Genomic DNA, 56,813 nt, shown 5'->3' on the forward strand with positions numbered 1-56,813 from the left:
CGACCACCACCGCGACCACCACGGCCGCCCAGCCCACCATCTCGCCCACGCGCCCCTGCGCGACGCCGAAGACGTTGTGCAGCTCCAGGCCGATCAGCCCGAAGGCGACGCCGGTGACCAGCATGTCCACGACTTCCCAGAACGTGTGCCCGGCCAGCCGCCCCAGCACGTCGTCCGCGTCGGAGGCGTACTCGGCCAGGAACAGGGCCGTCGTCAGCACGGCCAGCACCCCGGAACCCATCAGTTCCTCCGCGACCACGTACGCCACGAACGGCACCAGCAGCGTCAGACCGATCTGGAGGGTGGCGTCGCCCAGCCGGCCCATCATCCGGTTCGTGATCCAGCCGAGGGCGAGGCCGACGGCGACGGCGACCACGGCCGACAGCACGAACTCGCCGAGCGCGTCCGGCCAGGAGAAGCTCCCGCTGACGGCGGCGGCGACGGCGACGTGGTAGAGCACGATCGCGGTGACGTCGTTGAAGAGCCCCTCGCCCTCCAGGATCGACACCAGCCGGCGCGGCAGGCCGAGGGCGCCCGCCACGGCGGTGGCCGCCACCGGGTCGGGCGGGGCGACGAGCGCGCCGAGCGCCACGGCGGCGGCGATCGGCAGACCGGGGACGACGGCGTGCGCGACGCCGGCCACGGCCGCGGTGGTCACGAAGACCAGGGCCACGGCGAGCAGCAGGATCGGACGGAAGTTGGCCGCGAACTGCCGCCAGGAGGTGCGCTGGACCGAGGCGTACAGCAGCGGGGGCAGGACCAGCGGCAGGATGTACTCGGGCGGGATGTCGACGTTCGGCACGGCGGGCACCAGCGCGAGCACCACGCCGCCGATGGTCATCAGCACGGGCGCGGGCAACCCCAGGCGGTCTCCGAGCGGCACGGTGACGACGGCCCCGAGCAGCAGCACGAAGAGCAGAGCGAGCTGATCCACTCCCCCACCGTATCCGCCGCCGCCCGTCCTCCCGGGGACCGTGGGGGCCCCACGCGGCGCCGCCCGCCCTCCCGCGCGTGCGGAGGGGCGGGCGGCGGGCCGGCGGCGGCCGGCGGGCTTGCGGCGGAGGGCCGCCGAGGCAGGGCGCGGCTACGGCAGGGCGCGCCGCATGGACCGGTGCGGGATGCCCGCGTCCTCGAACTCCGGGCCGTAGGCCACGTAGCCGAGCCGTTCGTAGAAGCCGAGCGCGTGCGTCTGCGCCCCGAGGTCGACGGCGGACAGGCCGAGCCGCGCCGCCTGCGCCTCGATCGCCCGGACCAGGGCCACGCCCACGCCGAGCCCGCGCGCGGACTTCAGCACGGCGAGCCGGCCGAGCGAGCCGATCTCCGGGGAGCCGGTCTTGCCGAGGGCCTCGGGCCCGTACAGCAGCCGGCCGGTGCCCAGGGGCCGCCCGTCCTCGTCCACGGCCAGGACGTGCACCGCGATCGCGTCGTACGCGTCGTACTCGATGGACTCCGGCACGGACTGCTCGACCACGAACACCTCGGTCCGCACCGCGTAGCAGGCCTCGCGGTCGGCGTCCGAGACGGCCGCCCTGACCGTGACGGTCACTGGCTCTCGGCCCGGATCACGTCCAGCGCGTGCTGGAGGTCGGCCGGGTAGGTGCTCTCGAACTCCACCCACTGCCCGTCGGCCGGGTGCTCGAAGCCGAGCCGCACCGCGTGCAGCCACTGGCGGGTCAGGCCCAGGCGCTTGGCGACGGTCGGGTCGGCGCCGTAGGACAGGTCGCCGACGCAGGGGTGGCGGTGGGCGGACATGTGCACGCGGATCTGGTGCGTGCGGCCCGTCTCCAGCTTGATGTCCAGCAGCGAGGCCGCGCGGAAGGCCTCGATGAGGTCGTAGTGCGTGACGGACGCCTTGCCGTCCTGCGTCACGGCCCACTTGTAGTCGGCGCTGGGGTGACGTCCGATCGGCGCGTCGATGGTGCCGCTCATCGGGTCCGGGTGGCCCTGCACCAGCGCGTGGTAGCGCTTGTCGACGACGCGCTCGCGGAACTGGTTCTTCAGCGAGGTGTAGGCGCGCTCGGACTTCGCGACGGCCATCAGGCCGGAGGTGCCGACGTCGAGGCGGTGCACGATGCCCTGGCGCTCGGAGGCGCCGGAGGTGGAGATGCGGTAGCCGGCGGCGGCCAGGCCGCCGATGACGGTGGTGCCGGTCCAGCCGGGGCTGGGGTGGGCGGCGACGCCCACCGGCTTCATGATGACCACGATGTCGTCGTCGTCGTGGACGATCTCCATGCCGGGAACCGGCTCGGCGACCAGCTCGACGGGACGCGGCGGAGCCGGCATCTCGACTTCGAGCCAGGCACCGCCGTGCACCCGCTCGGACTTGCCGACGACGCTGCCGTCGACCGAGACCTTCCCCTCCGCCGCCAGCTCGGCCGCCTTCGTCCGGGAGAAACCGAACATACGGGCGATGGCGGCGTCGACGCGCTCGCCTTCGAGGCCATCGGGAACGGGCAGGGTGCGGATCTCGGGAATCGTACTCACCTGTCGAGTATGCAGGACTCGACGCCGGACCTTTCCCGCGAGCGCCCGTCGATCAGTCCTTGTGGACGGTGCCGTCCGGGTCCAGCCCCCGGAAGGAGAGCAGGACGATCAGGATGCCGCCGCACACGATCGCCGAGTCCGCGAGGTTGAAGACGGCGAAGTGGGCGGGGGCGATGAAGTCGACGACCGCACCCCGGAACACGCCCGGCGAACGGAAGATCCGGTCCGTGAGGTTGCCCAGCGCGCCACCGAGCAGCAGGCCCAGCGCGATGGCCCACGGCAGGCTGTAGAGCTTGCGGGCCAGCCGGACGATCACCACGATCACGGTGGCCGCGATACAGGTGAAGATGATCGTGAAGGCCTCGCCGAAGCCGAAGGCGGCACCCGGGTTGCGGATCGCCTCGAACTTCAGCAGGTCGCCGATGATCCGGATCGGCGGCTGGTGCTCCAGCCTCGCCACCACGACCATCTTGCTGCCGAGGTCGAGCAGGTACGCGAGCACCGCCACGACGAGCAGCGCCGCGATCCGCCGGTGCCCCCTGGGCGCGTCCGGCTCCGGCTGCGGCTCGGCGTCGTCCCCGACCTCCGGCGTACCGATGATGCGCTCCGCCTCTGTCACGTGAGTCCCTCGAACTAGCTCGAACCAGGTTGTCGACGATCACACCGGCCAGGTTCCTGGACCCTGACTGGACACGAGGGTACGTCAGGGGGCGCCGATCCCGCCTAGTGCCTCCGCTCCTGCTTCTGCTTGCAGTCCACGCAGAGGGTGGCGCGGGGGAACGCCTGCATCCGCGCCTTGCCGATGGGCTGCCCGCAGTTCTCGCAGAGGCCGTACGTGCCCGCCTCCAGCCGTTCCAGGGCCCGCTCGGTCTGCTCCAGCATCGAGGTGGCGTTCGCGGCGAGGGCGAGCTCGGACTCGCGGGTGATGTTCTTGGTGCCGGTGTCGGCCTGGTCGTCGCCCGCGCCGTCGCCGGAATCCCGCATCAGGCCCGAGATGGCCACCTCGGAGGCGTCCAGTTCGGCGCGCAGCCGCAGCACCTCCGACAGCAGCTCCGTACGGGCCTCCTCGACCTCCTGCTCGGTCCAGGGCTCCTCGCCGGGCCGTACGGCGAGCTCTCCGGGCGTCCCGGCCGCGACCTCGCGCGCCTTGGGGAGCCCGCTCGTGGCGGCGGCCGCCGTCTTCCTGGCCGTACCCGCGGTCTTCTTGGCAACCACTTTCCGAGCTCCCGTCTTCCGCGCGGCCGGGGCCGCCCCCTCGGTCGCGGCCGCCTTGGCCGTGACCTTGCCCGTGGTGCTCTCGACGGCCGCCGGGGCCGCGTCGGCGACCTTCTTCGCCGGGGCCTTCCTCGCGGTGGTCTTCTTCGCGACGGTCTTCTTCGCGGCGGCGACCTTCTTGGCGGCCGTCTTCTTGGCGGCCGTCTTCGTCGCGGCCTTCTTCGCCACCGCCTCCTCGGCCGGAGCGGCCCGTTTGGCGGCAGGCGTGGAGCCTGGCACAGCAGCCACCTCCTGCGTCGCCGTCTTCTTCGCCACCATGGCCGCGGCCCCTTTTCACATACTGTGATCTTGTTCGCGAATCGTGCCGGAACGATAAGTCGGCGCCGACCCGACGGCAACGGGGCACGCGTCCAGCGAGGTCAACCTGCATCCGTTGTGCCCAGCGGGAGCCCCCGTAATCCGCCCCACCCGCACCGGTGGAACCGGGATCGGGGCGTCGGGCCGTTCGGGGCACGCCGGGGCCCTCCGACGCCCCCGCCGCCGCCCCCGCCGGACACCCCGCAAATCGGTCTGCCGACCCGAGCCCCGGCCCGTACACTGGGCGCAGCGAGAGGCATGGATGGGGACGAGTAGCGTCGGACGCAGCCAGGAGCGACCCGGGGACGGTGAGAGCCCGGGGGCGAGCGCGACGTGAAGGATCACCCCGGAGCCGCCGGAAGAAAGCCCCCACGGGAGTCCCGTGGGGCGAGTAGAACCGGCTTCGCACCCCAATGAGGGGGTCGCCGGACGCGTCCGGGGGCCAAGGAGGGTGGTACCGCGGGAGCCGTCAGCGCTCTCGTCCCTCCGGACGGAAGTGAATCCCGCCGGAGGAAGAGTTCAGCATCGTGACCACACCGCCGCAGTACCGCCCGGTACCCGCCCAGGTCGACCTGCCCGCCCTCGAACACGCCGTTCTCGACTTCTGGCGCGAGAGCAAGACCTTCGCCAAGACGCTGGAGCAGTCCGAGGGCCGCCCCGAGTGGGTCTTCTACGAGGGCCCGCCCACCGCGAACGGCATGCCCGGCGCGCACCACATCGAGGCCCGCGTCTTCAAGGACGTCTTCCCCCGCTTCCGCACCATGCGCGGCTACCACGTGGCCCGCAAGGCCGGCTGGGACTGCCACGGCCTGCCCGTCGAGCTCGCCGTCGAGAAGGAACTCGGCTTCAACGGCAAGCAGGACATCGAGGCCTACGGCATCGCCGAGTTCAACGCCAAGTGCCGCGAGTCCGTGACCCGCCACACCGACGCGTTCACCGAGCTCACGACCCGCATGGGCTACTGGGTCGACCTGGACGACGCCTACCGGACCATGGACCCCGAGTACGTCGAGTCCGTGTGGTGGTCGCTCAAGGAGATCTTCAACAAGGGCCTGCTGACCCAGGACCACCGCGTCGCCCCCTGGTGCCCGCGTTGCGGCACCGGCCTGTCCGACCACGAGCTGGCCCAGGGCTACGAGACGGTCGTCGACCCCTCCGTCTACGTCCGCTTCCCGCTGACCTCCGGCCCGCTCGCCGGCGAGGCCGCCCTCCTGGTCTGGACGACGACCCCGTGGACCCTGGTGTCCAACACGGCCGTCGCCGCGCACCCCGAGGTCACCTACGTCGTCGCCCGCCGTACCGACGGCGAGGGCACGGAGAAGCTGGTCGTCGCCCAGCCGCTGCTGGAGAAGTCCCTCGGCGAGGGCTGGGAGGCCACCGGCGAGACCTTCACCGGCAAGGAGATGGAGCGCTGGACCTACCGGCGCCCCTTCGAGCTCGTGGAGTTCCCGGCGCCCGCCCACTACGTCGTGAACGCCGAGTACGTCACGACCGAGGACGGTACGGGTCTGGTCCACCAGTCCCCCGCCTTCGGCGCCGACGACCTCGCGGTCTGCCGCGCGTACGGCCTGCCCGTCGTGAACCCGGTCCGACCCGACGGCACCTTCGAGGAGGAGGTCCCGCTCGTCGGCGGCGTCTTCTTCAAGAAGGCCGACGAGAAGCTGACGGCCGACCTCGACGCCCGCGGCCTGCTCTTCAAGCACATCGCCTACGAGCACAGCTACCCGCACTGCTGGCGCTGCCACACGGCGCTGCTCTACTACGCGCAGCCGTCCTGGTACATCCGCACCACCGCCGTCAAGGACGCGATGCTGCGGGAGAACGAGAAGACGAACTGGTTCCCGGACTCGGTCAAGCAGGGCCGCTTCGGCGACTGGCTGAACAACAACATCGACTGGGCGCTGTCGCGCAACCGCTACTGGGGCACCCCGCTGCCGATCTGGCGCTGCGAGGAGAACCACCTCACCTGCGTCGGCTCCCGCGCCGAGCTGTCCGAGCTGTCCGGCCGGGACCACTCGGACCTGGACCCGCACCGCCCGTACATCGACGACGTCACCTTCACCTGCACCGCCGAGGGCTGCTCCCTCGAAGCCGTCCGCGTGCCCGAGGTCATCGACGCCTGGTACGACTCGGGTTCGATGCCCTTCGCGCAGTGGGGCTACCCGTACAAGAACAAGGACGTCTTCGAGAAGCGCTATCCGGCGCAGTTCATCTCGGAGGCCATCGACCAGACGCGCGGCTGGTTCTACACGCTGATGGCGGTCGGCACCCTCGTCTTCGACAAGTCCTCCTACGAGAACGTGGTCTGCCTCGGCCACATCCTCGCCGAGGACGGCCGCAAGATGTCCAAGCACCTGGGCAACATCCTCCAGCCGATCCCGCTGATGGACCAGCACGGCGCCGACGCGGTGCGGTGGTTCATGGCGGCCGGCGGCTCCCCCTGGGCGGCCCGCCGCGTCGGCCACGGCACGATCCAGGAGGTCGTCCGCAAGACGCTCCTCACGTACTGGAACACCGTCGCCTTCCAGGCCCTGTACGCCCGCACCTCCGAGTGGGCCCCCTCGGCGGCCGATCCGGCCCCCGCGGACCGCACGGTCCTGGACCGCTGGCTGCTCTCCGAGCTCAACGGCCTCGTGGTCGAGGTCACCGAGGCGATGGAGGCGTACGACACCCAGCGCGCGGGCAAGTTGCTCTCGGCCTTCGTCGACGACCTCTCCAACTGGTACGTGCGTCGTTCGCGCCGCCGCTTCTGGCAGGGCGACGCGGCCGCGCTGCGCACCCTGCACGACGTGGTGGAGACGGTGACCCGCCTGATGGCGCCCCTGACCCCCTTCATCACCGAGCGGGTCTGGCAGGACATGATCGTCCCCGTCACCCCGGACGCCCCGGAGTCGGTCCACCTCTCCTCCTGGCCCGAGGCGGACACCGCGGCGATCGACCCGGTCCTGTCCGGGCAGATGCTGCTGGTACGCCGCCTCGTGGAGCTGGGTCGCGCCACCCGCGCGGAGTCCGGCGTCAAGACCCGCCAGCCGCTGTCGCGCGCGCTGGTCGCGGTGTCGGGCTTCGAGTCGCTCTCCCCGGAGCTGCACTCGCAGATCACCGAGGAGCTGAACGTCTCCTCGCTGGCCTCCCTGTCGGAGGTCGGCGGGTCCCTCGTGGACACGACCGCGAAGGCGAACTTCCGGGCGCTGGGCAAGCGCTTCGGCAAGGGCGTCCAGGACGTGGCGAAGGCGGTGGCCGCGGCCGACGCGGCGGCGCTGTCGCTGGCGCTGCGGTCGGGCGAGGCGAGCGTGGAGGTGAACGGCGAGACGGTGACCCTCACCCCGGAGGAGGTCATCATCACCGAGACCCCGCGCGAGGGCTGGTCGGTGGCGTCCGACTCGGGCGCGACGGTCGCCCTGGACCTGGAGATCACCCCCGAGCTGCGGCTCGCGGGGCTCGCCCGTGACGCGATCCGCCTGATCCAGGAGGCCCGCAAGAACTCGGGGCTGGACGTGGCGGACCGGATCGCCCTGCGCTGGTCCTCGGCCGACCCGGAGGTCGTGACGGCACTGACCGACCACGCGGCGCTGATCGCGGACGAGGTCCTGGCGACGGACTTCGCCTCCGGCGAGGCGGACGCCGCGTACGGCGAGCCCTTCACGGACGAACCGCTCGGCCTGACGTTCCGCCTCCGCAAGGCGTAACCCGTACCGCAGGCGGCCCGCACCCCCACCGGGGGGTGCGGGCCGCTTCGCGTTCCGCGGGGTCGGGGGCGCCTGCGGGGGCGCGGGAGCAAGGGCGTACGGGAGTACGGGAATACAGGAGTACGGATGTACGGCTGGCCCGGCCCCACCGGCGCCCCGGCCGGACCCCGCCCGGGTACGGGAACGGGCCGGGCCCGGTCCCCCGCGGGGGACCGGGCCCGGCCCGAACACTGCTGCCGACGGATGCGGCGGCGGCGCCTAGTTGTCGTCCTCGTCGATCAGGAAGCCCCGCATGGGAGACGGCGCCTGCTGCATCGGCTGCGGACCCGCGGGCCGCACCGGAGCCATCGGCTGCGTCATCGCCGGGGACATCTGCTGCTGGCCACCGTACGAGGGACCGCCGGCCATCGGGGACGGGCCGCCCATCGGCGACGGGGCGCCCATGGAGGGGCCACCCATCGAGTGCCCCATCGAGCCGGCCGGAGCCATCGAGGGGGACGGCGACGGCGGGAGCGCCGGGCCGGCCGGGGTGCGCGGCGGGGCGAGCGAGTCGTCGGCCTGGGTCTCCAGCTGGCGCAGCTGCGACTCCAGGTAGGACTTCAGGCGCGTACGGTACTCACGCTCGAAGCCCCGCAGGTCCTCGACCTTGCGCTCCAGCGTGGCGCGGGCGGACTCCAGCGAGCCCATCGCGACGCGGTGCTTCTCCTGGGCGTCCCGCTCCAGCGCGTCGGCCTTGGCGCGGGCGTCGCGCTCCAGGCCCTCGGCACGGCTGCGCGCCTCGCCGACGATCTTGTTGGCCTCGGAGCGGGCCTCCGCGATCGCCTGGTCGGCGGTCTGCTGCGCGAGCGACAGGACGCGGGCGGCGCTGTCGCCACCGGGGCCCTGCTGCGGGAGCTGCGGCTGACCCATCGGCTGCATCTGCTGCCCCATCGGCTGCATCTGCTGCCCCATGGGCTGCATCTGCTGGCCCATCGGCTGGCCGAGCGGGTTCTGACCACCCATGGACTGCTGCTGCATGGGCTGCATCTGCTGCCCCATGGGCTGCTGGCCCATCTGCGGCTGGCCCATCGGGTTCTGGCCGCCCATGGACTGCTGCTGCATCGGGTTGCCCATCGGGCCGGGGCCCTGCGGTCCGTGTCCGCCGGGGCCGGCGGGCAGCTGGGGCTGGCCGCCCGGCAGCTGCGGCGGACCCATCTGCGGCTGCTGCTGCTGCTGCGGCGGCTGCGGCGGGCCGGATATGGCCGCCGGCACGGGAGCGCCCGGGCCTCGCTGGTCCTGGGGTTCCGGCTTGCGCATGTTCTGCTGCTGCTGCTGGTTCTGCGCGGCGGCACGCGTGGCGGCGGCCAGCTTCGCGCGCAGGTCCTCGTTCTCGCGCAGCAGACGCGTCAGCTCGGATTCGACCTCGTCGAGGAAGGCATCGACCTCGTCCTCGTCATAGCCTTCTCGGAGGCGGACGGTCGTGAACTGCTTGTTCCGCACGTCCTCGGGGGTCAGCGGCATCTCTTCTTCACCTCTACGTAGTCGTCGGCAGTCGGCAAGACCTGGAGCATCCCCGCGCGTGTGGGGAGCACATCGTTCACACGCTTCTCGCAGCGGTGCTCACGAAACTGATGAGGATGTAAACGATGATCATCAGAACGAAGAAGGACAGGTCGAGTGCCACGCCCCCGAGACGCAACGGCGGGATGAACCGCCGAAGAAGCTTGAGCGGTGGATCGGTGACAGTGTAGGTGGCCTCCAGGACGACCACCATCGCCTTGCCGGGTGTCCATGAACGTGCGAACTGGAACACGTAGTCCATGACCAGTCGGAAGATCAGCACGATCAGGAAGCACATCAGCGCGATGTAGACCACTTGCAGTGCGACGCCCATCCCGCGCTTCCCTCTCCCCGTTTTCCGCTCTGTTCCCGGTCCCGTATCTGACGGATCGGTCTAGCTTTGGTTGAAGAACCCGCCCTCCGCGATGCGGGCCTTGTCCTCCGCCGTGACATCGACGTTAGCAGGCGACAGCAGGAACACCTTCTGTGTCACGCGTTCAATGCTGCCGTGCAGACCGAAGACGAGGCCGGCGGCGAAGTCGACCAGACGCTTCGCGTCGGTGTCGTCCATCTCCGTGAGATTCATGATCACCGGAGTGCCCTCACGGAAGTGTTCCCCGATGGTACGGGCCTCGTTGTAGGTCCGGGGGTGCAGTGTCGTGATGCGGTACGGCTCCCGCTCGGAGACGACCTTGGGCATGATCACGGGGGCGTTCTTCTCCAGGTTGGTGCGGTCAGGTGTGATGGATGCCACGGGGGCAATTCGCGCGGGACGTCCGTTTTCTGACGGAATTGGGAGGGGTTCCCGCGGAGCCGGCGGCTGTACGACTCGTACCGGTTCGTCCGTTACGGGCGCTTGGTGCACCGGCTGCTGTCGACGATCCCTCTCCCGGGGGCGCTCCGGCTCCGGCTCGGGTTCGAACTCGTCATCGGGGTCGTACCCCGGGTTGTCGTACCGGTCGTCCTCCACGAGGCCGAGGTAGACCGCCATCTTGCGCATCGCGCCGGCCATTCTCCGAGTCCTCCGCTCTGTGGTGGATCGCCCTGTCACAGGTGTCGCCGCGTCAGCGAAGTCGCTGGGTCACCGAAGTCACCAACTGCCTGCGATCCACGTGGTCTGTCCGCTCATCTGCGGAAATGACCATATTTTCTGCTGTGGTCCGACTTTCTTCGCGACGTTACCCGAGCCGGGGTCTCGCGCCGAGTACCGCAGTGCCGACGCGTACATGTGTCGCACCCGCCCGCACCGCCTGTTCCAGGTCCCCGCTCATTCCGGCCGAGACCATCGTGGCAGTCGGATGGTCCCCGCGCAGGCCGGATGACAATTCCACCAGCCGCTCGAAGGCCGCCTGTTCGCGTCCCGCGTACGGACCGGACAGCGGGGCGACGGTCATGAGACCCTCGATCCGCAGCCCCGGGGCGGCGGCCACGAGGTCCGCCAACTCCGGCAGCAGGTCCGGCGCCGCGCCTCCGCGGGTCCCCCGCTCGCCCGACTCGGCGTCGAGGGCGATCTGCACCAGGACCCCGAGCTCGCGCCCGCGGTCCGTCGCCGCCGCGGAGAGCGCCGTGACGAGCTTCGGTCGATCGACCGACTGCACCACGTGCGCGTATCCCGCCACGGAACGGACTTTGTTCGTCTGCAACTGGCCCACGAAGTGCCAGTCGAGCGGCAGGTCCGCGCAGGCCGCTGCCTTGGGGGCGGCGTCCTGGTCACGGTTCTCCGCAACATGACGGACGCCCAGCTCCGCCAGCAGTCGTACGTCACTCGCCGGGTAGGTCTTGGTGACCACGATGAGGGTCACCTCCTCCCGACCCCGCCCCGCGGCGGCGCAGGCGGAGGCGATCCGCTCCTCCACCCGCGCGAGGTTCTCGGCGAGCTCCGACTTACGATCTGTCATTCTCTAGTCCAACCAGACATATCCGGCGAGCCGCCCGGTCACCCGGTCGCGGCGGTACGAGTAGTGGTCCCGGGACTCCAGTGTGCAGACCGGGGAACGGTGGCGGTCCACCACCCCCGCCTCCGCCAACTGCGCGTGCACCCCGGCGACCACGTCGACGGCCGGCGTCCCCCAGGAGGTCTCGGCCCGCGCGGCCGGAACCACGGCGGCGACGGCCTCGCGCATCTCCTCCGGCACCTCGTAGCACCGACCGCAGACGGCCGGTCCGGTACGGGCGACCATGCGCGCGGGGTCGGCCCCGAGGGCCACCATCGCCTCGACCGCCGCGGGTACGACCCCCGCGACCAGTCCGGGCCGCCCGGCGTGGGCGGCGCCGACGACCCCGGCGACGGGGTCGGCCAGCAGGACCGGCGTGCAGTCGGCGGTGAGCACGGCGAGGGCGAGACCCCGACGGGCGGTCACCACCGCGTCCACCGAGGGGATCGCCTCGCCCTCGACCCAGGGGCCGTCCACCACCGCGACGTCCCGCCCGTGCACCTGGTTCATCCACACGACGCGGGCCGGGTCCACGCCCAGCTCCCGCGCGGCGGTCTCCCGGTTCGCGCGAACGGCGGCCGGGTCGTCTCCGACCGCGCCGCCGAGATTGAGCTCCTCGTACGGAACGGCGCTCACCCCGCCCCACCGGTCGGTGAAGGCGAAGTGGGCGCCGTTCTCGATGTGCTGCCCCAGTGTCACTTCAAGAAGTCCGGAACATCCAGTTCTTCGGCCGGGCTGTCCTGGTAGGGCCTGGCCGTCGGGACCTGCGGCGCGGGGGCCGGGGCCTCGACCGGGATCTCCACGGGAGCCGGGGGCTCTTCGCGCGGGGGAACGGTGCCGAGTCCGCCGAAGGCCGGGCGGACCGGCTCCGGGGCGCGGACGGGAGCCGGGGCCGGCTCCTCGCGCTTGGTGGACGCGGCGCCGATGACGTTGTCCCGGCGGGCCGGGGGCTGTCCGCCGTCGAAGCCGGCGGCGATGACGGTGACCCGTACCTCGTCGCCGAGCGCGTCGTCGATGACGGCGCCGAAGATGATGTTCGCCTCGGGGTGCGCGGCCTCGCTCACCAGCTGCGCGGCCTCGTTGATCTCGAAGAGACCGAGGTCCGAGCCACCGGAGATGGACAGGAGCACACCGCGGGCGCCGTCGATGGACGCCTCCAGCAGCGGGGAGGAGATGGCCATCTCGGCGGCGGCCACCGCGCGGTCGTCGCCGCGGGCGGAGCCGATGCCCATCAGGGCCGAGCCGGCCTCGGACATCACGGACTTGACGTCGGCGAAGTCGAGGTTGATCAGACCCGGGGTGGTGATGAGGTCCGTGATGCCCTGGACGCCCGACAGCAGGACCTGGTCCGCCGACTTGAAGGCGTCGAGGACGGAGACCTGGCGGTCCGAGATGGACAGCAGTCGGTCGTTGGGGATGACGATGAGGGTGTCGACCTCTTCGCGGAGTTCGGCGATGCCGTCCTCCGCCTGGTTCGCGCGGCGCCGGCCCTCGAAGGTGAACGGTCGGGTGACCACACCGATCGTCAGGGCGCCCAGCGAGCGCGCGATGTTGGCGACGACGGGTGCGCCGCCGGTGCCGGTGCCGCCGCCCTCACCGGCGGTGACGAAGACCATGTCGGCCCCCTTGAGGACCTCCTCGATCTCCTCGCGGTGGTCCTCTGCCGCCTTGCGACCGACGGCCGGGTTGGCGCCGGCGCCGAGGCCGCGGGTCAGTTCCCGACCGACGTCGAGCTTGACGTCGGCGTCGCTCATCAACAGCGCCTGGGCGTCCGTGTTGATGGCGATGAACTCGACGCCCTTGAGACCGACCTCGATCATTCGGTTGATGGCATTGACACCACCGCCGCCGACACCGATGACCTTGATGACTGCGAGGTAGTTCTGCGGTGCTGCCACGTCGAAGGCCTCTCGCCTCGAGTTACGTGTCGCCGCCTCGCGGGCCTGCGTTGCGACGACTGATGCCGAAAATGGGACGGTCCGTACGCGCCGACCCGAACCCTCACCCTGAAGTTTAGGGTTAGGGGTATGTCTGTTCTCTGGACTCTTCCGAACAGGACACTAAGTCGACAAGTAGCGCGTGTTCAACGAACACGCCGAACCTCCCGTTTTTCTTTTCACCCTATGTGATCACCCGTATCGGTGGCCAACCAGGGTGCGTCGGTGTTGGACCCGACGTCAACTCCCGGACACCGCAGGGGCGGTGGGAACGCTCACGTCGAAGCGTTCACCCTTGGGCGCGGCCTTCAACAAAGCGGTCAGCGCACGCCCCTTCGCCTCCCCCAGTTCGCCGCTCCCCCACACCACACTGCGGCCCTTGGTCAGCTCCAGTACGACCGAATCGTACGACCGCACCTTGACCTGCAAGGTCTCCTTGGCGACGGCCGCGGGCAGCGCGCCGGCGATGCCGACGGCCTCCCGCAGGAGCCGTTCCTCGTCGAAACGTCGGGCGCTCGGCGCGTGCTCCGCGGCCAGTTCGAGGACCGGAACGCCCGCCGGGGCCTTCGCCACCGTGTCGAATCGCACACCGGACGCGTCCACTTCGACGAAGTCCGCGTCCTTCCTGATGAGCAGGACGGGTTTGCGTTCCGTCACTTTCAGCCCGATTGCGTGCGGCCAGGTGCGGACCACTTCGACCGAATCGATGCGGGGCAGCCGGCCGCGCAGCCGGGCCGCGATCTCGTCGGTGTCGACGCCGACCAGGGGCGCGCCGACGGGCACGGCCGCGGCGGTGAGGACCTGCTCGGGGGTGAGCACCTCGGTGCCGGAGGTCGTGACCTTCTCGACGCGGAGCCAGGAGGAGCCGTAGAGCACCCAGGTGCCGCCGCCGGCGAGGAGCACCGCGGCGGCCAGGACGCCCAGGGCGAGGACCCGGCGCGAACGGACGCGGCCGGGTCCCCGGGGGCCGGAGCGCTCGGACGACCCGGGTCGCCTGGTCGGCTTGGGCGGCTTGGGCGCTTTCGGCGCGCCCTGACCGCCTTTGCCCCGGCCCGCGTTGCCGGGCGTGCCGGGTCGTGCCGTCGTCGCTCCGGCCACTCCTGTGCCTCCTGGGTCTGTGGTCAGCGGGCCCTGCTCGCCGCGACCGCCTCGTGGACCAGGCCGACGAGCAGGTCGTCGGCGTCCCGGCGGCCGAACTCGGAGGCCGCGCGGGACATCTCGTACAGGCGGTGCGGGTCGGACAGCACCGGGAGGATCTGGCCGAGCACCCAGTCGGGGTTCAGCTCCGCGTCGTCGACGAGCAGGCCGCCGCCGGCCTTGACCACCGGCTGGGCGTTGAGCCGCTGTTCGCCGTTGCCGATGGGCAGCGGTACGTAGGCGGCCGGCAGTCCGACGGCGGAGAGTTCGGCGACGGTCATCGCGCCCGCGCGGCACAGCATCATGTCGGCGGCGGCGTACGCGAGGTCCATCCGGTCCACGTACGGTACCGGGACGTAGGGCGGCATCCCGGGCATGTTGTCGACACGCGGCAGTTCGTTCTTCGGGCCGACCGCGTGCAGGATCTGGATCCCGGAGCGCTGGAGGACCGGGGCGACCTGCTGGATCGTCTCGTTGAGGCGGCGGGCGCCCTGCGAGCCGCCGGAGACGAGCAGCGTCGGCAGATTGGGGTCCAGGCCGAAGGCGGCGCGCGCCTCGGGGCGGACGGCGGCCCGGTCGAGGGTGGAGATCGAGCGGCGCAGCGGGATGCCGACGTAGCGGGCCCCGCGCAGCTTGCTGTCCGGGGTGGAGACCGCGACGGCGTGCGCGTAGCGGGAGCCGATCTTGTTGGCCAGTCCGGGCCGGGCGTTGGCCTCGTGGACGATGATCGGTACCCCGAGCCGCTTGGCGGCCAGGTAGCCGGGCAGGGCCACGTAGCCGCCGAAGCCGACGACGCAGTCGGCCTTGGTGCGCGTGAGGATCTCCTCGGCGGCCTTGATCGTGCCGCGCAGGCGCCCGGGGACGGTGATGAGTTCGGGCGTGGGCTTGCGGGGCAGCGGTACGGCGGGGATCAGTCCCAGTTCGTAGCCGCGTTCGGGCACCAGACGGGTCTCAAGGCCGCGTTCCGTGCCGAGGGCGGTGATGCCCACGGTCGGGTCCTGCCTGCGCAGGGCATCCGCGAGGGCGAGCGCCGGCTCGATGTGGCCGGCGGTCCCCCCACCGGCGAGTACGACATGCACCGAAATTCACCGCTCTCCGGACGGACGCTTCTTGACGCGCCGTCTCATCGACTTCCATATCGGCCCGCTCCGCGGTCGGCCGGACTTCGGCCGGCGCATCGCGAGCGCCGCTCGCGCCGCCGGCTCCTCCCGCGCGAAGGCGATGAGCAGTCCGACCGCGAACATGGTCGGGAGCAGGGCGGACCCCCCGTAGGAGAACAGCGGGAGGGGAACCCCTGCGATCGGCAGCAGACCGAGCACCGCACCGATGTTGATCACGGCCTGTGCCGTGATCCAGGTGGTCACGCCTCCCGCGGCATACCGTACGAAGGAGTCCTCCGTGCGTCCGGCCACGCGGATACCCGCATAGCCTAGGGCCGCGAACAGGGCGAGCACCGACAGCGTCCCTGCCAGACCCAGTTCCTCACCGGTGATGGCAAAGATGAAGTCCGTGTGGGCTTCGGGCAGTTGCCCCCATTTTTCCACACTGGCACCCAGACCGGAACCGAACCAGCCGCCGGACGCGAGGGCGTAGATCCCGTGCACGGCCTGCCAGCAGAGGTCGCCCCGGCCCGGTTCCGTGGCCCCGAGGCAGGCGAGTCGGTCCATGCGGTGCGGGCTGGTCTTGATCAGCAGTGCGACGATCACACCAGCGAAGAGGAGGACTCCGACGAACATCCTCGTCGGCGCCCCCGCGAGCCACAACAGCCCGAACAGGATGGCTCCGAGGATCATCGCGGTGCCCATGTCCCCGCCGAGCATGATCAGTCCGAGCAGCAGGAAGGCCACCGGCACCAGCGGCACCAGCAGGTGCTTCCACTGGCTCAGCAGCCCCTTGTCGCCCTTGCGGGCCAGCAGGTCGGCGCCCCACAGGATCAGCGCCAGTTTGCCGAACTCACTGGGCTGGAGCATGAACGGACCGCCAAGGGAGATCCAATTCTGGTTGCCGTTGATCGAGACCCCTATCCCGGGGACCTGGACCAGGACCATCAGGAACAGGGTGCCCGCCAGGACGGGGTAGGACAGCGCCCGGTGGAGCTTGACCGGCATCCGGGAGGCGGCCATGAGCAGGACGCCGCCGATCAGGGCGGCCAGGAACTGCTTCTTGAAGAAGTACGCGTCCCCCAGGCCGAGCTGGAGGGCCTTGATCATGGAGGCCGAGTACACCATCACCAGGCCGAGCACGGTGATGAGCAGCGAGCTGCCGAAAATCAGGTAATACGCGGTGAGGGGGCGGTCCCAGGCCCGGCGCAGCCGTTGCTGCGTGCGCCGCAGCCGCTCCGACGGCCCGCCCCGCGGGGATCCTTTGCCCGGGGCGGGCGGGCGAGGGCGGCCGCGCGGTCCCACCGCGGACGGCCGCCTGCCCGGCAGCACCTGCTTCGCCGGCATCTGTGATCTTCCCCTCCACTCGTACGAGGCGAGCAGCCGGGTCGGGGAGGAAACCCCCTGGATCGACCTAGGCGCTCTCGGCGGCCAGTTCGCGCACCGCGTCGGCGAATGCGTCCCCACGCTCGTTGTAGTTCGCGAACATGTCCATCGAGGCACACGCGGGTGCCAGCAGGACCGTGTCGCCGGGCTCCGCGAGCCGGGCCGCCTCCCGGACCGCCGCGAGCATCGCCCCAGTGTCGGTCCGTTCGAGGTCGACGACCGGGACCTTCGGGGCGTGTCGCGCCAGCGCCTCGGCGATCAGCGCCCGGTCGGCGCCCATCAGGACGACGCCGCGCAGCCGGTCGGCCGCCTTGCGGACGGTCTCGTCGAAGGTCGCGCCCTTGGCGAGGCCGCCGGCGATCCAGACCACCGGTTCGAAGGCGGCGAGGGAGGCCTCCGCCGCGTGCGTGTTGGTGGCCTTGGAGTCGTCGACGTAGGTGACCCCGTCGACCACGTCCACGTGCGCGACGCGGTGCGCGTCGGGGCGGAAGTCGCGCAGCCCGTCGCGCACGGCGCGCGGCTCGACGCCGAAGGCGCGGGCCAGGGCGGCGGCCGCGAGGGCGTTGGCGATGTTGTGCGGGGCGGGCGGGTTGACGTCGTCGACGTGCGCGAGTTCCTGGGCGTTCTTCTGCCGGTTCTCCACGAAGGCGCGGTCCACGAGGATCCCGTCGACCACGCCGAGCATGGAGGGGCCGGGGGCGCCGAGGGTGAAGCCGATGGCACGGCAGCCCTCCTCGACGTCGGCCTCGACGACGAGGTCCTCGGTGGCCCGGTCCGCGACGTTGTAGACGCAGGCGACCGTGTTGCCCTCGTAGACGCGGCCCTTGTCGGCGGCGTACGCCTCCATGGAGCCGTGCCAGTCGAGGTGGTCCGGGGCCAGGTTCAGCACGGCCGCGGAGTGGGCGCGCACGGAGGGCGCCCAGTGCAGCTGGTAGCTGGAGAGCTCGACCGCGAGGACGTCGTAGGTCTCCTCGCCGGTGACCACGTCGATGATCGGGGTGCCGATGTTGCCGACGGCCGCGGTCCTCAGACCGGCGGCCCGCAGGATCGACGCGAGCATCTGCGTGGTGGTGGTCTTGCCGTTGGTGCCGGTGATGGCGAGCCAGGGGGCAGCGTTCTCGCCCCGCAGCAGCCAGGCGATCTCGACGTCGCCCACGACGTCCACGCCGGCCGCGGCGGCGGCCTCGAACAGGGGGCTGTCGGGCTTCCAGCCCGGCGAGGTGACCACGAGGTCGGTCCCCTCGGGCAGGACCTCGCCCGCCCGTCGTCCGTCGTCGAGCCGGCCGAGGCGCACCGCGATGCCCTGCCCGTCGAGTTCGGCGGACCGCGCGCGCAGCGCGTCGCCGTCCCCGTTGTCGACGACGGTCACCCGAGCGCCGAGGCCGGCCAGGGCGCGGGCGGCACTGATGCCGCTCACGCCGAGGCCGGCGACGGTGATGTTCCTGTCCTGCCAGGAGGTCACTTGTCTGCTGCCCATCCCGCGTAGAAGAGACCGAGGCCCACGATCACGCACATGCCCTGGATGATCCAGAAGCGGACCACGACGAGGACCTCGGACCAGCCCTTGAGTTCGAAGTGGTGCTGGAGTGGCGCCATCCGGAAGACGCGCTTGCCGGTCAGCTTGAAGGAGCCGACCTGGATGACGACCGACATCGTGATGAGCACGAACAGGCCGCCGAGGAGCGCCATCAGGAACTCCGTGCGGGAGCAGATGGCGAGGCCCGCGAGCGCGCCGCCGAGGGCGAGCGAGCCGGTGTCACCCATGAAGATCTTGGCGGGCGAGGTGTTCCACCACAGGAAGCCGAAGCAGGCGCCCATGAGGGCGGAGGCGACGACCGCGAGGTCGAGCGGGTCGCGGACCTCGAAGCAGGCGTTCGGGTTGGTGAGGTCGACCGCGTTGGCGCAGGACTCCTGGAACTGCCAGACACCGATGAAGGTGTAGGCGCCGAAGACCATCACGGCGGCGCCGGTCGCCAGACCGTCCAGACCGTCCGTGAGGTTCACGCCGTTGGACATGGCCAGGATCATGAACAGCGCCCAGACCACGAACAGCACCGGGCCGAGCGACCAGCCGAAGTCGGTGACGAACGACAGCTTGTCGGAGGCCGGGGTCAGTCCCCGCGAGTCCTTGAACTGGAGGGCCAGCACCGCGAAGGCGATGCCGACGATCAGCTGGCCGGACATCTTCGCCTTGGCCCGCAGGCCCAGCGAACGACGCTTGACGATCTTGATGTAGTCGTCCAGGTACCCGACGAGGCCCATGCCGGCCATCAGGAACAGGACGAGCAGGCCCGAGAAGCTCGGCTCCTCGCCCGTGATCACCTTCGTCAGGGCGTACGCGATGATCGTCGCCAGGATGAAGGAGATGCCGCCCATGGTGGGCGTGCCCTTCTTCCCGGCGTGGCCGCGGGGGCCGTCGTCGCGGATGAACTGGCCGTAGCCCTTGCGGGCCAGCAGCTTGATCAGAAGCGGGGTGCCGATGACGGTGAGGAACATACCGATGACACCCGCGAACAGGATCTGCCTCATCGGCCGGCGACCTCGCCCTCGCTGTCGAGCAGCGCCTGCGCGACCCGCTCCAGGCCGATCGACCTGGAAGCCTTCACCAGCACGACGTCCCCCGGACGCAGTTCACTGCGCAACAGGTCGACCGCCGCCTGCGCGTCGGACACGAGCACCGACTCCTCACCCCACGAACCCTCGTTATAGGCGCCCAATTGCAGCCAGGACGCTTCCCTGCCCCCGACTGCGACGAGCTTGCTCACGTTGAGCCGGACGGCAAGCCGTCCCACCGCGTCGTGCTCCGCCAGCGACGCGTCACCGAGCTCGGCCATGGGGCCGAGCACCGCCCACGTCCGTCCCCCCTTCGCCTGCGCGGCGCCGCCCATCGCGGCGAGTGCGCGCAGGGCGGCCCGCATGGACTCCGGGTTCGCGTTGTAGGCGTCGTTGACGATCGTGACGCCGTCCGCCCGCTCGGTGACCTCCATCCGCCACCGGGACAGCGTGCCCGCTCCGGAGAGCGCGCTGGCGATCTCCTCGGCGGACATGCCCAGGACATGGGCGACGGCCGCCGCGGCGAGCGCGTTCGACACGTGGTGCTCACCGTACAGCCGCAAGGTCACATCGCCGCACCCGGTCGGTGTGTGGAGTGTGAAGGAGGGCTGTCCCGAGGCCGTCATCCGCACCTCGGTGGCGCGTACGTCGGCGTCCTCGGCCTCGCCGAAGAGGACCGTACGGGCCTTCGTGCGGGCGGACATGGCCCGCACGAGGAGGTCGTCCGCGTTGAGGACGGCGACGCCGCCCTCGGCCTCGGTCGGCAGGGCCTCGACCAGTTCTCCCTTGGCCTGCGCGATGGCCTCGCGACCGCCGAACTCGCCGATGTGGGCGGTTCCGACGTTCAGGACGAGGCCGATCCGCGGTGGGGTCAGGCCGGTGAGGTAGGCGATGTGGCCGATGCCGCGGGCACCCATCTCCAGGACCAGGTGCCGGGTTTCGGCGGTGGCCTTGAGGGCGGTCAGCGGGAGCCCGATCTCGTTGTTGAGCGAGCCGGGCGTCCACACGGTGGGCGCGTGGTGCTGGAGCACCTGCGCGATGAGGTCCTTGGTGGAGGTCTTGCCGGCGGAGCCGGTCAGGGCCACCACGTCGGTGCCGAGGCGTTCGACGACGGCGCGGGCGAGGGCGCCGAGCGCCTTCTCCACGTCGGGCACGACGATCGCCGGGACGCCCACGGGGCGGGCCGCGAGGACGGCCGCCGCTCCGGCGGCCACCGCGCGCTCGGCGTAGTCGTGGCCGTCGACGTGCTCGCCGTCGAAGGCGGCGAAGAGGCTGCCGGGCTCGACCTGGCGGGAGTCGATGACGACCGGACCGCCGATCCGCACCGAGGGATCCGGTATGTCGTGGGGCCGCCCGCCGGTGATGTCGGCGATCTCGGCGAGGGTAAGGGCGATCACTGCTGCACCTCGGCCTGTCGGGCGCCGCGCTGCCGGCTCTCGATGGCCTCGCGCAGCACGGCACGGTCGTCGAAGGGGCGTACGACGCCCCCGGTGTCCTGGCCCTGCTCGTGGCCCTTGCCGGCGACGAGGACGGTATCCCCGGCCTCGGCGCGCGCGACCGCGGCGGCGATGGCCGCGGCCCGGTCGGCGTCGACGAGGACGGTGCCCCGCTCGGCGGGCGGCACGGACACGGCGCCCTCGAACATCGCCGCGAGGATCGCGAGGGGGTCCTCGGAACGCGGGTTGTCGGAGGTCAGGACGGCCACGTCGGCGTACCGGGCGGCCGCGGCGCCCATGGGGGCGCGCTTGGTGGTGTCACGGTCGCCGCCACAGCCCAGGACGATGTGCAGTCGACCGGTGGTGACCTCGCGCAGGGCGCGCAGCACCGACTCGACGGCGTCCGTCTTGTGGGCGTAGTCCACGACGGCCAGGTACGGCTGGCCCGCGTCGACCCGCTCCAGCCGGCCCGGGACCCCGGGGACCGCGGCGACGCCGTCGGCGGCGGTCTGCGGGTCGAGGCCGGCGGTGGCGAGGGTGACGATCGCGGCGACGGTGTTGGCGACGTTGAAGGGGCCGGGCAGCGGGGCGGTGGCCCGTACGCGCTGCCCCTCGGGGCCGACGAGGGTCAGCGTCGAGTCCATGTGGCCGCTGACCACGTCCTCGGCGCGCCAGTCGGCGGCCGGGTCGCCCGCGGCGGAGAAGGTGACGACCGGGATCGACGCCTCCTTGGCCAGGCGGCGGCCGTACTCGTCGTCGAGGTTGACCACGCCGAGGCGGGCGCGGCGCTCGGTGAAGAGCTGCGCCTTGGCCTGGAAGTAGTCCTCCATGTCGGAGTGGAACTCCATGTGCTCCGGGCTCAGGTTGTTGAAGACGGCGACGTCGAAGACGCAGCCGTCGACCCGACCGAGCGCGAGGGCGTGGCTGGAGACCTCCATGGCGACGGCCTCGATGCCACGCTCGCGCATGACCGCGAACAGGGCCTGGAGGTCGGTGGCCTCGGGGGTGGTGCGCTCGGACTTGATGCGCTCGTCGCCGATGCGCATCTCGACCGTGCCGATGAGACCGGTGGTGCGGCCCGCGGCGCGCAGTCCGCCCTCGACGAGGTAGGCGGTGGTGGTCTTGCCGGAGGTTCCGGTGATGCCGATCTGGAGCAGGTCCTCACCGGGCCGGCCGTAGATCGCGGCGGCGAGCTCGCCCATCCGGCCGCGCGGGTCGGCGACGGCGAGCACCGGCAGGCCGGTCGCGGCGGCGCGTTCGGCGCCCGTCGGATCGGTCAGCACGGCGGCGGCGCCGAGGGCGGCCGCCTGGGTGGCGAAGTCCGCGCCGTGCAACCGGGCGCCGGGCAGGGCCGCGTACACGTCTCCGGGGCGTACGGCACGGGAATCGTGCGTGATGCCGGTGATCCGGGCGTCGCCCGCGTCGGGCAGGCCCAGCAGTGCGGCCAGCTCGCCCAGGGGGGTCGGGCGGGCGGTCGCGGGCCGGGGCGCTCCCGGCGGCGCTGCCGGGGCGTCTTTCTGGGCGGTTCTGGGCTGATCAGCGTGGGGCACGGCGGTGAGCGTACCGGGCGCGGTGGGCCGCTCGCGAAGCGAGGGCCCGGCGGGGGCCTCCCCGGCGGATCGGTTCCCGGGATTCGGAGTGATGGATGTCACTGATGGTGCCTCACGCATTCCTGGCTGGGCGGTCGGTTCACGGTGCGGGCTGCGCACCGCCGGGGGCGGCGGGCGGGGCGGCGCTCGGGGCGGCGGGCGGCGGGGCGGCGTCGTAGGTCACCGGGAGGCCGGCGGGGGCCGTTCCGCTGGGCGGGACCTGGAGGGTCTTGAGGGCGAACTCCATGACCGTCTTGTAGATCGGGCCGCAGATCTGGCCGCCGAAGTAGCTTCCCTTGGTGGGGTTCTGGATGGCGCAGTAGACGGTGACGCGCGGGTTGTCGGCCGGTGCGAAGCCGGCGAAGGAGGCGGTGTAGCCCTTGTAGCGGCCGGTGGCCGGATCCACCCGGTTGGACGTGCCGGTCTTGCCGCCGACCCGGTAGCCGGGGATGCGGGCCTTGGTGCCGGTGCCCTCCTGGTCGTCGACGACCGATTCGAGCATCTCGGCGAGGGTCTTGGCGGTCTCCGGGCTGATGACCCGGGTCCGTTCGGGGGCGGGCGCCGGGTTGAAGCGGCCGTCGGGTCCCTTGGAGCCGCGGACCAGGGTCGGGGTGACGCGTTCTCCGCCGTTGGCGATGGTGGAGTACACGGAGGCGGCCTGCATGGCGTTGAGCGACAGTCCCTGGCCGAAGGGGATCGTGTACTGCTGGGAGGTGGACCAGGCCTCGGGCTTGGCGAGGATGCCGCGGGATTCGCCGGGGTAGCCGAGGCCGCTGGGCCGGCCGACGCCGAACTTGTCCAGGTAGGAGTACAGGACCTTGTTGGCCTCGGGCTGGGTGGGGCCCAGCTGGCCGGTGGCCAGGATGGTGCCGATGTTGGAGGACTTGGCGAGGACCCCGTTGAGGGTCAGGTACCAGGTCGGGTGGTCGATGTCGTCCTTGAAGAGGCGGTCGCCGCGGTGGAGCCGGTTGGGGACCTCGACGTGCGTGGCCGGGGTGGCCTTCTTCTCCTCCAGGACGGCGGCCATGGAGATCACCTTGGCGGTGGAGCCGGGCTCGTACACGTCCTGGAGGGCGGCGTTGCCCATGGCGGCGGAACGGGCCTTGGTGAGGTCGTTGGGGTCGAAGCCGGGGGCGTTGGCCATGGCGAGGACCTCGCCGGTGCGGGTGTCCTGGACGATGACGTAGCCCCGGTCCGCGCCGGACTTCTCGACCTGCTCGGTGATGGCGGACTGCGCCGCCCACTGGATGTCGCGGTCGATGGTCAGCTCGATGTCGTCGCCGGGCACGGCGGGCTTCTCGCTGGAGCCGGCGGTGGGGACACGCCGGCCGCCGGACTGGGCGTAGGTCAGCTCGCCGTCCTTGCCGGCGAGCTTCTTGTCCAGGGCGGACTCCAGTCCGCCGCCGCCCTTGCCCTCGGCGTTGACGTAACCCAGTATCCCGGCGGCGAGGGCCCCGTTGGGGTACACGCGCTTGCTGCTGTTCTCGTTGAACACGCCGGCCAGGACGTTGGCGCCGGGGCCGTTGTTCCTCTTGTCGGCGGCGGCCTTGTCGGCGAAGAGCTTCCTGAGGTCCTTGATCTGGTTCCAGACCTGGGGGGTCTGGCGGCGGGCGAGGACCACGTAGCGGGTGTTCTTCGTCTTCAGGCGCCCGGCGATCTCCTTGGCGTCCACGCCGAGGATCGGGGCGAGGAGGGCGGCGGCCTGCTCGGGCGCGTCCGGGGCCTTGCTCTCCTGCGGGGTGAACATCTTCGGGTCGGCGGTGATGTCGTACGCGTCGACGCTGGTGGCCAGGGCGACGCCCTTGCGGTCGGTGATCTCACCGCGCTCGGCGGCCAGGGTGTGGCTCGCGAAGCGGTTCTCGGAGGCCTTGGCGGAGTACGCGGAGGCGTCCACGGCCTGCACCTGGAGGAGCCGGACGACGAAGGCGAGCATGACCAGGGTCAGGCCCACGCCGACCAGCCTCAGGCGCGGCTTCGGGTTGCCGAGGCGGATGGTGTGCGGGGCGCGGGCGGCGGCGGGCCGCCGGGTCGCGGGGCGCGAGGCCGGACGGGCCCCGGCGCGGGAACGCTCGCCGGGCCGCGGCCTCGGCGGGCCGGGCACCCTCCGTCGCGGCGGTTCCTTGGGGCTCACCGGGGGGCTCCGGGAACGGAACGGACGCCGTACGGGGCCGCGGGGGCGGGGCGGTCGGGGGGCGGGGTGGGGCGGGGTCCCTCGGGTGTCCGGGTCACGACGTCACCTGCCTGGGGTCGGGGTGGGCTGCGGGCCGGTGCCGGGGGCCGGGCCCGCCTGGCCGGACGGCGCGCTCTGCGCGGCGGCCGGCGGCGGACTCGTGGCGCCGCCCGACGCGGCGGGCGCGGCGGGCGCGGCGCCGGACGTCGAGGGGGCCGGGCTCGGGGTGACCGGCGGGGGCGGGGGCGGGGCCTCCGCGGTGGAGACGGTGCCCGCGACCTTGCCGTCGGGGCCGATGAAGACGGGACTGCCGCCGGGCACGAGGCCCAGCTCGTGCGCCCGGCGCTGGAGGGCGTCCGGGGCGGAGTAGGCGTCGACGTCGCGCTGGAGGGCCTGTTCCTCGTCCGTGAGCGCGGTGGTCTCCCGCTTCAGCTTCGACAGCTGGAAGGAGCCCTCGTTGAGGGCCGAGTTCAGCAGCAGGAGACTGATCAGTCCGCCGCCGAGCAGGGCCACCACCAGCAGGACGAACGGCATGCGCGCCGCTCCTCCCGCCGGGGCCGGGCCCCGCCCGCCGCGGACCAGCCGGGCCGCCTGCCCACGCGTCAGCGTGGCCACCTTCCCGGCCTTGGTCACAGTCGCGCCTCGCGGATGCGCTCGACGCCGCGGAAGCGCGCCGGGGCCGCCCGCCGGTTCTCGGCGATCTCCTCCTCGGTCGGCAGCTCCGCTCCGCGCGTCAGCAGCTTCAGCTTCGGCTGGTACTTCTCCGGCACGACCGGCAGGCCGGGCGGGGCGGTGGAGGTGGCGCCGGCCGCGAAGACCTGCTTGACCAGGCGGTCCTCCAGGGAGTGGTACGACAGGACCGCGATGCGGCCACCGACGGCGATCCGGTCCACGGCCGCCGGGACGGCCCGCTCCAGGCCGGACAGCTCGCCGTTGACCTCGATGCGCAGGGCCTGGAAGGTCCGCTTGGCGGGGTTGCCGCCGGTGCGCTTGGCCGCCTGCGGCAGCGCGTCGCGGATCAGTTCCACCAGGCGCGCGCTGTGGTCGAAGGGCTCCTTGTCGCGCTCGCGGACGATCGCCGACACGATCCGCTTGGCCTGCTTCTCCTCGCCGTACTGGCGCAGGATGCGGACCAGCTCTCCCGGGGCGTAGGTGTTGAGCACCTCGGCCGCGCTGATGCCCGTGGACTGGTCCATGCGCATGTCCAGGGGCGCGTCCTGCGCGTAGGCGAACCCGCGGTCGGCCTCGTCGAGCTGCATCGAGGAGACGCCGAGGTCGAAGAGGATGCCCTGGACGGTGGGGATACCCAGGTTGTCGAGGACCTCGGCGAGGTCGGCGTAGATCGCGTGGACCAGGGTGGCCCGGTCGCCGAAGGGCGCCAGGCGTTCGCCGGAGAGCCGCAGGGCCTCCTTGTCGCGGTCGAGACCGATCAGGTGGGCCTCGGGGAACCGGGTCAGCAGGGCCTCGCTGTGGCCGCCGAGGCCGAGGGTGCAGTCGACGACGACGGCCCCCGGCCTCTCCAGCGCCGGGGCCAACAGGTCCAGGCACCGCTGGAGCATCACCGGGACATGTCGGGACTCGCTACTCAAAGCGCCCTCTCAGATAACGGCGCGGCAGGCGTACGCCGCGCCGCGCACGCGGAGTCTTACCAGGTTTCACACGGTCCGGGACGGCCGGTGAGGGCCGGGCTCCGGCCGGTTCGCGTCACTTTAGTGCAACGGTCGCCGCGGTCAACGAACCGCCCCGCGCCCGGTGCGCCCCTGCGCCGACGAACCGACGAAAGCCTCGAATCACCCGATCGGCGGCACCCGTACGGCCCCTGTGGGGCAGCTCACAACAAGGGCGGACGGCCTTCTTTGTCGCTCCTCGCCCCCTGCCCCGCCCGGACGCGCGCACTAACGTCGTCGTCATGACGACTTCAGCCTCCCCGCCCGCCCACCCCGCTCCCGAGGCGGCCGGCGAAACCGTCACCGACCGACTCGTCGCCGCCAACCGTCGCTACGCGTCCGCGTTCACCGACCCCGGCATGGACGCCCGTCCGGTCCTGCGCGTGGCCGTCGTCGCCTGCATGGACGCCCGCCTCGACCTGCACAAGGCCCTGGGCCTGGAGCTCGGCGACTGCCACACCATCCGCAACGCGGGCGGCGTGGTGACCGACGACACCATCCGCTCCCTCACCATCAGCCAGCGTGCCCTGGGCACCCGCGCGGTGATACTCATCCACCACACCGGCTGTGGCCTCGAAAGCCTGACCGAGGACTTCCGGCACGAGCTGGAGGACGAGGTCGGCCAGCGCCCCGCCTGGGCCGTCGAGGCCTTCCGCGACGTCGACCAGGACGTCCGCCAGTCGATGCAGCGCGTGCGCACCAACCCCTTCCTGCCCTTCAAGGACGATGTGCGAGGCTTCGTCTTCGACGTGCACACCGGACTCCTGAGGGAGATCGATCCCGTCTCCTGAGTGACACGGGACCGGATCGCCGTCAAGAATGCGGGGATGACGTCACCCGGAAAGCCTCCGGGGCGACGTCCGTGTTTCGGGGTGGGCCGGTTCAAACGCCAGCGGCGTCGGCCCTGGAAAGGCCGAGGAGAACCTGGTGACCACCTATGACGACCGAGCGAGCCTCGCGGATCTGACCAGCACGGCCGAGCGGGTCCGCCACTCGGTCGAGAGCGTGATCGAGGGCAAGCCGGAGGTCGTCCGCCTGGCGCTGACCGTCCTGCTCGCCGAGGGCCACCTCCTCATCGAGGACGTGCCCGGCGTCGGCAAGACCATGCTCGCCAAGACGCTCGCCAAGTCCATCGACTGCACGGTCCAGCGCATCCAGTTCACTCCGGACCTGCTGCCGTCCGACATCACCGGCGTCAGCATCTACGACCAGCAGCGCCGCGAGTTCGAGTTCAAGCCGGGCGCGATCTTCGCGCAGATCGTCATCGGCGACGAGATCAACCGCGCCTCGCCGAAGACCCAGTCCGCGCTGCTGGAGTCGATGGAGGAACGTCAGGTCACCATCGACGGCACCACCTACGTCCTGCCCAGCCCCTTCATGGTCGTCGCCACCCAGAACCCGGTGGAGATGGAGGGCACCTACCCGCTGCCCGAGGCGCAGCGCGACCGGTTCATGGCCCGGGTGTCCGTCGGCTACCCCAGCCCCGAGGCCGAGCTCCAGATGCTCGACGTGCACGGCGGGCTCTCCCCGCTCGACGACCTCACCGCCGTCGCGCACGCCCACGACATCGTCAAGCTCGTCGAGGCCGTCCGCGAGGTGTACGTGGCCGCGCCCGTACGCCGCTACGTGGTCGACCTCGTCGGCGCCACCCGCAACCACCCGGACCTGCGCCTGGGCGCCTCGCCCCGCGCGACCCTGCACCTGCTGCGCGCCGTGAAGGCCGCCGCCGCGCTGGCCGGCCGGGACTACGTCCTGCCCGACGACGTCCAGCAACTGGCCGCCCCCGTCCTCGCGCACCGCCTGCTGCCCACCGCCCAGGCCCAGCTCAACCGGCGCACCGCCGAACAGGTCGTCCAGGACATCCTCCAGCGCACCCCGGTCCCCGCCGCGCACGCGCGCGGCGAGATGCCTCCGGGCGCCGCCGCCCGGAGCTTCTGATGGGCGCCGGCGCCCCGCACGGCGCCGGCGGGCGGGTGCGGGACACCGGGGGCCTGCGCGCCTCGCTGGCCGGCCTGACCACCCGGGGCCGCTCCTTCCTGGCCGCCGGAGCCGCCGCCGCCGTGTGCGCGTACGTCCTGGGCCAGAGCCAGCTGCTGCGCGTCGGGCTGCTGCTCGTCGTCCTGCCGCTGCTGTGCGTGCTGGCCCTGCACCTCACCCGCCACCGGGTCACCGGCAGCCGCCTGCTCACCCCGCTGCGGGTGCCCGCCGGCGGCGAGGCCCGGGTCCGGTTGCGGCTGGAGAACGTCTCGCGGATGCCCACGGGACTGCTCATGCTCCAGGACCGGGTGCCCTACGTGCTCGGCCCCCGGCCCCGCTTCGTCCTCGACCGGGTCGAGGCCGGCGGACGCCGCGAGGTCTCCTACCGGGTCCGCTCCGACCTGCGCGGCCGCTACCCGCTGGGCCCGCTCCAGCTGCGCCTGACCGACCCCTTCGGGCTGGTCGAGCTCACCCGCTCCTTCAGCTCCTACGACACCCTCACCGTCGTCCCGCGCACCCAGCCCCTGCCCCCGGTCCGGATGACCGGCGAGGCCGGCGGCTACGGCGACGGCAGCCGCCGCTCCCTGGCCCTGTCCGGCGACGACGACGTCATCCCGCGCGGCTACCGGCGCGGCGACGACCTGCGCCGCGTCCACTGGCGCTCCACCGCCCGCTACGGCGAGCTGATGGTGCGCCGCGAGGAACAGCCGCAGCGCAGCAAGGCCACCGTCCTGCTGGACACCCGCGACCTCGCCTACGAGGGCGCGGGCCCCGACTCCGCCTTCGAGTGGGCGGTCTCGGCCGCCGCCTCCACCCTGCTCCACGTCCTGGAACAGGGGTTCTCGGCGCGGCTGCTCACCGACACCGGCGACTCGGTGCCCGGCGACGGCGCCGGCGGGTTCTCATCCGGCGGACAGGAGTCGGCCGAGGCCGCCGGGCTGATGATGGACACCCTCGCGATCGTCGGCCACTCCGCCGGCGAGGGCCTCTCCGGCGCCTACGAGGCCCTGCGCGGCGGCCCCGGTCTCGGCTCCCCCGGGGGTGACGGCCTGCTGATCGCCTTCTTCGGCGACCTGGACGACGTACAGACCGAGATGGCGGCCCGGATGCGGCAGCGCAGCGCGGGCGCCGTGGCGTTCGTACTGGACTCCGCGGCCTGGACCGGCGAGCCCTCGCGGGTCGAGGAACGACTGCGCAGGCTGCGCGACGCGGGCTGGACGGCCCTGGCCGTCCCGCCCGGCGCCGCGTTCGGCGAACTGTGGCGACAGGCCGGGAGCGCACCCCTCGGCACGGGAACCTCCGGAGGTCGGGGATGAGCGGGCGGGCGCGCGTGACGCTCTTCGGCATGCTGGCGACGCTGCTGACCTCCTGGTCGCTGGCCCCGCTGGTGGAGACCTCGGGCTGGCTGCTCCAGGCCGCCGCGCTGCTCGGCGCGCAGGCGCTGGTGGGGGCCGGTGGCCGGCGGATCCCGCTGGCCCGGTGGCTGACCGTGGCCGCGCAGGCGCTGGTGTCCCTGCTGCTCCTCGCCCTGCTGTTCGCGGGCAAGGCGGAGTCGACCGGGAGCGGGCCGCTGGCCTTCCTGGTCACCGATTTCGGCGGCCTGTTCCGCCAGGGCGTGCGGGACGTCTCCGAGTTCGCGACGCCCGCGCCGCTGACGGACGGCATCCGGCTGCTGCTGCTGGCCGGCGTGCTGCTGATCGGGCTGCTCGTGGACGTCCTCGCGGTGACGATGCGGACGGCCGCGGCCGCCGGGCTGCCGCTGCTCGCGCTGTACTCGGTGGCCGCCGGGCTCTCGGCCGGTCGGGGCGGCGCCTGGTTCGCCTTCCTGCTGGCCGGCGCCGGATACCTGCTGCTGTTGCTGGCCGAGGGACGCGACCGGCTCGCCCAGTGGGGCCGCGTCTTCGGCGGTGCCCCCGGCGGCCGGGTCTCGGCCGCCTCCGGCTACGGCTCCGGGGCGGCCGGGCGGGCCGTGTCCCCCGTACGCACCGGCCGCCGCATCGGCGTGGCCGCGCTGGGGCTGGCCCTGGCCGTGCCGACCGTGTTGCCGGCGCTCGGCGGCGGGGTCCTCGGCGCCGCGGGCCGCGACAGCGCGGGCGGCGGCGGGGGCGGCACGATCTCGGCGGTGAACCCGCTGGTGTCCCTCCAGAGCAGCCTCAACGCCCAGGACAACCGGGTGATCCTGAAGTACCGCACGGACAGCCCGCAGCTCGGCGAGCAGTACCTGCGGATCCTGGCACTGGACGAGTTCAACGGCGTCAAGTGGGAGGCGTCCGGCCGCCCGCTGACCGAGGTGCCCGCGCGGCTGCCGAACCCGGCGGGGCTCAGCGACAAGGTCCGCGAGGGCGCCGTCGAGGTCCGCACCACCGTCTCGGCCGCGGACACCTACGCCCAGCGCTACCTGCCCATGCCCTACCCGGCGACGCAGATCGACATCGGCGGCAAGTGGCGCTACGAGCCCGCCGGCCGCACCCTCGTCGGGGACCAGCTGGGCAAGGACCGCTTCCAGAACGTGCAGGGCGCGCAGTACACCGTACGGAGCCTGCTGCTGCGGCCCACGGCGGAGCAGCTCCAGGCGGCGCCCGAGCCGAACCCGTTCGTTCGGGCCGAGTACACGAAGCTGCCGGACAACCTGCCACCCGTGGTGGCGGAGACCGCCCGGCAGATCACGCAGGGCGCGCGGGACGACTACACGCGGGCGGTGCGGCTCCAGGACTGGTTCGCGGTCAACGGCGGCTTCCGCTACGACACCAAGGTGTCCTCGGGAACGGGTTCGCAGGCCATCGCCCGCTTCCTGAACGACAAGGAGGGCTTCTGCGTCCACTTCGCCTTCTCGATGGCGGCGATGTCGCGCACCCTCGGCATCCCGGCGCGGGTCGCGGTCGGCTTCACCCCCGGCGAGAAGCAGTCGGACGGCAGCGTGAACGTGTCCATGCGCGACGCGCACGCCTGGCCCGAGCTGTACTTCGAGGGCATGGGCTGGACCCGTTTCGAGCCCACGCCCCGCTCCGGGATCAGCGTGCCGGACTACAGCCGCCCCGAGGCCCCGGCCCCGCAGCCGTCGGCGCCGTCCGCACTGCCCTCGCAGTCGGCGGCCGCCCCGGCGCCGGCGCCCTCGCGCAGCGACGCCTGCCCGCCGGAGCTCCGGAGGCTCGGCGAGTGCGGCGGCGCCGTGGCGCAGCAGGGCGCCGCCACCGGCTCCGACGGTCCGTCGGTGGGCGCGGTGCTGGGCTGGACCGCCGCCACGGTGGTCCTCGTCGGCCTGCCGGTGGTGCCGGTGCTGTGGCGCCGCCGGGTCCGTGCGCGGCGGCTGGGCTCGCGCGAGGCCCTGGCCGCGTGGCGGGAGCTCGGCGACTGCGCCTGGGACGTGGGCATCCCGCCCGACGAGGCGCTGTCACCGCGTCAGGCCGCCGCCCGGATCGTGGTGCTGGGCGGACTGGACCGCGAGGCCGAGCAGGCCGTGCACCGGGTCGCGGGCGCGGTCGAGCGGGCGCTGTACGCCCCGCCCGGCGCGCCGCCGCCCGAGACCCTGCGCGCGGACGTGGAGGCGGCACGGGTGGCGCTGGTCGCGGGGGTGGGCCGGTGGGCCCGGCTGCGCGCCCTGTTCCTGCCCCGCTCGGCGGCACGGGTCTCCTGGGCGCTCTCGGCCCGCCTCGCGGCGATCCCGCTGCCGCGCCTGCCCGCACGCCTGCCGCTCCCGCGCCGGCCGCGAACGCTGCGCCGCTAGGTCGTCTCCTTCGGATCTCGCCGGTCAAGCCCGCCCCGCCCGGTGCCGCGGGGTCTCCCCGGGCCCGCGGGGCCGGCCGGCGCGGAGCAGGCCGGCGCGGAGCAGGCCGCCGTCCGGACGCGAAAACGCCGGTGACGTCGGGCTCGTTCCCCCCGAGCCCGGCGTCACCGGCGTTTCCTTCCGACCGGGCAGGGAGGACCCCTCCCCTCCGCGGCCCCGTGTCCGCGGTGGGGAGAGGTCCCCTGTCCGTCGCTCCCAGTCTGCCGTTCGCGCAGGTCGGAGCCATCCGTACGCGTACTCATCCCTGGCCGTAGGTACGGATACTCAGTTCTACGCCGCCCGCCACCGCGAGCGGCACCGCCGACCGGGGGTCAACGGCTCCCGCTGACCCGGCCCCGCAGCAGCAGCGACAGCGCCGAGTGCACGTCGTCCAGCGAGCGTTCGCTCTGGAACGCCTGCCAGTCCAGCGCCGCGACCAGGACCATCCCGACGAGCGCCGCCGCCGTGAGCGGCACGTCGATCTCCGCGCTCAGCTCGCCGCGTTCGACGCCCTCGCGCAGCACCGTCTCGACGACGGCCACCGCCTCCTGGCGCACCACCATCAGGGTGGACTGCCAGGCCCGGTTGGTGCGCCACAGTTCGGCGACGTAGAGCTGGGTGAAGGCCGGGTAGCGGTCGATGAAGACCAGGCCCGCCCGGATCATGCCGTCCAGGGCCTCGACGCGGCTGCCGCCCCGCTCCTCCGTCTCGCGGGCGGCGTCGCGCAGCGAGGCGGTGAGGAGGCCGACCCCGTGCCGGAGCAGCTCCTCGAAGAGTTCGGTCTTGCTCGCGAAGTTGTAGTAGACGGTGCCCTTGGCGACTCCGGCCCGCTCCGCGATCTCGTCGACCGTGGTCGCGGAGAAGCCCTTCTCGGCGATGAGGGTGACGGCGGCCTCGTAGAGCTTCTGCCGGGTGGCGGCCCGACGGCCGCCCCCCGGGCCCGTTCCCGCCCTCGTGCCGGTACCGGCGCTGCTGCTTTCCATGGCGCTGATTCTCACAGGTCAACAGCTCCTTACAGGCTCAGTTCCGGGTGCAGTCGGTCCATGGTCCATACCTGCTTGCCGCGTGCGGCGAGCGCCGTGAGGGCCAGGGAGCCGACCGTGAAGGCCGCCAGGACCGCGCAGCCCTGCCACACGGGGGTGAGGTCGCCGCCGGTGATCAGGCGGCGCAGGCTCTCCACGATGTACGACATCGGCAGGTACGGGTGGATGGCGTTGAAGAACCCCGGGCTGGTCTGCACCGGGTAGGTGCCGCCCGCCGAGGTCAGCTGGAGCATCAGGACGGCCAGCACCAGGATGCGGCCGGCCGCGCCGAACTTGGCGTTGAGCCACTGGACGATCGACGCGAAGCAGCCTGTGACCAGGACGAGGAAGGCGACGGTCAGGGCCGGGCGGGCCATCTCCAGGCCGAGTCCCCAGTGCAGTACGGACATCAGCGCGCCCACCTGCGCGGCGCCGAGGCCGAGCACGGGCAGCCAGCCCGCGAGGGCGACCCGCCAGGGCGAGGACCCGGCGGCGAGGGCCCGCTTGTTGAGCGGGGCGATCAGCATGTACGCCACCATCGCGCCGACCCACAGGGACAGCGGGATGAAGTACGGGGCGAAGCCGGTGCCGTAGTTGGGCGCCTTGTGCAGGGACTGGTTGGCGAGCTGGACCGGGTCGGCCATGACCTGGGTGCGGGCGTCGCGCTGCTGCTGGTCGTAGTCGGGGATCCTGCCGGCACCGTCGTGCAGACCGCCGGCGAGTTCGCCGGTTCCGTCGACGAGCTTGAACATGCCGCCGTTGAGGTTGTGCGCGCCGTCGCCGAGCTTGCCGACGCCCTCGGTGAGGGCTCCGGAGCCACCGGCGGCGGTGCCGAGACCGGAGTGCAGCTTGGACATGCCGTCGGCGACCTTGTGGGCGCCGCTGTTGAGGGCGTTGACCTTGGTGACCGCCGCGTCGAGGTCACCGGCGAGACCGGGGGCCTTGTCCACGAGTTCGCGGGCCTTGTTCTCCAGCTCCTTCAGCTGGGTGCGCAGCTTGGCCACGTCGCCGTTGGAGTTGCCGGCGAGGGTGCTGACGTCGCCGGCCAGCAGGGCCGCCTCGGCCGTGTCCTGCTTGGCGATCTTCGCGTCGGCGCAGGCGGCCGGCGGCAGCTGGGGCGTGCCGGGGGTGAGGCAGTACTTGGTGTGGAAGGCGTCGGCGCGGTTCGCGGCCCGCTGGGTGACGCCGGCGACGGCCGGGGCCTTCTCGACGAACTTCCCCAGGTGGTTCTGGACGACCACGGAGGTGTCCATCACCAACTTGGCGCTGTCCGCGAGGCTCTTGGGGTCCTTGACGAAGGGACGGGCCTTGGTCGCGGCGTCGTTGACCTTGTCGGCCAGGGTCTGGGTGCCGGTCGCGATCTCCTTGCCGCCGGTCGCGAGCTGACCGGCCGCGGCGTTCAGCTTCTTGATGCCGCCGGTGAGTTCGCCGGACTTCTCCTTGGCCGTGTCCAGGCCGTCGGCGAGGTCCTTGGCGCCCTTCTGGGCCTTGCCCGCGCCGTCCTTGAGCTTGTCGGCGCCGTCGGCGGCCTCGGTGGTCTTGTCGTGCAGGTCGGAGAAGGAGACGAAGATCTTGTCGAGGAACCCGCGGGAGGCGTTGGTGGACGCCGCCGTGCGGACCTCGGAGAAGACGGTGCGCGAGATCGAGCCGACGATGTAGTTGTTCGCGTCGTTCGTGCGGACCTGGAGGGCGCCGGTGGTGGGGTCGTCACCGGAGCTGGAGGCGATCTTCGCGCTGAAGTCGGCGGGCATGGTGAGGGAGAGGTAGTACGTGCCGTCCTCCAGCCCCTCGGCCGCCTCCTTCGCGCTGACCTCGCGCCAGTCGAAGGTCTTGCTGTCGTGCAGCTTCCTGGTGATCTCGGCACCCGCGTCCACGCGCTTGCCGTCGACGGTGGCGCCCTGGTCGGCGTTGACGAGGGCGACGGGCACCTTGTCGAGCCGGCTGTACGGATCCCAGAAGGACCACAGGTACAGGGCGCCGTAGAGCAGCGGCAGCAGGAGCAGTGCGACGAGCGCGGCCCTGGGCAGCTTCCCCCGCCCGAACCGCTTCAGCTCAAGCGCGGCCAGCTTCGGCGATCGCATCGTCCGCCCCCTTCGTGTCCTCGGTGTCGGTGGTCCGGGTGGTCTCGGTGGTCTCGGTGGTCTCGGCGGTGTCCGTGCCGGCGGTCGCGCCACCGGGCGCGGGCGCGGCGTCCGGCGCCGGCTCCGGGGTGTGCTCGGGTGCGGCGTCCGGCTCCGGCTCCGGTTTCGGCTCCGGTTTCGGCTTCGCTGCCCGCTTCGTGAGGGGCTTCGCGACCGGCTCGGCGTCCGCGCGGGCTTCCGGCCGCGCGTCCGGACCGGGCTTCGGCTTCGGCTCCGGCCGCTTCTCCGGGCGCGGCTCGCCCGCCGGGTCCGTGGTCTCGCCCGGGGTGCCCCAGGTGACCTTCGGGTCGCGGGCGGACGGTACGGCCGGGGCCGCGGTCGCGCGGGCGGCCGGCGCGGGGGCCTCGGGCTCCCGGTCGCCGCCCGTGCGCACGACGGTGACGCCCTGCGGGGCCTCGCTGCACACGGCGAGGACGGTGGTCCCGCGTCCGGCGATCGAGCGGAGCAGGTCCCAGGCCTCGGCGCGTTCGGCGTCCGAGAGCTTGATGTCGAGGTCGTCGAGGGCGACCAGCCGGGGCGAGCCCAGCAGTGCCATGGCCAGCGAGAGCCGCAGCGCCTCCAGCCGCTCCAGGTCGCGCACGGAGGTCCGCGGGCCCTTGGGCAGCGTGGCGAGGTCCAGTCCGACAGCGGCCAGGGCCTCCTCCACGCGGGCCGCGGTGGAGGTCCGGGCCTCGCCGCGCGGGCGCAGCAGGGCGCGCAGGGGGCCGTCGTAGCGGCGCTGGAGCATGGCGCCCTCGCGCAGTTGCTCCGCGACGGTCAGGGACTGGTCGAGGTCGTTGACTCCGGGCACCGGGCCCAGGGCGGTGATCCGCCGGACCGCCGCCATCTTCTTGGGGAGCCGGTGGCGGCCGATCTCGGCATGGCCCTCGGTGGGCTTCATCCGCCCGGTGAGGGCCAGCAGCAGGCAGGTCCGGCCGCTGCCGGAGGGTCCTTCGAGCGCGATGAGCGCACCGGACGGGGCGTCGATCCCCACGCCCCGGAAGACCCAGCCGCGCGGGCCCTTCAGTCCGAAGCCCTCCGCCTTGACGGCGGCGCCGTGCGGGCTGTCCACGCCCTCCCCCTTCTTTTGAACTGACCGGTCAGTTCAAAAACTATCAGGTGTCGTAGACGGCCGCGCACCCGAGGGGGAAATGGGGCGAAATCGCAGGTCAGCGCGATTGTCAGTGGGGGAGGTCACGATGGACGCACGAACGAACACGCATGCGCACGTCCAGAGCACCACGTCACGACAGGAGGTTCGTCATGGCCACACCGTCCCCGTCCCCTGTCCACCCCGTCCCGCGCAGGGCGGCCGCACCGCCGGCCGCCCTGGACCTGCTCGCCAAGGCCCGCGCCGGCCTGGCCGAGGCCGCCCTGCTGCCCCGGCCCAACGAGCGGTACGCCACCGCCCACCTCGCCGCGCTCCGCGCCGCCGCGGCCGTGCTCGCCGCCCGGGGACGCCCCGAGCCGGTGCGCCCGAAGCGGCGCCCGCGGATCCGCAGCGCGTGGGAGGTCCTCCCCGAGCTGGCGCCGGAACTGACCGAGTGGAGCGCGCTGTTCGCCTCGGGCGCCGCCCGTCGGGCCCGGGCCGAGGCCGACATACCGGACGCGGCGACCGCTCGTGACGCGGACGACCTCGTCCGGGAGGTGGGGATGTTCGTGCGGCTGGTGGAGCGGATGCTCGCGCTCCAGCCCGTGGTCGGACCCCTGCCGCAACCCCGACCGGAGCGTCCGCACGCGGGATGAGCTGCCCGGCTGTCCGAGGCAATAGGGTGGGGCCGACGTCATTGCCCCACCCGAACCCGCCGAGGAGTCATCAGTCGTGTCGGACAATTCCCGCCCCCGTGCCTCGCTCCGCACCGCCGTGGTGTGGGAGGTCCTCAAGGAGGCCCTCGACCGCCGGGTGAAGGCGACCGGGCGGGAAGTCCTGGACGTCCTGGACACCGGCGGCGGCACCGGCAAGTTCGCCGTGCCCGTGGCCCGGCTGGGCCACCGGGTGACCGTGGTCGACCCCAGCCCGAACGCCCTGTTCGGGCTGGAGCGTCGGGTCGGCGAGGAAGGCGTGGCCGACCTGGTGCGCGGCGTCCAGGGCGACGCCCAGGGCCTGCTGGACGTCGTCGAGCGGGACGCGTACGACGTGGTGCTGTGCCACGGCGTGCTGGAGTACGTCGACGACCCGGTCGAGGGCGTGGCCAACGCCGTCGCGGCCCTGCGCCCCGGCGGCGTCCTCAGCCTGCTGGGCGCCGGGGTCGGCGGGGCCGTGCTGGCCCGCGCGCTGGCCGGTCACTTCACCGAGGCCCGCACCGCGCTCACGGACCCGGTCGGCCGGTGGGGCTCCGGCGACCCGGTCCCCCGCCGCTTCACCGCCGAACAGCTCTCCGAGCTGGTGGGCGGGGCCGGCCTGGAGGTCGGCGCGGTGCACGGCGTACGGATCTTCGCGGACCTGGTTCCCGGCGTGCTGGTGGACACCGAGCCGGGCGCCGTGGAGGCGTTGCTGCGTCTGGAGGAGGCCGCCGCCGAGCTGCCCGCCTTCCACGCGGTGGCCACGCAGTTGCACGTCCTGGGCGAGAAGCCCGCCTGATCTGCGCGCATGCGGAGCACGGGCCGGCCGGACAACCCTCCGTTCCGGCCCCCGTCCCCGTATGATCGGGGGCACCGTTCGGCATGGCGGACGACTCAGTGGGGAATAAGCGCCTCAGTGACCGCGCTGGCGACGGTACGTTTGAAGCCGGTGCTCCTATGCCGCCGCAGTTCTCCTGCCCGGGGCTGTTCGCCACGGGCGTGGTCACCGCAGTGGTTTTTTGGCGCAGTGGTTTGCAGAATGTGGCGTAGAGGGCGGGTATCACGGGGGCGATTCCCCGCCTATCCTGAAGGGGACCCCTGGTCGCTACCCCCCGCGACCGACGGATGAGGAGGACTCCCGTGCCGCTCTCGGAGCACGAGCAGCGAATGCTCGAGCAGATGGAGCGAGCGCTGTACGCCGAAGACCCCAAGTTCGCGACAGCGCTTGAGGGCAGTGGACTGCGCACGTACACCCGGCGACGGGTCTACCAGGCAGTCGTGGGCATTGTGGTGGGTATCGCGCTCCTCATGACCGGTGTGATCTGGCAGGAAGTGCTCTGGATCAGCGTGGTGGGATTCCTCGTCATGCTGGCCTGTACGGTCCTCGTGGTCACCGGTTGGCGCAAGGCACCCAAGCCCGGCGAGCAGCCCGTCTCCGGAAGTACAGGCGGTTCGGCCCACGGTGGCCGCAGCCGACATCAGCGTCGGTCGATGATGACCCGGATCGAGGAACGGTGGCAGCGCCGCCGTGACGAACAGGGGCAGTAGCCCCGCACACAGACTCCGTCGGTGAGGGGACGGCCGCCCGCGCGCGGCCGTCCCCTCACCGTTTCGGCCGTGTCGGCACTCCCACCTGCGGCATGATGACCGAATGAGTGTGCTCCCCCTGGTCTTCACCAGCGGCTGGGCCAGCGGGATCAACGCCTACGCCGTGGTCCTCCTGCTCGGCATCTTCGGCGCGACCGGCATGACCGACGAGGTCCCGGCCTCCCTCCAGCGCACCGACGTGCTCGTCGTGGCGGCCGTGCTGTTCCTGTGCGAGGCCGTCGCCGACAAGATCCCTTACGTGGACTCCCTGTGGGACACCGCCCACACGGTGATCCGGCCCGTCGCCGGAGCCGTCGTGGGGGCCCTGCTCGCCGGACAGAGCGGTTCGCTCTCCGACCTCGCCGCCGGGGCCGTCGGCGGATCCACGGCGCTGGCCAGCCACTTCGTCAAGGCCGGCACCCGGATGGCGATCAACACCTCGCCCGAGCCGGTCAGCAACATCGTCGTCAGCACCGCCGAGGACCTCGGGGTCGCCGGGCTCGTCACCTTCGCCATGTTCCACCCGACGGCCGCCGCGATCATCGCCGGCGTCCTGCTCCTGCTCGGCCTGGCCATACTGGCCTTCCTGTGGAGCCGGATCCGCCGCTTCCTGCGCCGGCGCGCCCAGCGCCGCGAGGAGAAGCGCCTCGCGGCCGCCCGTGCCACGACCGGGGCACCACCCCCCTACCCTCCCGACCTCCCTCGATAGGCTCGGCCGCATGGCACGAATTGCGGTGATCGGCGCCGGCATGGGCGCGATGGCGACGGCGGCCCGACTGGCCGTGGCGGGGCACCGGGTGACGGTGTACGAGCGGGGCGAGACCCACGGCGGCGCGGTCGGCCGCCACGAGCGGGACGGCTTCTCCTTCGACACCGGGCCCGGTTTCCTGCACCTGCCCGCCGTCTACCGCGACCTGTTCGTGAAGACGGGCAAGCGGTCCCTGGAGGACAGCGTCGACCTCGTCCAGCTCGACCCGGCCGTCCGGCACCTCGTCGGCGACACCTCCGTCACCCTTCCGGGCGCCTCGCGCGGCGGGGTCGCCGCCGCCCTCGACACCGCCTTCGGCGCGGGCGCCGGCGCGCGCTGGAACGACCTGCTGGGCCGGGCCCGCGACACCTGGGACGCCACCCGCCGCCCCCTGCTGGAGGAGCCGCTGCGCCCCGACCGGCAGGCGCTGGAGCGCGACCCGTACCCGGCGCTGCGCGGCAGCGGCCTGCTGCGGCGCCGGCCGCCGACCCTGGCCGAGGTGGCCCGGCGCGAACTGGGCGGCGACCTCGCGGAACTGCTGACCGGCCGGGTGGCCGCGTACGGGCTCGACCCCGCGACCGCGCCCGCCTCCGCGGCGGCGCTGCCCTACATGGAGCAGACCTTCGGCACCTGGTACGTCCGCGGCGGCATGCGCGAGCTGGCGAACGCCGTGTACGCGCGCTGCCTGGAGCGGAAGGTCGAGTTCGTCTTCGGCGCGGCCGTACGGGAGGTCCTGGCGCGCGCCGGTCGGGCCGCCGGGCTGCTGCTGGCCGACGGCACCGAGGTGCCCGCCGACTCCGTCGTCTGCGGGATCGACCCGCGCGCGCTGCCGGGCGGCTCCGTGCCGCTCCCGCCGGACGGGGCGCCGGCCCGGGGCGGCGATCTGCCCGGCCGGATCACCCTGCTGCTGGCCCTGCGCGGGGCCCGGCCGGCCGACGCCGTCCACCGCACCCTCGTGCACTCCCCCGGCCTCACCGTCACCGTCCTGCGCCCGGACGACCCGGCGACCCGGCCCGACGCCGACCACGAGGCGGTCACGGTGAGCGCCGCGTGCGGCCCGTCGGGCGGAGCCGAGGTCGTCGACCCCGGGCGGCTGGCGGCCATCGCCGAGCGGGCCGTGCCCGACCTGCGGGCGAGGCTGCTGTGGCAGGAGGTGCGCACCCCGGCGGACGTGGAGGCGGCCACGGGCGCGCTCGGCGGGGCCGTGCCCGCGCCCGCCCTGGCCGGGGCCGGGGGTCGGCTGTTGTACCCCGCCAACGTGACGGGCCTGCCCGGGCTCTACCTGGCGGGCGGCTGGGCGCACCCCGGCGGCGGACTGGCGCACTCCGGGATGACCGGGGCGCTGGTGGCGGGGCTCATCGTGGAGGGCGCGGAGTTCCGGGGCTCGCGGTGAGGGCGCGGCCCCGGAGCGCGCGGGCTCAGTAGCGGTAGCCGTTGTCCTGGTAGGGGTAGCCCTGTGGCGGCTGCTGCTGTTGCTGCTGCGCGTGGGGGTCGTACGGGTCCTGGGCGGGCTGCTCCGGGCGGCCGTCGGTGACCCGCTGCTGCGGGACCCAGACCCCGCCGGGCGGGGTGTCCATGGAGTACTGCTGCTGCGCGGGGTCGGCGTAGGGCTGGTAGTCGGCGCCGCCGTAGGGGGGCGTGGGGGCGACGGCGCCGCCCGTGCCGATGTACGGGTCCGAGTAGGCGGCGTAGACCTGCTGGTCACCGCCGACGTACCCGCCGGGGTAGTCGTAGCCGCCCTGGCCCTGCTGCGGGTCCTGGTAGGCGGCGTACTGGTGGGCGTCCTGCTCGGCCGTGGTGTAGGGCGAGGCGAACGGGGCCGTCTCGTCGGGCCGGCGGTCGGCGAAGCTCTGTATCCCGTACGTGCCGGTCTCGTCGGGGACCGGCTCGGGGGTGAACACCGGGTCGGTCGTGCCCCGGTCGGGGCGGCCCGTGTCCCGCGGGGCCCGGTCCTCGTACTCCAGTCCGGTGACCTCCAGCTTGGCCTCCCGGCGCGGCGCGTCCTTGGAACCGCGCCGGCGGCCGGACTCCTGCTTCGCGGGCTCGGCGCCCCGGCGCAGGGACCAACCGGCGACGAAGCCCTTGCGGAAGGACAAGGTCACCAGGGTCTGGCCGATGGCGAACGCCGTCGCGCCGGCGGCGATGACCGGCACCGAGGGCAGCACCACGCCCGCGACCACGCCGAGGAAGCCGGCGAACGCGAGCAGGCGCCAGCGCAGCCGGGCCTTGTACTGCATCAGGACCTCGGCCAACAGCCACAGCGCGACGACCCCGAACGCGACGTAGAGAACCGTCATTCCCATGCCTGGCCCACCCTCTCGGTACGGCCGCCCGAACGGGAACGGGGTACGGCCGATCAGGCCCGCTGGTGCAGGCCCAGGTTCTCGTAGATCTCGAGGGTCGCCGTGGAATTGTTCAGCGTGATGAAGTGCAAGCCCGGGACACCCTCGGACAGCAGCCGCGCGCAGAACTCCGTGGCGAACTCGATGCCAATGGAGCGTACAGCGGCCGGATCGTCCTTGACGGCGAGCATGCGCTCTTTCACGGCCGCGGGGAAGACCGCGGTGCTCAATTGGGGCAGCCGGTCGAGCTGCTTGATACCCACAACAGGCATGACCTCGGGGATGATCGGGGTATCGCAGCCCGCCTTCGCGACGCTGTCGCGCAGCCGCAGATAATTCTCCGGATCGAAGAACATCTGGGTGATGGCGTAGTCCGCGCCGGCGCGGCACTTGTCCACGAAGTGCCGGATGTCCGTGTCCCAGTCCTCCGAGCGGGGGTGCATCTCGGGGAAGGCCGCGACGCCCACGCAGAAGTCTCCGGACTCCTTGAGCAGGCGCACGAGGTCCGCCGCGTAGTCCACGCCCTCGGGGTGCCTGACCCACGGGCCCATGGGGTCGCCCGGCGGGTCACCGCGCAGGGCCAGCATGTTGCGGATCCCCGCGTCGGCGAACTGGCCGATGACGTGGCGCAGCTCGGCGACGGAGTGGTCCACCGCGGTGAGGTGCGCGACGGGCGTCAGGGTGGTGTCGGCGGCGATCTGCTGCGTGGCGCGGACGGTGCCGCCGCGCGTGGAGCCGCCGGCCCCGTAGGTGACCGAGACGAAGCTCGGGGAGACCGACTCGATCCGGCGCAGCGCGTTCCAGAGGTTGCGCTCGCCCTTCTCGGTCTTGGGCGCCCAGAACTCGAAGGAGAAGGAGCTCCCGGACGCGAGGAGGTCGCGGACCGTGTGTGCACGGTCCGACCAGGTGGAAGCGGTACCAAGAGCCATACCCGCAGGTTAGACGCGGGCCGGCGGACTCCGAAGCGCTGTCCAGCAATTGGACAGCCATTTGGACACTATGCCAGGCGGGCGCGGATCGTCTTGGAGAGTTCGGCCGCGGCGGCGTGCGGGTCGGAGGCCTCGGTGATGGCGCGGACGACGACGACCCGGGAGGCGCCGGCGTCCAGGACCTGTTCGAGGTTGCCGCCGTCGATGCCACCGATGGCGAACCAGGGGCGGTCCTGGCGCAGCGAGGCCGCGTACCGGACGAGGTCGAGGCCGGGGGCGTGGCGGCCGGGCTTGGTGGGGGTCGGCCAGCAGGGGCCGGTGCAGAAGTAGTCGACGCCCGGTTCGGCGACGGCGGCGTCCACCTCGGATTCGGCGTGGCAGGAGCGGCCGATCAGGACGTCCTCGCCGAGGATGGCGCGGGCGGCGGGGACGGGGATGTCGCCCTGGCCCAGGTGCAGCACGTCGGAGCCGATGGCGTGGGCGACGTCGGCGCGGTCGTTGACGGCGAGGAGCCTGCCGTGGCGGCGCGCGGCCTCGGCGAAGACCCGGAGGTGCTCCAGCTCCTCGGCGGCCTCCATGCCCTTGTCGCGGAGCTGCACGATGTCGACGCCGCCCGACAGGGCCGCGTCGAGGAACTCGGGGAGGTCGCCCTGCCGCTTGCGGGCGTCCGTGCACAGGTAGAGCCGGGCGTCGGACAGCTGCTGCATGGGAGTACCCCCCGTGGTGTGGCGGGGTACGGGCCCGCGTGCGGGCCCGTACCCCTGTGGATCAGCCGGTCAGAGGGCGAGCGCCTGGGCGCGTCGCTTCACCTCCGTGCCGCGATTCTCGCTCAGCGCCTGCGCGGGGGTGCCGGGCAGGGTGGGGTCCGGCGTGAACATCCACTCCAGGATCTCCTCGTCGGAGAAGCCGTCGTCACGCAGCACGGTCAGCAGGCCGACGAGGCCCTTGACGACCTTGTCGCCGTCGATGAAGGGGGCGGGCACCTGGAGGGAGCGGTTCTCGCCGCGGCGTACGGCGACCAGCTGACCTTCCTTGACCATCTGGCGGACCCGGGTCACCTCGAGGTCGAGCATCTCCGCGATGTCGGGGAGGTACAGCCAGGAGGGGACGAGGGCATCGATCTTTGCGTCAATCTCGGTCACGGGGACAAGCCTGCCACCTCGGACGGGCACCCGGTACCCGGCCCCGTCCGTCCGTGGCGGGCACGGACGACGCGGGGGCGGGACGGGGACGGGGCAGGAACGGCACGGGGACGGCGCGGGGCGGGGCGGACCCGTGCGGCGCCCGGGATCACCGGCTCAGACGCCGGCGGACTTCAGGGGCACGCCCGGGTCGGCGACCCGGGCCGGGTCCAGGGGGGCGCCGGACTCGATCAGCCTGCGGCCCTGCGCCAGGTCCCGGGGCCGGCCCACGGCGAGGACGGCGACGAGCGCGCCGTCGCGCAGCCAGCACACCGACCAGGTGTCCTCGGTGGGGTCGCCGCGCCACAGCAGGGTGTCGGCCCCGCCGTGGTGGCCCGCGTACTGGACGAAGCGGCCGAACTGCTCGGACCAGAAGTACGGGACGGGGTCGTAGGCCCGCACGGGCTCGCCGGCGAGGATGTTCTCGGCGACGGCGCGGGGGCCCTGGAGGGCGTTGTCCCAGTGGTGCACCAGCAGCCGGGTCCCGTAGCGGGCGGACGGGAAGGAGGCGCAGTCGCCCACGGCGTAGACCCCGGGCAGGGTGGTGCGCAGGTACGCGTCGGCGGTGACGGAGCCGTCGGGGCCCCGCTCGACGCCGGTGCCGGCCAGCCAGTCGGTGGCGGGGCGGGCCCCGATGCCCACGACCACGGCCCCGGCCGGCAGCTCGCGGCCGTCCGCGAGCCGGACGCGGCCCGGTTCGACCCCGGCGACCCGGGTGGCGGTGAGCAGTTCGGCGCCGGCGTCGGCGTACCAGCGGGCCATGGGGGCGGCGACCTCGGCGGGCAGGGCGCCGGCCAGGACCCGGTCGGCGGCCTCCACGACGGTCACGGCGCAGCCGGCCTCGCGGGCGGCGGTGGCGAACTCGGCGCCGATCCAGCCGGCGCCGACGACGACGGTGGCGGGGGCCTCGGCCAGTACGGGGCGTAGCCGGGCGGCGTCGTCGAGGGTGCGCAGGAGGTGGACGCCGGGCACGCCCTCGGAGCCGGGCAGGGTCAGCGGCTGCGCGCCGGTGGCCAGGACGAGGACCCCGTAGGGAACCGGGCCGGACTCGGTGTCCACCATGTGGTCGGCGGCGCGCAGTCCGGTGACCTCGGTTCCCAGTCGCAGATCGATCCGGAGCGCCTCGAAGTCCACGTCGAACGCGGAGTCCTCGGCCTTGCCGAGGAGGACCGCCTTGGACAGCGGGGGCCGGTCGTAGGGCTGGTGGGGTTCGGCGCCCAGCAGGGTCACGGGGCCGGTGAAGCCCTGTTCCCGCAAGGCGACCGCCGTCTGCACCCCGGCCATGCCGGCCCCGACGACGACGACTCCGGGCTCCGGCGGTCGTGGGCCGGCTTCCGTCGACGTCCGTGCCTGCACATGCGTCTGCTCGCTCACGTGCCCACCCTAATGAACTGACGACGCGTCAGGAACAGGGGGCGGGGAGTCGACTCCGCGCGGGCCCCGGGGAGGCAGCCTTACCCGCCGCCGGCCACGGGGTTAGTCTGGCCACCGTACCTATCGCGGGAGTCCGGGCGCACCGGGCTGAGAGGGAGGCTGGCCGGCCTCCGACCGTACGAACCTGATCCGGGTCATGCCGGCGAAGGGAGAGGCTGGACGCCCATGCACTCATCTCGGAAGGGATCCCCCGGATCCACCGGATCCCCCGGATCCACCGCGACCTCCACGACCCCGGCGGGCCGGGGGTCGGACGCCCTCGTCATCGGGGGCGGGATCATCGGCCTGGTCACCGCCTGGCGGGCCGCCCGCGCCGGACTGCGCGTCGCGCTCGCCGACCCGGACCCCGGCGGCGGCGCCGCCCGGGTCGCGGCCGGCATGCTCGCCGCCGTCACCGAACTGCACTACGGCGAGGAAACCCTCCTCGGGCTCAACGTGGCCTCCGCCGAGCGCTACCCCCACTTCGCCGCCGAACTCACCGAAGCCAGCGGCGGCATGGACCTCGGCTACCGCGCCTGCGGCACCCTGGCCGTGGCCCTCGACGCCGACGACCGCCTCCACCTGCGGGAACTGCACGCCCTCCAGCGCCGCTGCGGACTGGAGTCGGAGTGGCTCACCGGCCGCGAGTGCCGCCGCCTGGAGCCGATGCTGGCCCCGGGCGTCCGCGGTGGGCTCCGCGTCGACGGCGACCACCAGGTGGACCCGCGCCGGCTGGCGGCCGCCCTGCTCGCCGCCTGCGAACGGGCCGGGGTCACCGTCCACCGCGCCCGCGCGGTCCGCCTGCTGACCGGCGCCGACCGGGCGGTGGGCGCCGAGCTGGAGGACGGTACGCCCCTGCGCGCCGACCAGGTGGTCCTGGCGGCGGGCTCGCTCAGCTCGCGGCTGGCCGGCGTACCGCCGGAGGTGGCGGTGCCGGTGCGCCCGGTGAAGGGACAGGTGCTGCGCCTGTCGGTGCCGGCCCCGTACGCGCCGTTCCTGTCGCGGACCGTCCGGGCGGTCGTCCGCGGCAGCCACGTCTACCTCGTCCCGCGCGAGAACGGCGAACTCGTCGTCGGCGCCACCAGCGAGGAACTCGGCTGGGACACCACCGTCACCGCCGGCGGGGTGTACGAGCTGCTGCGCGACGCCCACGAGCTCGTCCCCGGCATCACCGAACTCCCCCTCACCGAGACCCGCGCCGGCCTGCGCCCCGGCTCCCCGGACAACGCGCCGCTGCTCGGCCCGACCGACCTGCCCGGCCTGCACCTGGCCACCGGGCACTACCGCAACGGGGTGCTGCTGACCCCGCTCACCGGCGACGTGATGGCCGAGCTGCTGACCACCGGGGTCGTCCCGGAGATCGCCCGCCCCTTCACCCCGCGCCGCTTCTCCTCCACGCGTCAGGAGTCCTACGCATGACCATCTCCGTCAACGGCGAGCCGCGCGAGATCGCGGCCGGCACCACGCTCGACGCGGTGGTCGCCACCCTGAGCACGGCGCCCTCGGGCGTCGCCGCCGCCCTCAACGAGACCGTCGTCCCGCGCGGGCGGTGGTCGCTCACCGAGGTGGGCGATGGCGACCGGGTCGAGGTCCTCACCGCGGTACAGGGAGGCTGATCACGATGGCGGACGACGTCTTCTCCCTCGGCGGCCGGACCTTCGCCTCCCGCCTCATCATGGGCACCGGCGGAGCCCCCAGCCTGGACGTCCTCGAACGCGCCCTGATCGCCTCCGGCACCGAACTGACCACGGTCGCGATGCGCCGCCTGGACCCGACGGTGCAGGGCTCGGTCCTGTCCGTGCTGGACCGGCTGGGCATCGCGGTCCTGCCGAACACCGCCGGCTGCTTCACGGCCGGCGAGGCGGTCCTCACCGCCCGCCTCGCCCGGGAGGCCCTGGGCACCGACTGGATCAAGCTGGAGGTCGTCGCCGACGAGCGGACCCTCCTGCCCGACGGCGTGGAGCTGCTGGACGCCGCCGAGATCCTGGTCGACGAGGGCTTCACCGTCCTGCCGTACACCAACGACGACCCGGTGCTGGCCCGGAAGCTGGAGGACGTGGGGTGCGCGGCGATCATGCCGCTGGGCTCCCCCATCGGGTCGGGCATGGGCATCCGCAACCCGCACAACTTCGAGCTGATCGTGGAGCGGGCGGGGGTACCGGTGATCCTCGACGCGGGAGCCGGCACCGCCTCCGACGCGGCCCTCGCGATGGAGCTCGGTTGCGCGGGAGTGATGCTCGCCTCGGCCGTGACCCGGGCCCAGGCCCCCGTCCTGATGGCGGCGGCCATGCGGGACGCCGTCTCGGCGGGCCGCCTCGCCCACCGCGCGGGCCGCATCCCCCAACGCCGCTTCGCCGAGGCCTCCTCCCCCGCGGAGGGCCGCGCCACCCTGGACCCGGAACGCCCGGCGTTCTGACCCCCGCCCCCGGCCGCACCCCCGGCCGGGGGTGCCGCTCGGGCGGGGCCCCGGGGCCCCGCCGTGTCACGGGTGCGCTGCAAGCGTGGACGCCCCGGACGGCTCAAACGTGTCGGCTCGTAGAATCGCCGGGTGGATACGACCCTGGATGACCCCCTCGTCGGGCGCGTGCTCGACGGCCGCTACCGCATCGACGCCCGCATCGCGGCCGGCGGCATGGCAACGGTCTACCGGGCCGTCGACACCCGCCTGGACCGCGTCCTCGCGCTGAAGGTGATGCACCCGGCCCTCGCCGCCGACGTCGCCTTCGTGGACCGTTTCATCCGCGAGGCGAAGTCCGTGGCCCGCCTCGCGCACCCCAACGTCGTCGCCGTCTTCGACCAGGGCACGGACGGGCCGTACGTCTACCTCGCCATGGAGTACGTCTCCGGCTGCACCCTGCGCGACGTGCTCCGCGAGCGCGGCGCCCTCCAGCCCCGGGCCGCCCTCGACATCCTGGAGCCGGTCCTCGCCGCCCTCGGCGCCGCGCACCGCGCCGGGTTCGTCCACCGGGACATGAAGCCCGAGAACGTGCTCATCGGTGACGACGGCCGCGTCAAGGTCGCCGACTTCGGGCTGGTCCGGTCCGTGGACACGGTCACCAGCACCACCGGCGCCGTCCTCGGCACCGTCTCCTACCTGGCGCCCGAGCAGATCGAGAACGGCGTCGCCGACACCCGCGTCGACGTGTACGCCTGCGGCGTCGTCCTCTACGAGATGCTCACGGGCGGCAAGCCGCACACCGGCGGCACCCCCGCCCAGGTGCTCTACCAGCACCTCCACGAGGACGTGCCGCCCCCGTCGGCCACCGTCCCCGGGCTCGCCGTCGCCCTCGACGAGCTGGTCGCGACCGCCGCGGCCCGCTCCCCCGAGCTGCGCCCCTCCGATGCCGCGTCCCTGCTCGGGCTGGCCCTGGAGACCCGCGCGCGGCTGTCCGACGCCGAGCTGGACGCCGTACCGCCGCAGGCCCGCACGCAGGAGCGTTCGTCGGGCGAGGACCGCACCGGCGTGATCCCCCGGCCGGTCGAGGAGCGGCAGCCGGTGCACCACACCTCCCGCCTGGCGAGCCCGCCCCCGCCGCCGGCCCCGTCGAGGACCCCGGGGCCCGGGTCGCGCATGCCCCGCCGCGGGGTGATCGCGGTGGTGGCGGCGGTCCTGCTGGCCCTCGGCATCGGCGTCGGCGTCTGGTACATCAACTCCGGGCAGTTCACCAAGGTCCCCAACCTCCTCGGCAAGACGGAGGAGCAGGCACGCTCCCAGCTGTCCGCGGCCGGGCTCGGCCTCAAGCGGGTGGAGCGCAAGTTCAGCGACGCCTTCGAGCGCGGCACGGTGATGAACAGCGATCCCGCCGGCGGGGCGCGGATCCGGGGCAACGGCGCGGTGACGCTCACCGTCTCGCGGGGTCCCGAGACCGTCAGCGTCCCCGACCTGAAGGGGCGCCCCCTCCAGGAGGCGCAGGGCGAGCTGACCAAGGTGGGCCTGGCGCCCGGCGTGGTCACCCAGGCCTTCAGCCAGGACGTCGCCCAGGGCTCGGTGATCGAGACGAACCCGGCGGGCGGCCAGAAGCGGGCCCCCGACACCGCCGTCGCGCTCGTCGTCAGCAAGGGCCGGCCGGTGCCGGTGCCCAACCTGGTGGGTCTGGACGCGGCCGCCGCGAAGGCGCAGCTGGAGGGGATCGGCCTGAAGACGGCCACCGCCGCGGAGGCGGTGAACGCCCCGCAGGCGGCCGGACAGGTCGCGAACCAGTCCCTGGCCCCGGGCGCGCAGGCCGCGGCCGGCGACACGGTGACCCTGACCGTCTCCAAGGGGCCGCGTCAGGTCCAGGTACCGGACGTGCGCAACCAGGATGCGGACGCGGCCCGCAAGGCGCTGGAGGCGCTGGGCTTCAAGGTGAAGGTGGACAAGCCGTTCCTGCCCTTCGGCAACTCGGTGGAGAGCCAGTCGGTGCCCGGTGGACAGAACGCCCCCGAGGGCTCCCTGATCGTCCTCAAGACGAAGGGACTGTGACGCCCGGTGATGCGCAATCCCGTGGGCGGGCACGTGCCCGTCGCCGGCGGGCTGGCCTCGGTCGGCCTCCCCTACGCCCGTGAGATGGGCGCCGAGGCCGTCCAGGTCTTCGTGGCGAACCCGCGCGGCTGGGCCACCCCGACCGGGAACCCGGCGCAGGACGAGCTGTTCCGCGCCGGGTGCGCCGAGGCCTCGATCCCGGCGTACGTGCACGCCCCGTACCTGATCAACTTCGGGTCGCACACCGAGGCCACGGTGGAGAAGTCGGTGGAGTCCCTGCGCCACTCGCTGCGCAGGGGTCGGGAGATCGGCGCCCTCGGGGTGGTCGTGCACACCGGCTCCGCGACCGGCGGACGCCCGCGCGAGGCGGCGTACGCGCAGGTCAGGCAGTACATGCTGCCCCTGCTGGAGGAGCTGACGCACGAGGACGACCCGTTCCTCCTGCTGGAGTCCACCGCCGGCCAGGGTTCCTCGCTGTGCTCGCGGACCTGGGACTTCGGCCCGTACTTCGAGGCGCTGGACCACCACCCGAAGCTGGGCATCTGCCTGGACACCTGCCACATCTTCGCGGCCGGTCACGACCTGGCCGAGCCGGGCGGCGCCAAGCAGACGCTGGACCTGCTGGTGGAGACGGTCGGCGCGGGCCGGCTGAAGCTGATCCACGCCAACGACTCCAAGGAGGGCGTCGGCGCGCACAAGGACCGGCACGCCAACATCGGCCAGGGGCACATCGGTCGGGAGGCCTTCGCCGAACTGTGCTCGCACCCCGAGACGGCCGGTGTACCGCTGATCATCGAGACCCCCGGCGGCAAGGAGGGCCACGCCGCGGACGTGGCCCTGCTGAAGGAGTTGCGCGGCTCCCACTGATCCCGAGATCCCTTGAGGAATACCCCTGGGGGGTATACGGTTCCGTCATGTCGACAGGACCGTTACCCGGCGTTTCCCATCAGGGGGTTGTTGTCATGGAGCAGGAACAGGGGCACGAGCACCAGGAACACGAACACCACGGGCACCACGGGCAGGATCACCGGAGCCACGGGCACCAGGAACACGAGCACCAGGGCCACGAGGGCCACGCGCACCACGGCAACCACACCTCCCACGCCGCCCACGGCCCCGTCGGGTGGGCCATGGCCGCCAGGGCGACCCTGCACTGCCTCACCGGATGCGCCATCGGCGAGGTGCTCGGCATGGTCATCGGAACGGCGCTCGGCTGGGGGAACGTCCCGACGATGGTCCTCGCGATCGTCCTGGCGTTCTTCTTCGGCTACGCCCTCACGCTGCGCGGGATCCTCGCGGCGGGGGTGGACTTCCGTTCCGCCGTTCGGGTGGCGCTGGCGGCGGACACCCTTTCGATCGCCGTGATGGAACTGATCGACAACGGGGTGATCGCGCTGTGGCCGGGCGCCATGGACGCCCACCTGTCGGATCCGCTGTTCTGGGTGGTCCTCGCGATCGCGCTGGTGACCGCCTTCATCGTGACCACGCCGGTCAACAAGTGGCTGATCGGCCGCGGCAAGGGCCACGCCGTCGTCCACCGCTACCACCACTGAGGGATCAGGGTCAGAGTTCCGGGCCGTCGCCCGGCTCCTCCTGGTACGAGTAGCGCTGCTCGCGCCAGGGGTCGCCGATGTTGTGGTAGCCGCGTTCCTCCCAGAACCCGCGGCGGTCGGCCGTCATGTACTCGATGCCGCGGACCCACTTCGGGCCCTTCCAGGCGTACAGGTGCGGCACGACGAGCCGGAGCGGGAAGCCGTGCTCGGCGGTCAGCAGTTCGCCCCCCATGTGGGTGGCGAAGAGGGTGCGCTCGGAGGCGAAATCGGCCAGTCTCAGGTTGGAGCTGAAGCCGTACTCGGCCCACACCATCACGTGCGTGACCTGCGGGGCCGGGGGCGCCAGGTCGAGGACGGTTCGCGCCGGCACTCCGCCCCATTCGGCGCCCGGCATGCTGAACTTGGTGACGCAGTGCAGGTCGGCCACGACGGACTCGAACGGCAGGGCCGCGAACTCCTCGTGGTTCCAGCAGTGCTTCTCGCCGTCCGCCGTCGCGCCGAAGACGCGGAACTCCCAGCGCTCCGGCTTGAACTTGGGGACGGGACCGTAGTGGGTGACGGGCCAACCCTTCTGCAACCGCTGCCCCGGAGGAAGCTCAAGCTGCTCTGCTCCCGGAGATTCCCGGCTTTCCGGCTGACCCATGTCTCCATGGTGACAGACGCCGCGGGGTGGTCATGACCAGGTCGCGGGCCGTCCGGGCAAGTCAGGGTAACTCCCACTAAGGAGGCACTTACTGGACGGCCTCCGGCGGCGGTGCAAAGATGCGCGCACCTGCCCAGTCACTAGCTGACATTGCTTGGAAGGAGCCTCTGCGATGCAGGGCGACCCCGAGGTCCTTGAGTTTCTGAACGAGCAGCTGACCGGCGAGCTCACGGCCATCAACCAGTACTGGCTGCACTACCGCATCCAGGACAACAAGGGTTGGACGAAGCTCGCCAACTACACCCGTGCCGAGTCCATCGACGAGATGAAGCACGCGGACAAGCTCACCGAGCGCATCCTGATGCTGGACGGCCTGCCGAACTACCAGCGCCTCTTCCACGTGCGGGTCGGCCAGACCCTGACGGAGATGTTCCAGGCCGACCGCCAGGTCGAGGTGGAGGCCATCGACCGCCTCAAGCGGGGCATCGAGGTCATGCGCGGCAAGGGCGACGTCACCTCGGCGCGACTGTTCGAGGACATCCTGGAGGACGAGGAGCACCACATCGACTACCTCGACACGCAGCTGGAGCTCATCGAGAGCATCGGCGAGCCGCTCTACATCGCCCAGCTGCTGGAGCAGCCCGAAAGCTGAGCGGTGGTGCGGTGAGGACGGCGCTCCGGGGGCGGCGTACGTTACGCGGCGTCGGCCAGTGCCGGCTCGGGTACGCGCGCCACGTCCGGCGTGAGCGCGGCGTCGGTCGCGAGCACCGCCGCGCCCTTGCCCTGGTCCAGCAGCTCCCGGCGCGGGCAGCTCCCGCGGCCCAGGAGGCCCTGGATGGTGCGTACGCAGGAGCCGCAGTCGGTTCCGGCCTTGGTGGCCGAGGCGATCTGGCGGGGCGTGCAGGCCCCGGCGGCCGCGTGTTCCTTGACCTGCTTGTCGGTGACCCCGAAGCAAGAGCAGACGTACACGCGGTTCACCTCCCTGGTGCGGAACGGTCCTGCGAGCCATCCCCATTTCGGTGAGGCTTACCTAACCGTACCCAAACTTAGGGTCCCCTAAAAGACCCGGGTACGACGATGGGGCGCGGATCACATCGATCCGCGCCCCATCGTCGTAGGAAGGCACCTACTGATCGCGACTACTGGTCCCGGTACATCTCGGCGACCAGGAAGGCGAGGTCCAGGGACTGGCTGCGGTTGAGGCGCGGGTCGCAGGCCGTCTCGTAGCGCTGGTGCAGGTCGTCGACGAAGATCTCGTCGCCGCCGCCCACGCACTCGGTGACGTCGTCACCGGTGAGCTCGACGTGGATGCCGCCCGGGTGGGTGCCCAGCGACTTGTGGACCTCGAAGAAGCCCTTGACCTCGTCGAGCACGTCGTCGAAACGGCGCGTCTTGTGGCCGGAGGCCGCCTCGAAGGTGTTGCCGTGCATCGGGTCGGTGACCCAGGCGACGGTGGCACCGGACGCGGTGACCTTCTCGACCAGCTCGGGGAGCTTGTCGCGGACCTTGTCGGCGCCCATGCGGACGACGAAGGTCAGCCGGCCCGGCTCGCGCTCGGGGTCCAGGCGGTCGATGTAGGTCAGCGCCTCGTCCACGGTGGTGGTCGGGCCGAGCTTGATGCCGATCGGGTTGGCGATCTGCGAGCAGAACGCGATGTGCGCGTGGTCCAGCTGGCGGGTGCGCTCGCCGATCCAGACCATGTGGCCGGAGGTGTCGTAGAGCTTGCCGGTACGGGAGTCCGTACGGGTCAGCGCGCCCTCGTAGTCCAGGAGCAGGGCCTCGTGGGAGGCGTAGAACTCCACGGCCTTGAACTCGGCCGGGTCGGTACCACAGGCCTTCATGAAGTTCAGGGCGTTGTCGATCTCCCGCGCGAGCTGCTCGTAGCGCTGCCCGGAGGGGGAGGACTTCACGAAGTCCTGGTTCCAGGCGTGCACCTGGCGCAGGTCGGCGTAACCACCGGTGGTGAAGGCGCGGACCAGGTTGAGCGTGGAGGCGGAGGCGTTGTACATCCGCTTCAGGCGCTCGGGGTCCGGGATCCGGGCCTCTTCGGTGAAGGCGAAGCCGTTGACGGAGTCGCCGCGGTAGGTCGGCAGGGTGACGCCGTCACGCGTCTCGGTGTCCTTGGAGCGCGGCTTCGAGTACTGGCCGGCGATGCGCCCGACCTTGACGACGGGCACGGAGGCCGCGTACGTCAGGACGGCGCTCATCTGGAGCAGCGTCTTCAGCTTGGCGCGGATGTGGTCGGCGGACACGGCGTCGAAGGCCTCGGCGCAGTCGCCGCCCTGGAGCAGGAACGCCTCGCCCTTGGCGACGGCTCCCAGACGGGCGCGCAGCTGATCGCACTCACCCGCGAAAACGAGGGGAGGATACGACTCGAGGTCCGCGACGACAGCGCGCAGTGCCTCGGCATCGGGGTACGAAGGCTGCTGCGCCGCGGGAAGGTCTCGCCAGGTCGCCTGGTGGGCGGGGGCTTGGGTTTCAGCGTTCACGGTCACCTCGTACACATTACGGCGTCTCACGCGCCGTCCGGCCCCGCGCCCACCTGGTGAGACGGCGTGGCTCGAAGGCGGGGCGCCCCGAATGGAACGGAATCCATGGTTCACACGGCCGTATAGAACGGATGCAGCGGGATCGCGTCCGCTTGGGTTAGGGTGCCTCGCATGTACGCACACTTCGCCAAGAACTGGTGGTGGTCCGCTCCCGGCGGCCCACACCTCGTGCGTACCCACTGACACGAGCGACGCGAAGGCCGCCCCGAGGGGCGGCCTTCCGTGTTTCCAGGACACGGGCACCGGGGCGCCCCTCCCGCCGACACCGAGCCGGACCCACCGGCCGACCGGAAGGACCGTCCCCACCATGACCCAGGAAGCCACCGCCCGACAGCACGACCTCGGCCGACTGCTCGACGACTCCTGCCCGCCCTTCGCCCTGCTGCGGCGGCGCACCCCGGGCCGCGACCACGACACGGTCGAGGTGCTCCTCGGCCCGGTCCACGAGGCCGAGCGGCTCGCGGACCTGCCCGTCGGGGAGCTCCCCACCCTCGCGCTGGTTCCGTTCCGCCAGATCCGCGAGCGCGGCTTCGACGTCCGCGACGACGGCACCCCGCTGAGCGTGCTGGCCGCCGAGGAGGCCTGGGAGCTGCCGCTGGACGAGGCCCTGGCCGCCCTGCCCGACCACGGGGTCCGTGTGGAGGGCGGCGGCTTCGACGTCTCGGACGAGGAGTACGCGACCACCGTCGAGCGGGTGATCCGCGAGGAGATCGGCCGGGGCGAGGGGGCGAACTTCGTGATCCGGCGCACCTACGAGGGCCGGATCGACGGCTTCGGGCGGGCCGACGCCCTGGCCCTGTTCCGGCGCCTGCTGCTGGGCGAGCGGGGCGCGTACTGGACGTACGTCGTCCACACCGGCGACCGGACCCTGGTCGGGGCCAGTCCGGAGGTGCACGTGCGCATGTCGGGCGGGACCGTCGTGATGAACCCGATCAGCGGCACGTACCGCTACCCCTCCGAAGGCCCCACGGCCGACTCGCTCCTGACCTTCCTCGGCGACCGCAAGGAGACCGAGGAGCTGTCGATGGTGGTCGACGAGGAACTCAAGATGATGTGCACGGTCGGGGACATGGGCGGGGTGGTCGTCGGACCCCGCCTGAAGGAGATGTCCCACCTCGCGCACACCGAGTACGAGCTGCGCGGCCGTTCCTCGCTGGACGCCCGCGAGGTGCTGCGGGAGACCATGTTCGCGGCGACGGTGACGGGCTCCCCCGTCCAGAACGCCTGCCGGGTGATCGAGCGCTACGAGAGCGGCGGCCGCGGCTACTACGCGGGCGCGCTGGCCCTGCTGGGCCTGGACTCCACCGGGGCGCAGACCCTGGACTCCCCGATCCTGATCCGCACCGCCGATATCGCCCCCGACGGGGCCCTGCGCGTGGCCGTCGGCGCCACCCTGGTGCGCCACTCCGACCCGCGGGGCGAGGTCGCCGAGACCCACGCCAAGGCCGCCGGGGTGCTGGCCGCCCTCGGGGTGCGGGAGGCCGCGCCCCGGCCGGCCTTCGAGGGGGCGCGGCTGACCGACGACCCGCGGGTACAGGCGGCGCTGGACGCCCGGCGCGCGGACCTGGCCCCGTTCTGGCTGCGGATGCAGGAGCGGCCCGAGCGGATCACGGGGCACGCCCTGGTGGTGGACGGGGAGGACACCTTCACCGCGATGCTGGCCCACGTCCTGCGGGTGACGGGGCTGGACGTGACCGTCCTGCGCTACGACGATCCCGGGCTGCGGGCGACGGCCCTGGCCTGGGACGGTCCCATCGTGCTGGGCCCGGGGCCGGGCAACCCGGCTCAGGAGGACGACCCGAAGATGCGGATGCTGCGCGCGCTGGCCGGGGAGCTGCTGGCCTCGCACCGGGGCGGGATCCTCGGCGTCTGCCTGGGCCACGAGCTGCTCGCGGCGGAGCTGGGGCTGCCGCTGGTGCGCAAGGCGGAGCCGGCGCAGGGGGCGCAGACCCGGATCGACCTGTTCGGGGCCGAGGAGGTGGTCGGGTTCTACAACACCTACACGGCGCGGTGCTCGGACGAGCTGGCGCTGCGGCTGGCCGGGGAGGGCGTGGAGGTGGCCCGGGACCCGGCCAACGGGGAGGTGCACGCCCTGCGCTCGGGCCCCGCGAACGTCGCCGGGGTGCAGTTCCACCCGGAGTCGGTGCTGACCCTGCGCGGGGTGGAGCTGGTGCGGGACCTGCTGAGCGGGGTCATGGCCCCGGCGTGAGGGGGGTGCGGCGCCTGACGGCGGCCCCGCCCGGCGGGGCCGCCGTCAGGAGGGTACGAGGGTGTTCTCGGAGCGGCGGCCGGCGAGGTAGTCGGTCACGTTGCGGACGGTGGCCTCGATGATCTGGCCGACGGCGTCGGCCGTGTAGTAGGCCTGGTGGCTGGTCACCAGCACGTGCGGGAAGGTGACCAGCCGGGCCAGGGTGTCGTCCTCGACCGCCTCCAGGGACTTGTCGAGGAAGAAGACCCCGGCCTCGGCCTCGTACACGTCGAGTCCGACACCGGTGAAGCGGCCCGCCCGCAGCTCCGTGACCAGGGCCTCGGTGTCGACGAGTCCGCCCCGG

At 72.6% G+C, this 56,813-nt stretch carries 50 protein-coding genes, 1 pseudogene and 1 riboswitch (2 of these 52 cut by a window edge); of the genes and pseudogenes, 18 read left to right on the forward strand and 33 right to left on the reverse strand.

Going from position 1 to position 56,813, the window contains the following annotated elements:
- The 5 genes from ACZ6ZI_RS01015 to ACZ6ZI_RS01035 all read right to left on the reverse strand — a co-directional run.
- Positions 1-934 carry the 5' portion of a Na+/H+ antiporter gene (locus ACZ6ZI_RS01015; RefSeq protein WP_469514133.1) on the reverse strand. 659 nt of this gene lie to the left of the window's left edge, so 934 of the gene's 1,593 nt are visible here — the first part of the coding sequence; the start codon lies at positions 932-934; its stop codon lies off the left edge, out of view.
- 150 nt (positions 935-1,084) lie between these two features.
- A complete protein-coding gene (locus ACZ6ZI_RS01020; protein ID WP_469514136.1) occupies positions 1,085-1,546 on the reverse strand; it encodes a GNAT family N-acetyltransferase in 462 nt (153 codons plus the stop codon).
- On the reverse strand, positions 1,543-2,484 hold the full coding sequence (locus ACZ6ZI_RS01025; protein ID WP_469514140.1) for an RluA family pseudouridine synthase: 942 nt from the start codon (positions 2,482-2,484) through the stop codon (positions 1,543-1,545). The genes ACZ6ZI_RS01020 and ACZ6ZI_RS01025 overlap by 4 nt, the downstream gene beginning before the upstream one ends.
- A gap of 52 nt (positions 2,485-2,536) precedes the next feature.
- Positions 2,537-3,103: a signal peptidase II gene (gene lspA, locus ACZ6ZI_RS01030; RefSeq protein WP_363062124.1), complete on the reverse strand. Its 567-nt coding sequence runs from the start codon at positions 3,101-3,103 to the stop codon at positions 2,537-2,539.
- Positions 3,104-3,207: 104 nt separating this feature from the next.
- On the reverse strand, positions 3,208-4,017 hold the full coding sequence (locus tag ACZ6ZI_RS01035; RefSeq protein WP_469514143.1) for a TraR/DksA family transcriptional regulator: 810 nt from the start codon (positions 4,015-4,017) through the stop codon (positions 3,208-3,210).
- 566 nt (positions 4,018-4,583) lie between these two features.
- Between ACZ6ZI_RS01035 and ileS the strand changes: the two genes are divergently transcribed.
- A complete protein-coding gene (ileS, locus tag ACZ6ZI_RS01040) occupies positions 4,584-7,742 on the forward strand; it encodes an isoleucine--tRNA ligase (protein ID WP_469514146.1) in 3,159 nt (1,052 codons plus the stop codon).
- Between the two features lie 258 nt (positions 7,743-8,000).
- On the opposite strand, the gene ACZ6ZI_RS01045 is transcribed toward ileS, so the two are convergent.
- From ACZ6ZI_RS01045 to rsmH, 16 genes are all read right to left on the reverse strand, one after another.
- The gene (locus tag ACZ6ZI_RS01045) at positions 8,001-9,242 is read right to left on the reverse strand and encodes a DivIVA domain-containing protein (protein WP_469514148.1); all 1,242 of its coding nucleotides are present in this window, start codon (positions 9,240-9,242) and stop codon (positions 8,001-8,003) included.
- A 76-nt stretch (positions 9,243-9,318) separates the two neighbouring features.
- Entirely contained in the window at positions 9,319-9,615 is a 297-nt protein-coding gene (locus tag ACZ6ZI_RS01050; RefSeq protein ID WP_030155988.1) for a YggT family protein, read from the reverse strand.
- A gap of 60 nt (positions 9,616-9,675) precedes the next feature.
- Entirely contained in the window at positions 9,676-10,293 is a 618-nt protein-coding gene (locus ACZ6ZI_RS01055; RefSeq protein ID WP_249765630.1) for a cell division protein SepF, read from the reverse strand.
- Between the two features lie 166 nt (positions 10,294-10,459).
- Entirely contained in the window at positions 10,460-11,179 is a 720-nt protein-coding gene (locus ACZ6ZI_RS01060) for a YggS family pyridoxal phosphate-dependent enzyme (RefSeq protein ID WP_469514152.1), read from the reverse strand.
- 3 nt (positions 11,180-11,182) lie between these two features.
- Positions 11,183-11,914: a peptidoglycan editing factor PgeF gene (gene pgeF, locus ACZ6ZI_RS01065; protein WP_469514155.1), complete on the reverse strand. Its 732-nt coding sequence runs from the start codon at positions 11,912-11,914 to the stop codon at positions 11,183-11,185.
- Positions 11,911-13,113, reverse strand: coding sequence for a cell division protein FtsZ (ftsZ, locus tag ACZ6ZI_RS01070; RefSeq protein ID WP_363056778.1), 1,203 nt, complete (start codon positions 13,111-13,113; stop codon positions 11,911-11,913). Before ftsZ ends, pgeF begins: the two co-directional genes overlap by 4 nt.
- A 279-nt stretch (positions 13,114-13,392) precedes the next feature.
- On the reverse strand, positions 13,393-14,250 hold the full coding sequence (locus tag ACZ6ZI_RS01075) for a cell division protein FtsQ/DivIB (protein WP_469514159.1): 858 nt from the start codon (positions 14,248-14,250) through the stop codon (positions 13,393-13,395).
- 23 nt (positions 14,251-14,273) lie between these two features.
- Entirely contained in the window at positions 14,274-15,368 is a 1,095-nt protein-coding gene (gene murG, locus ACZ6ZI_RS01080) for an undecaprenyldiphospho-muramoylpentapeptide beta-N-acetylglucosaminyltransferase (RefSeq protein ID WP_363056780.1), read from the reverse strand.
- A 6-nt stretch (positions 15,369-15,374) separates the two neighbouring features.
- Positions 15,375-16,736 carry a putative lipid II flippase FtsW gene (ftsW, locus tag ACZ6ZI_RS01085; RefSeq protein ID WP_469514163.1) on the reverse strand — a complete coding sequence of 454 codons (1,362 nt, stop codon included), beginning with the start codon at positions 16,734-16,736 and terminating at the stop codon, positions 15,375-15,377.
- Positions 16,737-16,803: 67 nt separating this feature from the next.
- A complete protein-coding gene (murD, locus tag ACZ6ZI_RS01090; RefSeq protein WP_469514168.1) occupies positions 16,804-18,252 on the reverse strand; it encodes a UDP-N-acetylmuramoyl-L-alanine--D-glutamate ligase in 1,449 nt (482 codons plus the stop codon).
- A complete protein-coding gene (mraY, locus tag ACZ6ZI_RS01095; RefSeq protein ID WP_363056786.1) occupies positions 18,234-19,304 on the reverse strand; it encodes a phospho-N-acetylmuramoyl-pentapeptide-transferase in 1,071 nt (356 codons plus the stop codon). The genes murD and mraY overlap by 19 nt, the downstream gene beginning before the upstream one ends.
- Positions 19,301-20,725, reverse strand: a complete 1,425-nt coding sequence (locus ACZ6ZI_RS01100) for a UDP-N-acetylmuramoyl-tripeptide--D-alanyl-D-alanine ligase (protein WP_363056787.1) — start codon at positions 20,723-20,725, stop codon at positions 19,301-19,303. The genes mraY and ACZ6ZI_RS01100 overlap by 4 nt, the downstream gene beginning before the upstream one ends.
- Positions 20,722-22,416, reverse strand: coding sequence for a UDP-N-acetylmuramoyl-L-alanyl-D-glutamate--2,6-diaminopimelate ligase (locus ACZ6ZI_RS01105; RefSeq protein ID WP_469514172.1), 1,695 nt, complete (start codon positions 22,414-22,416; stop codon positions 20,722-20,724). The genes ACZ6ZI_RS01100 and ACZ6ZI_RS01105 overlap by 4 nt, the downstream gene beginning before the upstream one ends.
- A 37-nt stretch (positions 22,417-22,453) precedes the next feature.
- Positions 22,454-24,484: a peptidoglycan D,D-transpeptidase FtsI family protein gene (locus ACZ6ZI_RS01110; RefSeq protein WP_469514174.1), complete on the reverse strand. Its 2,031-nt coding sequence runs from the start codon at positions 24,482-24,484 to the stop codon at positions 22,454-22,456.
- Between the two features lie 102 nt (positions 24,485-24,586).
- A complete protein-coding gene (ftsL, locus tag ACZ6ZI_RS01115) occupies positions 24,587-25,057 on the reverse strand; it encodes a cell division protein FtsL (protein ID WP_469514176.1) in 471 nt (156 codons plus the stop codon).
- A gap of 95 nt (positions 25,058-25,152) precedes the next feature.
- Positions 25,153-26,112: a 16S rRNA (cytosine(1402)-N(4))-methyltransferase RsmH gene (rsmH, locus tag ACZ6ZI_RS01120; protein WP_469514179.1), complete on the reverse strand. Its 960-nt coding sequence runs from the start codon at positions 26,110-26,112 to the stop codon at positions 25,153-25,155.
- 320 nt (positions 26,113-26,432) lie between these two features.
- Between rsmH and ACZ6ZI_RS01125 the strand changes: the two genes are divergently transcribed.
- From ACZ6ZI_RS01125 to ACZ6ZI_RS01140, 4 genes are all read left to right on the forward strand, one after another.
- Positions 26,433-26,981, forward strand: a complete 549-nt coding sequence (locus tag ACZ6ZI_RS01125; protein ID WP_363056797.1) for a beta-class carbonic anhydrase — start codon at positions 26,433-26,435, stop codon at positions 26,979-26,981.
- A 136-nt stretch (positions 26,982-27,117) separates the two neighbouring features.
- Positions 27,118-28,128 (forward strand): AAA family ATPase, encoded by a 1,011-nt coding sequence (locus tag ACZ6ZI_RS01130; protein ID WP_469514183.1) that lies wholly within the window; start codon positions 27,118-27,120, stop codon positions 28,126-28,128.
- Positions 28,128-29,483: a DUF58 domain-containing protein gene (locus ACZ6ZI_RS01135; protein ID WP_469514185.1), complete on the forward strand. Its 1,356-nt coding sequence runs from the start codon at positions 28,128-28,130 to the stop codon at positions 29,481-29,483. The genes ACZ6ZI_RS01130 and ACZ6ZI_RS01135 overlap by 1 nt, the downstream gene beginning before the upstream one ends.
- Positions 29,480-31,891, forward strand: a complete 2,412-nt coding sequence (locus ACZ6ZI_RS01140) for a transglutaminase TgpA family protein (protein ID WP_469514188.1) — start codon at positions 29,480-29,482, stop codon at positions 31,889-31,891. The genes ACZ6ZI_RS01135 and ACZ6ZI_RS01140 overlap by 4 nt, the downstream gene beginning before the upstream one ends.
- A gap of 371 nt (positions 31,892-32,262) precedes the next feature.
- Here the strand turns inward: ACZ6ZI_RS01140 and ACZ6ZI_RS01145 are convergent, their stop codons facing one another.
- From ACZ6ZI_RS01145 to ACZ6ZI_RS01155, 3 genes and pseudogenes are all read right to left on the reverse strand, one after another.
- Positions 32,263-32,913 (reverse strand): TetR/AcrR family transcriptional regulator, encoded by a 651-nt coding sequence (locus tag ACZ6ZI_RS01145; RefSeq protein WP_469514191.1) that lies wholly within the window; start codon positions 32,911-32,913, stop codon positions 32,263-32,265.
- 29 nt (positions 32,914-32,942) lie between these two features.
- Positions 32,943-35,033, reverse strand: a complete 2,091-nt coding sequence (locus ACZ6ZI_RS01150; RefSeq protein WP_469514194.1) for a YhgE/Pip family protein — start codon at positions 35,031-35,033, stop codon at positions 32,943-32,945.
- Positions 35,034-35,322: 289 nt separating this feature from the next.
- Positions 35,323-36,144: pseudogene (locus tag ACZ6ZI_RS01155) on the reverse strand (ATP-binding cassette domain-containing protein); the annotation flags it as partial.
- A 149-nt stretch (positions 36,145-36,293) separates the two neighbouring features.
- On the opposite strand from ACZ6ZI_RS01155, the gene ACZ6ZI_RS01160 reads away from it, so the two are divergent.
- The 5 genes from ACZ6ZI_RS01160 (at position 36,294) to ACZ6ZI_RS01180 (ending at position 40,582) form a co-directional block, all read left to right on the forward strand.
- Positions 36,294-36,818 (forward strand): SAV_6107 family HEPN domain-containing protein, encoded by a 525-nt coding sequence (locus ACZ6ZI_RS01160; protein ID WP_469514196.1) that lies wholly within the window; start codon positions 36,294-36,296, stop codon positions 36,816-36,818.
- Positions 36,819-36,894: 76 nt separating this feature from the next.
- A complete protein-coding gene (locus ACZ6ZI_RS01165) occupies positions 36,895-37,653 on the forward strand; it encodes a methyltransferase (protein ID WP_469514198.1) in 759 nt (252 codons plus the stop codon).
- Between the two features lie 341 nt (positions 37,654-37,994).
- Positions 37,995-38,402 carry a DUF3040 domain-containing protein gene (locus ACZ6ZI_RS01170; protein ID WP_363056813.1) on the forward strand — a complete coding sequence of 136 codons (408 nt, stop codon included), beginning with the start codon at positions 37,995-37,997 and terminating at the stop codon, positions 38,400-38,402.
- Between the two features lie 103 nt (positions 38,403-38,505).
- Positions 38,506-39,150: a DUF4126 domain-containing protein gene (locus ACZ6ZI_RS01175; protein ID WP_469514201.1), complete on the forward strand. Its 645-nt coding sequence runs from the start codon at positions 38,506-38,508 to the stop codon at positions 39,148-39,150.
- A gap of 10 nt (positions 39,151-39,160) precedes the next feature.
- On the forward strand, positions 39,161-40,582 hold the full coding sequence (locus tag ACZ6ZI_RS01180; RefSeq protein WP_469514204.1) for a phytoene desaturase family protein: 1,422 nt from the start codon (positions 39,161-39,163) through the stop codon (positions 40,580-40,582).
- A gap of 25 nt (positions 40,583-40,607) precedes the next feature.
- Here ACZ6ZI_RS01180 and ACZ6ZI_RS01185 read toward each other — a convergent pair whose 3' ends face one another.
- From ACZ6ZI_RS01185 to ACZ6ZI_RS01205, 5 genes are all read right to left on the reverse strand, one after another.
- A complete protein-coding gene (locus tag ACZ6ZI_RS01185; protein WP_469514206.1) occupies positions 40,608-41,492 on the reverse strand; it encodes a hypothetical protein in 885 nt (294 codons plus the stop codon).
- A 53-nt stretch (positions 41,493-41,545) separates the two neighbouring features.
- The gene (gene metF / locus ACZ6ZI_RS01190; RefSeq protein WP_363056820.1) at positions 41,546-42,460 is read right to left on the reverse strand and encodes a methylenetetrahydrofolate reductase [NAD(P)H]; all 915 of its coding nucleotides are present in this window, start codon (positions 42,458-42,460) and stop codon (positions 41,546-41,548) included.
- Between the two features lie 68 nt (positions 42,461-42,528).
- On the reverse strand, positions 42,529-43,167 hold the full coding sequence (thiE, locus tag ACZ6ZI_RS01195) for a thiamine phosphate synthase (RefSeq protein WP_469514210.1): 639 nt from the start codon (positions 43,165-43,167) through the stop codon (positions 42,529-42,531).
- 69 nt (positions 43,168-43,236) lie between these two features.
- A complete protein-coding gene (locus tag ACZ6ZI_RS01200; protein ID WP_363056824.1) occupies positions 43,237-43,602 on the reverse strand; it encodes an Rv2175c family DNA-binding protein in 366 nt (121 codons plus the stop codon).
- Between the two features lie 156 nt (positions 43,603-43,758).
- Positions 43,759-45,015 carry an NAD(P)/FAD-dependent oxidoreductase gene (locus ACZ6ZI_RS01205; protein ID WP_469514212.1) on the reverse strand — a complete coding sequence of 419 codons (1,257 nt, stop codon included), beginning with the start codon at positions 45,013-45,015 and terminating at the stop codon, positions 43,759-43,761.
- A gap of 115 nt (positions 45,016-45,130) precedes the next feature.
- A riboswitch (TPP riboswitch) is annotated at positions 45,131-45,243 on the forward strand.
- Here ACZ6ZI_RS01205 and thiO point away from each other — a divergent pair.
- The 6 genes from thiO to ACZ6ZI_RS01235 all read left to right on the forward strand — a co-directional run bounded on the left by thiO (position 45,241) and on the right by ACZ6ZI_RS01235 (position 51,069).
- Complete coding sequence (gene thiO / locus ACZ6ZI_RS01210) at positions 45,241-46,473, forward strand: glycine oxidase ThiO (RefSeq protein WP_469514215.1); 1,233 nt, start codon at positions 45,241-45,243, stop codon at positions 46,471-46,473. (Overlaps the previous riboswitch by 3 nt.)
- A complete protein-coding gene (gene thiS, locus ACZ6ZI_RS01215) occupies positions 46,470-46,670 on the forward strand; it encodes a sulfur carrier protein ThiS (RefSeq protein ID WP_469514218.1) in 201 nt (66 codons plus the stop codon). The genes thiO and thiS overlap by 4 nt, the downstream gene beginning before the upstream one ends.
- A 5-nt stretch (positions 46,671-46,675) precedes the next feature.
- The gene (locus ACZ6ZI_RS01220) at positions 46,676-47,470 is read left to right on the forward strand and encodes a thiazole synthase (protein ID WP_469514221.1); all 795 of its coding nucleotides are present in this window, start codon (positions 46,676-46,678) and stop codon (positions 47,468-47,470) included.
- A gap of 132 nt (positions 47,471-47,602) precedes the next feature.
- Positions 47,603-49,516, forward strand: coding sequence for a Stk1 family PASTA domain-containing Ser/Thr kinase (pknB, locus tag ACZ6ZI_RS01225; RefSeq protein ID WP_469514225.1), 1,914 nt, complete (start codon positions 47,603-47,605; stop codon positions 49,514-49,516).
- Positions 49,517-49,525: 9 nt separating this feature from the next.
- Complete coding sequence (locus ACZ6ZI_RS01230) at positions 49,526-50,383, forward strand: deoxyribonuclease IV (protein WP_469514228.1); 858 nt, start codon at positions 49,526-49,528, stop codon at positions 50,381-50,383.
- Between the two features lie 95 nt (positions 50,384-50,478).
- Positions 50,479-51,069, forward strand: a complete 591-nt coding sequence (locus ACZ6ZI_RS01235; protein WP_469514230.1) for a DUF4396 domain-containing protein — start codon at positions 50,479-50,481, stop codon at positions 51,067-51,069.
- A gap of 10 nt (positions 51,070-51,079) precedes the next feature.
- Here the strand turns inward: ACZ6ZI_RS01235 and ACZ6ZI_RS01240 are convergent, their stop codons facing one another.
- Complete coding sequence (locus ACZ6ZI_RS01240) at positions 51,080-51,712, reverse strand: sulfite oxidase-like oxidoreductase (RefSeq protein ID WP_469514233.1); 633 nt, start codon at positions 51,710-51,712, stop codon at positions 51,080-51,082.
- A gap of 172 nt (positions 51,713-51,884) precedes the next feature.
- Here ACZ6ZI_RS01240 and bfr point away from each other — a divergent pair, with 172 nt between their 5' ends.
- Complete coding sequence (bfr, locus tag ACZ6ZI_RS01245; RefSeq protein WP_363056846.1) at positions 51,885-52,364, forward strand: bacterioferritin; 480 nt, start codon at positions 51,885-51,887, stop codon at positions 52,362-52,364.
- Between the two features lie 41 nt (positions 52,365-52,405).
- Here bfr and ACZ6ZI_RS01250 read toward each other — a convergent pair whose 3' ends face one another.
- Positions 52,406-52,690 (reverse strand): (2Fe-2S)-binding protein, encoded by a 285-nt coding sequence (locus ACZ6ZI_RS01250; protein ID WP_363056848.1) that lies wholly within the window; start codon positions 52,688-52,690, stop codon positions 52,406-52,408.
- A gap of 161 nt (positions 52,691-52,851) precedes the next feature.
- On the reverse strand, positions 52,852-54,201 hold the full coding sequence (locus ACZ6ZI_RS01255) for a class II 3-deoxy-7-phosphoheptulonate synthase (protein ID WP_469514237.1): 1,350 nt from the start codon (positions 54,199-54,201) through the stop codon (positions 52,852-52,854).
- Positions 54,202-54,568: 367 nt separating this feature from the next.
- Between ACZ6ZI_RS01255 and ACZ6ZI_RS01260 the strand changes: the two genes are divergently transcribed.
- A complete protein-coding gene (locus ACZ6ZI_RS01260; protein WP_469514239.1) occupies positions 54,569-56,470 on the forward strand; it encodes an anthranilate synthase family protein in 1,902 nt (633 codons plus the stop codon).
- Between the two features lie 45 nt (positions 56,471-56,515).
- Here ACZ6ZI_RS01260 and ACZ6ZI_RS01265 read toward each other — a convergent pair whose 3' ends face one another.
- Positions 56,516-56,813 carry the final stretch of a 2-hydroxyacid dehydrogenase gene (locus ACZ6ZI_RS01265; RefSeq protein ID WP_469514242.1) on the reverse strand. It continues 695 nt past the right edge of the window, so only the last 298 of its 993 coding nucleotides appear in the window; the start codon falls outside the window, past its right edge; the stop codon is at positions 56,516-56,518.

The organism is Streptomyces sp. NPDC103540 (assembly GCF_055584445.1).

What these genes read in the sequence shown, in the direction of transcription:
- ACZ6ZI_RS01140 (WP_469514188.1), top strand. Translation starts at nt 29,480, where the DNA reads ATGAGCGGGCGGGCGCGCGTGACGCTCTTCGGCATGCTGGCGACGCTG.
- ACZ6ZI_RS01135 (WP_469514185.1), top strand. Translation starts at nt 28,128, where the DNA reads ATGGGCGCCGGCGCCCCGCACGGCGCCGGCGGGCGGGTGCGGGACACC.
- ACZ6ZI_RS01180 (WP_469514204.1), top strand. Translation starts at nt 39,161, where the DNA reads ATGGCACGAATTGCGGTGATCGGCGCCGGCATGGGCGCGATGGCGACG.
- ftsL (WP_469514176.1), bottom strand. Translation starts at nt 25,057, where the DNA reads ATGCCGTTCGTCCTGCTGGTGGTGGCCCTGCTCGGCGGCGGACTGATC.
- metF (WP_363056820.1), bottom strand. Translation starts at nt 42,460, where the DNA reads ATGGCTCTTGGTACCGCTTCCACCTGGTCGGACCGTGCACACACGGTC.
- ACZ6ZI_RS01175 (WP_469514201.1), top strand. Translation starts at nt 38,506, where the DNA reads ATGAGTGTGCTCCCCCTGGTCTTCACCAGCGGCTGGGCCAGCGGGATC.
- ACZ6ZI_RS01035 (WP_469514143.1), bottom strand. Translation starts at nt 4,017, where the DNA reads ATGGTGGCGAAGAAGACGGCGACGCAGGAGGTGGCTGCTGTGCCAGGC.
- mraY (WP_363056786.1), bottom strand. Translation starts at nt 19,304, where the DNA reads ATGAGGCAGATCCTGTTCGCGGGTGTCATCGGTATGTTCCTCACCGTC.
- bfr (WP_363056846.1), top strand. Translation starts at nt 51,885, where the DNA reads ATGCAGGGCGACCCCGAGGTCCTTGAGTTTCTGAACGAGCAGCTGACC.
- ACZ6ZI_RS01055 (WP_249765630.1), bottom strand. Translation starts at nt 10,293, where the DNA reads ATGGCCGGCGCGATGCGCAAGATGGCGGTCTACCTCGGCCTCGTGGAG.
- ACZ6ZI_RS01185 (WP_469514206.1), bottom strand. Translation starts at nt 41,492, where the DNA reads ATGGGAATGACGGTTCTCTACGTCGCGTTCGGGGTCGTCGCGCTGTGG.
- murD (WP_469514168.1), bottom strand. Translation starts at nt 18,252, where the DNA reads ATGGGCAGCAGACAAGTGACCTCCTGGCAGGACAGGAACATCACCGTC.
- ACZ6ZI_RS01240 (WP_469514233.1), bottom strand. Translation starts at nt 51,712, where the DNA reads ATGGGTCAGCCGGAAAGCCGGGAATCTCCGGGAGCAGAGCAGCTTGAG.
- ACZ6ZI_RS01220 (WP_469514221.1), top strand. Translation starts at nt 46,676, where the DNA reads ATGGCGGACGACGTCTTCTCCCTCGGCGGCCGGACCTTCGCCTCCCGC.
- ACZ6ZI_RS01260 (WP_469514239.1), top strand. Translation starts at nt 54,569, where the DNA reads ATGACCCAGGAAGCCACCGCCCGACAGCACGACCTCGGCCGACTGCTC.
- thiS (WP_469514218.1), top strand. Translation starts at nt 46,470, where the DNA reads ATGACCATCTCCGTCAACGGCGAGCCGCGCGAGATCGCGGCCGGCACC.
- thiO (WP_469514215.1), top strand. Translation starts at nt 45,241, where the DNA reads ATGCACTCATCTCGGAAGGGATCCCCCGGATCCACCGGATCCCCCGGA.
- ACZ6ZI_RS01145 (WP_469514191.1), bottom strand. Translation starts at nt 32,913, where the DNA reads ATGGAAAGCAGCAGCGCCGGTACCGGCACGAGGGCGGGAACGGGCCCG.
- ACZ6ZI_RS01125 (WP_363056797.1), top strand. Translation starts at nt 26,433, where the DNA reads ATGACGACTTCAGCCTCCCCGCCCGCCCACCCCGCTCCCGAGGCGGCC.
- ACZ6ZI_RS01060 (WP_469514152.1), bottom strand. Translation starts at nt 11,179, where the DNA reads ATGACAGATCGTAAGTCGGAGCTCGCCGAGAACCTCGCGCGGGTGGAG.
- thiE (WP_469514210.1), bottom strand. Translation starts at nt 43,167, where the DNA reads ATGCAGCAGCTGTCCGACGCCCGGCTCTACCTGTGCACGGACGCCCGC.
- ACZ6ZI_RS01150 (WP_469514194.1), bottom strand. Translation starts at nt 35,033, where the DNA reads ATGCGATCGCCGAAGCTGGCCGCGCTTGAGCTGAAGCGGTTCGGGCGG.
- ACZ6ZI_RS01230 (WP_469514228.1), top strand. Translation starts at nt 49,526, where the DNA reads ATGCGCAATCCCGTGGGCGGGCACGTGCCCGTCGCCGGCGGGCTGGCC.
- ACZ6ZI_RS01045 (WP_469514148.1), bottom strand. Translation starts at nt 9,242, where the DNA reads ATGCCGCTGACCCCCGAGGACGTGCGGAACAAGCAGTTCACGACCGTC.
- ACZ6ZI_RS01160 (WP_469514196.1), top strand. Translation starts at nt 36,294, where the DNA reads ATGCGCACGTCCAGAGCACCACGTCACGACAGGAGGTTCGTCATGGCC.
- ACZ6ZI_RS01050 (WP_030155988.1), bottom strand. Translation starts at nt 9,615, where the DNA reads ATGGGCGTCGCACTGCAAGTGGTCTACATCGCGCTGATGTGCTTCCTG.
- ftsW (WP_469514163.1), bottom strand. Translation starts at nt 16,736, where the DNA reads ATGCCGGCGAAGCAGGTGCTGCCGGGCAGGCGGCCGTCCGCGGTGGGA.
- ACZ6ZI_RS01235 (WP_469514230.1), top strand. Translation starts at nt 50,479, where the DNA reads ATGGAGCAGGAACAGGGGCACGAGCACCAGGAACACGAACACCACGGG.